The 54211-nt window shown below is 63.6% G+C and carries 64 protein-coding genes, 1 tRNA gene and 2 pseudogenes (2 of these 67 cut by a window edge); 38 read left to right on the forward strand and 29 right to left on the reverse strand.

The window, feature by feature from the left end:
- From IVA98_RS28290 to IVA98_RS28320, 7 genes and pseudogenes are all read left to right on the forward strand, one after another.
- Window positions 1-77 carry the final stretch of a helix-turn-helix transcriptional regulator gene (locus IVA98_RS28290; RefSeq protein WP_247336060.1) on the forward strand. Its footprint begins 880 nt before the window's first position, so 77 of the gene's 957 nt are visible here — the last part of the coding sequence; the start codon falls outside the window, past its left edge; its stop codon occupies window positions 75-77.
- A 101-nt stretch (window positions 78-178) separates the two neighbouring features.
- Window positions 179-424 carry a hypothetical protein gene (locus IVA98_RS28295; protein WP_247355964.1) on the forward strand — a complete coding sequence of 82 codons (246 nt, stop codon included), beginning with the start codon at window positions 179-181 and terminating at the stop codon, window positions 422-424.
- Between the two features lie 257 nt (window positions 425-681).
- Window positions 682-1512 carry an alpha/beta fold hydrolase gene (locus IVA98_RS28300; RefSeq protein WP_247336113.1) on the forward strand — a complete coding sequence of 277 codons (831 nt, stop codon included), beginning with the start codon at window positions 682-684 and terminating at the stop codon, window positions 1510-1512.
- 55 nt (window positions 1513-1567) lie between these two features.
- Window positions 1568-2773, forward strand: a complete 1206-nt coding sequence (locus tag IVA98_RS28305; protein ID WP_247336062.1) for an NAD(P)/FAD-dependent oxidoreductase — start codon at window positions 1568-1570, stop codon at window positions 2771-2773.
- A 95-nt stretch (window positions 2774-2868) separates the two neighbouring features.
- On the forward strand, window positions 2869-3801 hold the full coding sequence (locus tag IVA98_RS28310) for an MBL fold metallo-hydrolase (protein ID WP_247336065.1): 933 nt from the start codon (window positions 2869-2871) through the stop codon (window positions 3799-3801).
- Window positions 3802-3946: 145 nt separating this feature from the next.
- Window positions 3947-4693 carry an SDR family NAD(P)-dependent oxidoreductase gene (locus IVA98_RS28315; protein WP_524536426.1) on the forward strand — a complete coding sequence of 249 codons (747 nt, stop codon included), beginning with the start codon at window positions 3947-3949 and terminating at the stop codon, window positions 4691-4693.
- 792 nt (window positions 4694-5485) lie between these two features.
- Window positions 5486-5672, forward strand: a pseudogene (locus IVA98_RS28320) (hypothetical protein); the annotation flags it as partial.
- Window positions 5673-5689: 17 nt separating this feature from the next.
- Here IVA98_RS28320 and IVA98_RS28325 read toward each other — a convergent pair.
- Both IVA98_RS28325 and IVA98_RS28330 read right to left on the reverse strand, forming a co-directional pair.
- The gene (locus tag IVA98_RS28325) at window positions 5690-5857 is read right to left on the reverse strand and encodes a hypothetical protein (RefSeq protein ID WP_247336072.1); all 168 of its coding nucleotides are present in this window, start codon (window positions 5855-5857) and stop codon (window positions 5690-5692) included.
- Window positions 5858-5956: 99 nt separating this feature from the next.
- A complete protein-coding gene (locus IVA98_RS28330; protein WP_247336075.1) occupies window positions 5957-6139 on the reverse strand; it encodes a Lar family restriction alleviation protein in 183 nt (60 codons plus the stop codon).
- A 119-nt stretch (window positions 6140-6258) separates the two neighbouring features.
- Between IVA98_RS28330 and IVA98_RS28335 the strand changes: the two genes are divergently transcribed.
- On the forward strand, window positions 6259-6453 hold the full coding sequence (locus tag IVA98_RS28335; RefSeq protein WP_247336078.1) for a hypothetical protein: 195 nt from the start codon (window positions 6259-6261) through the stop codon (window positions 6451-6453).
- 21 nt (window positions 6454-6474) lie between these two features.
- Here the strand turns inward: IVA98_RS28335 and IVA98_RS37795 are convergent, their stop codons facing one another.
- Window positions 6475-6942, reverse strand: a complete 468-nt coding sequence (locus IVA98_RS37795; protein WP_524536427.1) for a hypothetical protein — start codon at window positions 6940-6942, stop codon at window positions 6475-6477.
- Between IVA98_RS37795 and IVA98_RS28345 the strand changes: the two are divergent.
- From IVA98_RS28345 to IVA98_RS28360, 5 genes and pseudogenes are all read left to right on the forward strand, one after another.
- A pseudogene (locus IVA98_RS28345) lies at window positions 6920-7873 on the forward strand (ADP-ribosylglycohydrolase family protein); the annotation flags it as partial. The gene IVA98_RS37795 and the pseudogene IVA98_RS28345 sit on opposite strands and share 23 nt — an antisense overlap.
- A complete protein-coding gene (locus IVA98_RS37800) occupies window positions 7830-8108 on the forward strand; it encodes a multiubiquitin domain-containing protein (RefSeq protein ID WP_524536433.1) in 279 nt (92 codons plus the stop codon). The pseudogene IVA98_RS28345 and the gene IVA98_RS37800, both read left to right, overlap by 44 nt.
- Complete coding sequence (locus IVA98_RS28350) at window positions 8086-8358, forward strand: DUF6791 domain-containing protein (protein ID WP_247355965.1); 273 nt, start codon at window positions 8086-8088, stop codon at window positions 8356-8358. The genes IVA98_RS37800 and IVA98_RS28350 overlap by 23 nt, the downstream gene beginning before the upstream one ends.
- A complete protein-coding gene (locus IVA98_RS28355; RefSeq protein ID WP_247355968.1) occupies window positions 8289-9251 on the forward strand; it encodes a ThiF family adenylyltransferase in 963 nt (320 codons plus the stop codon). The genes IVA98_RS28350 and IVA98_RS28355 overlap by 70 nt, the downstream gene beginning before the upstream one ends.
- Window positions 9252-9256: 5 nt before the next feature.
- On the forward strand, window positions 9257-9667 hold the full coding sequence (locus IVA98_RS28360) for a ubiquitination-like system serine protease family protein (protein ID WP_247336083.1): 411 nt from the start codon (window positions 9257-9259) through the stop codon (window positions 9665-9667).
- Window positions 9668-10110: 443 nt separating this feature from the next.
- Here IVA98_RS28360 and IVA98_RS28365 read toward each other — a convergent pair.
- From IVA98_RS28365 to mnmA, 4 genes are all read right to left on the reverse strand, one after another.
- A tRNA-Met gene (locus tag IVA98_RS28365) sits at window positions 10111-10187 on the reverse strand.
- A gap of 256 nt (window positions 10188-10443) precedes the next feature.
- The gene (locus IVA98_RS28370) at window positions 10444-10800 is read right to left on the reverse strand and encodes a hypothetical protein (RefSeq protein WP_247280363.1); all 357 of its coding nucleotides are present in this window, start codon (window positions 10798-10800) and stop codon (window positions 10444-10446) included.
- A 46-nt stretch (window positions 10801-10846) separates the two neighbouring features.
- Entirely contained in the window at window positions 10847-11485 is a 639-nt protein-coding gene (locus IVA98_RS28375) for a class I SAM-dependent methyltransferase (RefSeq protein ID WP_247306944.1), read from the reverse strand.
- A gap of 263 nt (window positions 11486-11748) precedes the next feature.
- On the reverse strand, window positions 11749-12930 hold the full coding sequence (gene mnmA, locus IVA98_RS28380; RefSeq protein ID WP_247306940.1) for a tRNA 2-thiouridine(34) synthase MnmA: 1182 nt from the start codon (window positions 12928-12930) through the stop codon (window positions 11749-11751).
- 345 nt (window positions 12931-13275) lie between these two features.
- On the opposite strand from mnmA, the gene IVA98_RS28385 reads away from it, so the two are divergent.
- The 9 genes from IVA98_RS28385 (at window position 13276) to IVA98_RS28425 (ending at window position 23061) form a co-directional block, all read left to right on the forward strand.
- Window positions 13276-14907 (forward strand): flagellar hook-length control protein FliK, encoded by a 1632-nt coding sequence (locus IVA98_RS28385; protein ID WP_247355969.1) that lies wholly within the window; start codon window positions 13276-13278, stop codon window positions 14905-14907.
- A gap of 12 nt (window positions 14908-14919) precedes the next feature.
- On the forward strand, window positions 14920-15627 hold the full coding sequence (locus IVA98_RS28390) for a flagellar hook assembly protein FlgD (RefSeq protein ID WP_247280367.1): 708 nt from the start codon (window positions 14920-14922) through the stop codon (window positions 15625-15627).
- 375 nt (window positions 15628-16002) lie between these two features.
- Complete coding sequence (gene sciP / locus IVA98_RS28395) at window positions 16003-16278, forward strand: CtrA inhibitor SciP (protein ID WP_002714638.1); 276 nt, start codon at window positions 16003-16005, stop codon at window positions 16276-16278.
- Window positions 16279-16462: 184 nt separating this feature from the next.
- Window positions 16463-18073, forward strand: a complete 1611-nt coding sequence (fliF, locus tag IVA98_RS28400) for a flagellar basal-body MS-ring/collar protein FliF (protein WP_247306933.1) — start codon at window positions 16463-16465, stop codon at window positions 18071-18073.
- A 32-nt stretch (window positions 18074-18105) separates the two neighbouring features.
- Window positions 18106-19203 (forward strand): flagellar motor switch protein FliG, encoded by a 1098-nt coding sequence (gene fliG / locus IVA98_RS28405; RefSeq protein ID WP_247306930.1) that lies wholly within the window; start codon window positions 18106-18108, stop codon window positions 19201-19203.
- A complete protein-coding gene (locus IVA98_RS28410) occupies window positions 19203-19826 on the forward strand; it encodes a FliH/SctL family protein (protein WP_247306915.1) in 624 nt (207 codons plus the stop codon). The genes fliG and IVA98_RS28410 overlap by 1 nt, the downstream gene beginning before the upstream one ends.
- A 3-nt stretch (window positions 19827-19829) precedes the next feature.
- Window positions 19830-20180, forward strand: coding sequence for a flagellar motor switch protein FliN (gene fliN, locus IVA98_RS28415; protein WP_247280371.1), 351 nt, complete (start codon window positions 19830-19832; stop codon window positions 20178-20180).
- 54 nt (window positions 20181-20234) lie between these two features.
- Window positions 20235-21620 carry a sigma-54-dependent transcriptional regulator FlbD gene (gene flbD / locus IVA98_RS28420; RefSeq protein WP_247306910.1) on the forward strand — a complete coding sequence of 462 codons (1386 nt, stop codon included), beginning with the start codon at window positions 20235-20237 and terminating at the stop codon, window positions 21618-21620.
- A 292-nt stretch (window positions 21621-21912) separates the two neighbouring features.
- Window positions 21913-23061: a M20 family metallopeptidase gene (locus IVA98_RS28425; RefSeq protein WP_247355970.1), complete on the forward strand. Its 1149-nt coding sequence runs from the start codon at window positions 21913-21915 to the stop codon at window positions 23059-23061.
- A gap of 115 nt (window positions 23062-23176) precedes the next feature.
- On the opposite strand, the gene IVA98_RS28430 is transcribed toward IVA98_RS28425, so the two are convergent.
- The 8 genes from IVA98_RS28430 to IVA98_RS28465 form a co-directional block, all read right to left on the reverse strand.
- Complete coding sequence (locus IVA98_RS28430) at window positions 23177-23332, reverse strand: hypothetical protein (protein ID WP_247306907.1); 156 nt, start codon at window positions 23330-23332, stop codon at window positions 23177-23179.
- 97 nt (window positions 23333-23429) lie between these two features.
- Window positions 23430-24011, reverse strand: coding sequence for a flavin reductase family protein (locus IVA98_RS28435; RefSeq protein ID WP_247306905.1), 582 nt, complete (start codon window positions 24009-24011; stop codon window positions 23430-23432).
- Window positions 24012-24043: 32 nt separating this feature from the next.
- Window positions 24044-24880 (reverse strand): ATP-binding cassette domain-containing protein, encoded by an 837-nt coding sequence (locus IVA98_RS28440; RefSeq protein ID WP_247306903.1) that lies wholly within the window; start codon window positions 24878-24880, stop codon window positions 24044-24046.
- A 7-nt stretch (window positions 24881-24887) separates the two neighbouring features.
- Window positions 24888-25694 (reverse strand): aliphatic sulfonate ABC transporter permease SsuC, encoded by an 807-nt coding sequence (gene ssuC / locus IVA98_RS28445; RefSeq protein ID WP_247306901.1) that lies wholly within the window; start codon window positions 25692-25694, stop codon window positions 24888-24890.
- Window positions 25691-26857 (reverse strand): FMNH2-dependent alkanesulfonate monooxygenase, encoded by a 1167-nt coding sequence (gene ssuD, locus IVA98_RS28450; RefSeq protein WP_247306899.1) that lies wholly within the window; start codon window positions 26855-26857, stop codon window positions 25691-25693. Before ssuD ends, ssuC begins: the two co-directional genes overlap by 4 nt.
- Before the next feature lie 8 nt (window positions 26858-26865).
- Window positions 26866-27819 carry a sulfonate ABC transporter substrate-binding protein gene (locus IVA98_RS28455; protein WP_247355972.1) on the reverse strand — a complete coding sequence of 318 codons (954 nt, stop codon included), beginning with the start codon at window positions 27817-27819 and terminating at the stop codon, window positions 26866-26868.
- A gap of 38 nt (window positions 27820-27857) precedes the next feature.
- Window positions 27858-28808 (reverse strand): sulfonate ABC transporter substrate-binding protein, encoded by a 951-nt coding sequence (locus IVA98_RS28460; RefSeq protein ID WP_247306895.1) that lies wholly within the window; start codon window positions 28806-28808, stop codon window positions 27858-27860.
- Window positions 28809-29180: 372 nt separating this feature from the next.
- A complete protein-coding gene (locus IVA98_RS28465) occupies window positions 29181-30347 on the reverse strand; it encodes a cytochrome P450 (RefSeq protein ID WP_247355974.1) in 1167 nt (388 codons plus the stop codon).
- Between the two features lie 345 nt (window positions 30348-30692).
- On the opposite strand from IVA98_RS28465, the gene IVA98_RS28470 reads away from it, so the two are divergent.
- The gene (locus IVA98_RS28470) at window positions 30693-30884 is read left to right on the forward strand and encodes a hypothetical protein (RefSeq protein ID WP_247307616.1); all 192 of its coding nucleotides are present in this window, start codon (window positions 30693-30695) and stop codon (window positions 30882-30884) included.
- Between the two features lie 828 nt (window positions 30885-31712).
- Here the strand turns inward: IVA98_RS28470 and IVA98_RS28475 are convergent.
- From IVA98_RS28475 to IVA98_RS28505, 7 genes are all read right to left on the reverse strand, one after another.
- Window positions 31713-32027 (reverse strand): hypothetical protein, encoded by a 315-nt coding sequence (locus tag IVA98_RS28475; RefSeq protein WP_247355975.1) that lies wholly within the window; start codon window positions 32025-32027, stop codon window positions 31713-31715.
- A 120-nt stretch (window positions 32028-32147) separates the two neighbouring features.
- A complete protein-coding gene (locus IVA98_RS28480; RefSeq protein WP_247355977.1) occupies window positions 32148-32507 on the reverse strand; it encodes a hypothetical protein in 360 nt (119 codons plus the stop codon).
- Window positions 32508-32666: 159 nt separating this feature from the next.
- Complete coding sequence (locus IVA98_RS28485) at window positions 32667-33440, reverse strand: hypothetical protein (protein WP_247355979.1); 774 nt, start codon at window positions 33438-33440, stop codon at window positions 32667-32669.
- 243 nt (window positions 33441-33683) lie between these two features.
- Entirely contained in the window at window positions 33684-34457 is a 774-nt protein-coding gene (locus IVA98_RS28490) for a hypothetical protein (RefSeq protein ID WP_247298860.1), read from the reverse strand.
- Window positions 34458-34910: 453 nt separating this feature from the next.
- A complete protein-coding gene (locus IVA98_RS28495; RefSeq protein ID WP_247298862.1) occupies window positions 34911-35279 on the reverse strand; it encodes a hypothetical protein in 369 nt (122 codons plus the stop codon).
- A 174-nt stretch (window positions 35280-35453) separates the two neighbouring features.
- Entirely contained in the window at window positions 35454-36230 is a 777-nt protein-coding gene (locus tag IVA98_RS28500; protein ID WP_247298900.1) for a helix-turn-helix transcriptional regulator, read from the reverse strand.
- Window positions 36231-36416: 186 nt separating this feature from the next.
- Complete coding sequence (locus tag IVA98_RS28505; protein WP_247298864.1) at window positions 36417-36770, reverse strand: DUF2200 domain-containing protein; 354 nt, start codon at window positions 36768-36770, stop codon at window positions 36417-36419.
- A gap of 392 nt (window positions 36771-37162) precedes the next feature.
- Between IVA98_RS28505 and IVA98_RS28510 the strand changes: the two genes are divergently transcribed.
- From IVA98_RS28510 to IVA98_RS28525, 4 genes are all read left to right on the forward strand, one after another.
- Window positions 37163-38434: an SDR family oxidoreductase gene (locus IVA98_RS28510; RefSeq protein WP_247298866.1), complete on the forward strand. Its 1272-nt coding sequence runs from the start codon at window positions 37163-37165 to the stop codon at window positions 38432-38434.
- On the forward strand, window positions 38434-38913 hold the full coding sequence (locus tag IVA98_RS28515; protein WP_247298868.1) for a DUF2269 family protein: 480 nt from the start codon (window positions 38434-38436) through the stop codon (window positions 38911-38913). Before IVA98_RS28510 ends, IVA98_RS28515 begins: the two co-directional genes overlap by 1 nt.
- Window positions 38914-39059: 146 nt before the next feature.
- Window positions 39060-39515, forward strand: coding sequence for a YidB family protein (locus tag IVA98_RS28520; protein WP_247298870.1), 456 nt, complete (start codon window positions 39060-39062; stop codon window positions 39513-39515).
- A 44-nt stretch (window positions 39516-39559) separates the two neighbouring features.
- Window positions 39560-39823 carry a GlsB/YeaQ/YmgE family stress response membrane protein gene (locus IVA98_RS28525; RefSeq protein ID WP_247298872.1) on the forward strand — a complete coding sequence of 88 codons (264 nt, stop codon included), beginning with the start codon at window positions 39560-39562 and terminating at the stop codon, window positions 39821-39823.
- Between the two features lie 131 nt (window positions 39824-39954).
- On the opposite strand, the gene IVA98_RS28530 is transcribed toward IVA98_RS28525, so the two are convergent.
- From IVA98_RS28530 to IVA98_RS28540, 3 genes are all read right to left on the reverse strand, one after another.
- Window positions 39955-40203: a hypothetical protein gene (locus tag IVA98_RS28530; RefSeq protein WP_247298873.1), complete on the reverse strand. Its 249-nt coding sequence runs from the start codon at window positions 40201-40203 to the stop codon at window positions 39955-39957.
- Between the two features lie 21 nt (window positions 40204-40224).
- The gene (locus IVA98_RS28535) at window positions 40225-40719 is read right to left on the reverse strand and encodes a septal ring lytic transglycosylase RlpA family protein (protein ID WP_346657746.1); all 495 of its coding nucleotides are present in this window, start codon (window positions 40717-40719) and stop codon (window positions 40225-40227) included.
- A gap of 215 nt (window positions 40720-40934) precedes the next feature.
- Window positions 40935-42140 carry an LLM class flavin-dependent oxidoreductase gene (locus IVA98_RS28540; protein WP_247298878.1) on the reverse strand — a complete coding sequence of 402 codons (1206 nt, stop codon included), beginning with the start codon at window positions 42138-42140 and terminating at the stop codon, window positions 40935-40937.
- Window positions 42141-42311: 171 nt separating this feature from the next.
- Here IVA98_RS28540 and IVA98_RS28545 point away from each other — a divergent pair, with 171 nt between their 5' ends.
- The 5 genes from IVA98_RS28545 (at window position 42312) to IVA98_RS28565 (ending at window position 45607) form a co-directional block, all read left to right on the forward strand.
- Entirely contained in the window at window positions 42312-43427 is a 1116-nt protein-coding gene (locus IVA98_RS28545) for an ATP-dependent DNA helicase (RefSeq protein ID WP_247280126.1), read from the forward strand.
- 249 nt (window positions 43428-43676) lie between these two features.
- Entirely contained in the window at window positions 43677-44387 is a 711-nt protein-coding gene (msrA, locus tag IVA98_RS28550) for a peptide-methionine (S)-S-oxide reductase MsrA (protein ID WP_247298880.1), read from the forward strand.
- A 30-nt stretch (window positions 44388-44417) separates the two neighbouring features.
- Window positions 44418-44837 carry a peptide-methionine (R)-S-oxide reductase MsrB gene (msrB, locus tag IVA98_RS28555; protein ID WP_247298881.1) on the forward strand — a complete coding sequence of 140 codons (420 nt, stop codon included), beginning with the start codon at window positions 44418-44420 and terminating at the stop codon, window positions 44835-44837.
- A gap of 106 nt (window positions 44838-44943) precedes the next feature.
- A complete protein-coding gene (locus IVA98_RS28560) occupies window positions 44944-45108 on the forward strand; it encodes a DUF3309 family protein (RefSeq protein ID WP_247298884.1) in 165 nt (54 codons plus the stop codon).
- A 214-nt stretch (window positions 45109-45322) separates the two neighbouring features.
- Window positions 45323-45607, forward strand: a complete 285-nt coding sequence (locus IVA98_RS28565) for a hypothetical protein (RefSeq protein WP_247280129.1) — start codon at window positions 45323-45325, stop codon at window positions 45605-45607.
- A 114-nt stretch (window positions 45608-45721) separates the two neighbouring features.
- On the opposite strand, the gene IVA98_RS28570 is transcribed toward IVA98_RS28565, so the two are convergent.
- Window positions 45722-46264 (reverse strand): DUF4112 domain-containing protein, encoded by a 543-nt coding sequence (locus IVA98_RS28570; RefSeq protein ID WP_247298886.1) that lies wholly within the window; start codon window positions 46262-46264, stop codon window positions 45722-45724.
- A gap of 61 nt (window positions 46265-46325) precedes the next feature.
- Window positions 46326-46751 (reverse strand): DUF5413 family protein, encoded by a 426-nt coding sequence (locus IVA98_RS28575; RefSeq protein WP_247298888.1) that lies wholly within the window; start codon window positions 46749-46751, stop codon window positions 46326-46328.
- A gap of 145 nt (window positions 46752-46896) precedes the next feature.
- Between IVA98_RS28575 and IVA98_RS28580 the strand changes: the two genes are divergently transcribed.
- The 3 genes from IVA98_RS28580 (at window position 46897) to IVA98_RS28590 (ending at window position 47919) form a co-directional block, all read left to right on the forward strand.
- Window positions 46897-47139: a hypothetical protein gene (locus tag IVA98_RS28580; RefSeq protein WP_247280132.1), complete on the forward strand. Its 243-nt coding sequence runs from the start codon at window positions 46897-46899 to the stop codon at window positions 47137-47139.
- 31 nt (window positions 47140-47170) lie between these two features.
- The gene (locus IVA98_RS28585) at window positions 47171-47398 is read left to right on the forward strand and encodes a hypothetical protein (protein WP_247298890.1); all 228 of its coding nucleotides are present in this window, start codon (window positions 47171-47173) and stop codon (window positions 47396-47398) included.
- A 254-nt stretch (window positions 47399-47652) separates the two neighbouring features.
- Window positions 47653-47919, forward strand: coding sequence for a hypothetical protein (locus IVA98_RS28590; protein WP_247333716.1), 267 nt, complete (start codon window positions 47653-47655; stop codon window positions 47917-47919).
- 181 nt (window positions 47920-48100) lie between these two features.
- On the opposite strand, the gene IVA98_RS28595 is transcribed toward IVA98_RS28590, so the two are convergent.
- On the reverse strand, window positions 48101-49717 hold the full coding sequence (locus tag IVA98_RS28595) for a hypothetical protein (RefSeq protein WP_247298894.1): 1617 nt from the start codon (window positions 49715-49717) through the stop codon (window positions 48101-48103).
- A 37-nt stretch (window positions 49718-49754) separates the two neighbouring features.
- Window positions 49755-51047 carry an adenylosuccinate synthase gene (locus IVA98_RS28600; RefSeq protein WP_247298896.1) on the reverse strand — a complete coding sequence of 431 codons (1293 nt, stop codon included), beginning with the start codon at window positions 51045-51047 and terminating at the stop codon, window positions 49755-49757.
- 423 nt (window positions 51048-51470) lie between these two features.
- Between IVA98_RS28600 and IVA98_RS28605 the strand changes: the two genes are divergently transcribed.
- The 3 genes from IVA98_RS28605 to IVA98_RS28615 form a co-directional block, all read left to right on the forward strand.
- The gene (locus tag IVA98_RS28605) at window positions 51471-52403 is read left to right on the forward strand and encodes a DMT family transporter (RefSeq protein ID WP_247355981.1); all 933 of its coding nucleotides are present in this window, start codon (window positions 51471-51473) and stop codon (window positions 52401-52403) included.
- A 178-nt stretch (window positions 52404-52581) separates the two neighbouring features.
- Complete coding sequence (locus tag IVA98_RS28610) at window positions 52582-53517, forward strand: DMT family transporter (protein ID WP_247301633.1); 936 nt, start codon at window positions 52582-52584, stop codon at window positions 53515-53517.
- 97 nt (window positions 53518-53614) lie between these two features.
- On the forward strand, window positions 53615-54211 hold the 5' portion of the coding sequence (locus tag IVA98_RS28615; RefSeq protein ID WP_247301623.1) for a Bug family tripartite tricarboxylate transporter substrate binding protein. The gene runs 381 nt beyond the window's last position; only the first 597 of its 978 coding nucleotides appear in the window; it begins with the start codon at window positions 53615-53617; its stop codon lies beyond the right edge, outside the window.

The following is a 54211-nucleotide window of genomic DNA, read 5'->3' on the forward strand; positions in this document are numbered from 1 at the left end:
CCCAAACCGCGTTCGCCGCGGCATTCCGGAAGTTGACCGGCGAAACCCCGAGCGACTGGCGGCGACGCAGGCGTTAGCAGCAATCGCGCGACAGATACGGCAATCACTCTGGGGCAGTCGGGGGTTTGGTCCGCTAGATCAGGATCATCACGGTGCCAATGCCAACAGGAGACAAACAATGACCTGGAATAACCTGGTCGCCCCACATGCCATCACCTCACGCCGCAGGGTTGTCGCAAGTGCCCTGATGTATGGGCTTTCATTGACGGTTCGCTTCACATCACCCGTGCGTGAGACCGCGGAAGTTCCACCACAAGCGATCGTGAACGACGCCGCCCAAATCATCCGCATGGCCTCGCCCTCCAGACCCGCTCCCGCGTATCTCGGCTGGCCGGTGGCTTCGGGCTGCCGGACGGCACGATAGCAGCAATCCCTCTGCAATCCCCTCAATCGCTCTGGCGCAACGAGAGACATGGGTCCCTCGAAATCGCAGGGCCCGCGCCAACTGAACGAAGGCGAATAATGACCCGGAACAATTCCCCTAGCCGGCTTGCGAGCATGTCGCGGCGGAAGGTGCTCGCGACCACGCTGATGTACGCGATGTCGCTAACCGTTCGCTCCACCTCGGCGACCGGCGAAGAAGCAAAAGTTTCGACAACCCCCGTTCAACGGATCGATCCCATGACCTCAATCACCACCAAAGACGGCGTACAGATTTTCTACAAGGACTGGGGACCGGAATCCGCCCAGCCCATCGTGTTTCACCACGGCTGGCCGCTGAGCTCCGACGACTGGGAGACCCAGATGCTCTTCTTCGTCGGCAAGGGCTATCGTGTCATCGCCCATGACCGTCGTGGTCACGGTCGCTCGAGCCAGGTGAGCGACGGCCACGACATGGACCACTACGCAGCCGACGTCTCGGCCGTCGTCGAGCATCTCGACCTTCGCGATGCCATTCACGTCGGCCATTCCACTGGCGGCGGCGAAGCCGCGCGCTACGTGGCGCGTCATGGCAGAGACCGAGCGGCCAAGCTGGTACTGATTGGCGCCGTGCCGCCGCTGATGCTGAAGACGGAAGCCAATCCCAATGGCTTGCCCATTGAAGTGTTCGATGGTCTGCGCCAGCAGCTCGCCGCAAACAGGGCACAGTTCTATCTCGATTTCGCGAGCGGTCCATTCTACGGCTACAACCGCCCGGGGGCCAAGGCATCGCAGGCGGTCATCTGGAATTGGTGGCGCCAGGGCATGATGGGCAGCGCCAAGGCGCACTACGACTGCATCAAAGCGTTCTCGGAGACTGACTTTAGCGAGGACCTGAAGAGGATCACCGTGCCTACGCTCATCGTGCATGGTGATGACGATCAGATCGTACCCGTTGCCGACTCTGCAGTCCTGTCGGCGAAGCTGCTGAAGCGCAGCACTCTCAAAATCCACGAGAAGCTGCCGCACGGCATGTGCACGACTCATGCCGATCTCGTCAACGTCGAACTGCTTACCTTCATCGCGACCTAGCGTCTTCGCTTTTCGTTTTTGCATCAGAGTAGCTCAAACCACAGGAGTAGATTACATGCGACTGGTCATCATAGGCGCCGGCTTTGCCGGCATGTACGCTGCACTTTCCGCTGCTCGCCTGCGCGACATCCAGGGTGTTTCGCCCGAAGATCTCGAGATCGCGCTGGTTGCGCCACAGCCGACGCTGGTGGTTCGCCCGCGGCTCTACGAGCCGAAGCCCGAAACATTGACGGCGCCTCTGCTCGACGTGCTCAAGGCGATCGACGTTACCTACGTGCAAGGCAGCGTCGAAACCGTCGACACCAAATCCCGCACGGTGGGCATTGTCGCCGCCAAAGGTTCGAAGAAGACCCTGTCCTATGACAGGCTGGTCGTGGCGACCGGCAGCCGGCTGTTCCGCCCGAATATTCCTGGCCTTGCCGAACACGGCTTCAGCGTTGACTCACTCGATGATGCGATCGCCCTCGACAAGCATCTGCACAGCCTGGCGAAGCGGCCGGCGAAGAACGGGCGCGACACGGTCGTCGTGGCCGGTGGCGGTTTCACCGGCATCGAAGCAGCGACCGAGATGCCCACACGGCTTCGTGCGATCCTCGGGAAGGACGCCAAGACACGCGTCATCATCGTCGATCGCAACAAGGCGATCGCTCCCGACATGGGCGAAGGCCCGCGCCCTGTCATCGAAGAAGCTTTGCGCAAGGTCGGCGTGGAAACGCGGCTCGGCGCCGGCGTCGCGTCGCTCGATGAATCCGGCGTCACGCTTTCCAGTGGCGAGCACATCGAAGCCGAGACCGTGATCTGGGCGGCCGGCATTCGCGCCGCGCCGTTGACGCAGCAGATCCCGGCCGAGCGCGACAGTTTCGGCCGCCTGCTGGTCGATCGCGATCTACGCGTGCCGTCGGTGCCCGGCGTCTTTGCCACCGGCGATGCCGCACGCGCGGCATGCGACGATATCGGCAACTACGCGCTGATGTCGTGCCAGCACGCCACGCGTTTGGGCGCCTTTGCCGGCTACAATGCCGTGGCCGAACTGCTGGGCATTCGTACCAAGCCCTACCACCAGAAAGCCTACGTCACCTGTCTCGATCTCGGCGAGGCCGGCGCACTGTTCACGCGCGGCTGGGAGCGCAAGGTCGAGATGGTCGGCGACGTCGCCAAGAAGACCAAGCAGCAAATCAACACCGTCTGGATCTACCCGCCGCGCGCCGAGCGCGCCGCGGCGCTCGCGTCGGCTGATCCGGAGCGCGTGACCAACCTCTAGACGCCCCAAGCGATGGCGGCCGCGCTCCCCTGGCTGCGCGGCCTACTCAACCAAGACCAGCCAGGACCTTTCACCATGAAGCAGGAGACAAAACCATGAAGCATGAAACAAACATGAGCCTCGACAACACCTCACACTCCCCTACACGTGGCCCCGACGAATTAGTTCCGTCGCGCTACGCGGTGCGGGTCGGGGACATTGAAGTGTTGGTGGTCAGCGATGGCGTGCTGTTGCTGCCGGGCGCGATGTTAGCCCACAACGCCGAACCGGCGGTGCGGGCGGCCTGGCTGAAAGAAAATTTTCTGCCGCCGGACGCGTTCGATTGGGCGCTGAACGTGGTCGTGGTGCGCAGCGGCGGCAAGACCATTCTCATCGACGCCGGGATGGGGATGGAGTTTCCTGATCTGGAGCGGTCCGGACATGTGATCCATCGCCTGAAGGCCGCCGGAGTCGATCTCGCATCAGTTACCGACGTGGTGCTTACCCATATGCATATGGATCATGTCGGCGGGCTGCTCATCGACGGGGTGAAGCAGCAACTGCGTCCGGATCTGCGGATCCACGTGGCGGCCGCCGAGGTCAAGTTCTGGGAAGCGCCCGACTTCTCCCGCGTCTCCATGCCGCCGGGATTCCCGGACGCGCTTCGACAGACGGCCAAGAAGTTCGTGAAGGAGTATGGCAAGCAGTTGCGAACGTTCGAGGAAGAAGTTGAGGTGGCGCCGGGGGTGGTCGTCACTCGCACCGGCGGCCACACCCCCGGGCATAGCGTTGTGCGCGTGACGTCCGGCGGCGACCGGCTGACGTTCGCCGGGGACCTCGTGTTCCAGGTCGGGTTCGAACATCCCGAATGGTACAACGGCTTCGAACACGACCCCGAGGAGGCGGCCCGCGTTCGTATCAATCTTTTGCGGGAGCTGGCGGCGACCGGCGGGCTGCTGGTGGCCACTCACATGCCGTTCCCGTCCATCGGCCATGTGGCCGTCGCCGGCGACGCCTTTCGTTGGGTTCCGGCCATCTGGGACTACTAACCGCTTGTTGGGTTAAGGCCGAACCAGAGCGCGTATGAATTCGCGCCCTGGTTCAAATACCTTGCAACCACTGAGCCGCCGAACCGAAGCGGTCGCTTAATGCCCGCTTTGCCTAACTCCAACTTTACAGTTGAGTCGAACGAACATGCAGAACGAAAAGGTCATGATCATAACGGGCGGAAGCTCCGGCATCGGTCGGGCGGCCGCGCTTCGTTTCGCCAACCAAGGCGACAAGGTGCTCATCACCGGCCGCCGCGCCGGCCCCGTCGAGCAAACGGTGGCGGAGCACAAGAATATCGCGGGCATCGTTGCGAATACCGCCTCTGCTGAAGACGCCAAGCGGACCATCGCCACGGCGGTCGACAACTGGGGCCGAGTGGATGCGCTCGTCAACAACGCCGGCGCGGGCGCCATCCTTCCGATATCCGATGCGACAGCCGATCGGATCACAGACATCTTTTCCGTCAATGTGCTCGGTCCGAGCCTGCTGGCCCGCGCCGCCCTTCCTCACCTGAAGGCGACGCAGGGCACCATCATCAACATCTCCTCGACCTTCGGTCACCGGCCGGCAGCGGGACTATCCCATTATGCCGCCAGCAAGGCGGCGCTGGAACACCTGACCCGCTGCTGGGCGCTCGAACTCGCGCCGCTCGGAATAAGGGTTAATGCCGTCGCAGCCGGACCCACGGAATCCGGCGCCTTGACCGGGATGATGGGGCTGTCTGCGAAACAGGCAGCAGCCGTCAAGGAAGACGAGCGCGCACGGATTCCGCTCGGGCGGCGCGGCGTTCCCGAAGATATCGCGGAATGGATTGTCCAGCTTGCGGGCCCCGCCTCGCAATGGCTGACGGGCCAAGTTCTCGCCGTCGACGGCGGCTTGGGACTGGCTTAGTTTCCGAGCCGCCCAACCGCATCCGCCGAGCTTCTCCTGACCCGCATGCGAGCGAAGATCGATGATCTTTGCCGCGAGCGAGACGTCCTGTGGAACAGCACCGCGGTTTTGGCCACACGCGAAGTTGAGATGGCTCAAGCGAACGCGCCCGACGGGGATAGAGTTGATCTCGTACCGAGTGGCATGAGCGCGCTCAGGTGCTGTTACGGTTGCGAAGCCCGGACTCCTAGGCACTCCGGGCTTTGCTTCATCGTCGGGTACAACGACTGCGACCAAGGAGCAGGCTCCGGAGAGCGGCTCCGGCGGCTTCTTTGGAAGGAACGTCGGCAGCGCGGGTCGACCGCGGACCATCGGCCTCGGCGACAAACAGAAGCCGGGGCTGATTACCGTTTGGGCTGTTTCGCCGGCACCGCCCGGGCCATCCGCCCACTTGCTGACGGCCGGATCGTACAGAAGATCGGCGTCGCAGTGCGCGCAAGACGTAGCTCCGGCAGCCTTCGACGACATCGTCTGACGCAACGCTCATGGCTTGCCCCAGGGCGGAAGGCTTCCTACCTGAAATCATCGAATTCCGCGCACGCCAGCTTGGTATCGCCCGTCGCGCCGGCGCAAGTGCATCGCGAAGAGTTGCGGGCGCAAGCTATTCCCGCGCCCGGGGGAGAGCCGCCTCCAGCTTCGTCTTCTGCTTTTCCCAGCGGGTCTCGTCGGCTTGCGGGCGTCCGTCCAGAGCGACACGCTAGTCCTCGATCGCGCCCGTCCGCGGCCCGCCGGACATCGGGACAAAAATGCACTGGCGAGGCGACGGAATGCTTGAGCCCCAACGCCGCTGTGATGCGGGCGGAGGCGCTTTCGCGCAAGCCGGGGGAATGTAGGCGCCATCGCATTCAGCCGCAGCGGAGATCCGGCGATCGGAGAGTTCGGCGACGCTAAGCTGATCCGGAAGTTCGGCGAGGTGCCGGACGATCTCAGCGCGCTCTGACGGGCGGCGACTTCGCTTCAGTCGTCGCTCGGACCGGCGGCATCTCTCGGCTCTAGCAAGTTCAGCGCAGTCTCGATCTGGGCGAGCAATACCTGGATTTCCTCCCGCTCGTTGGGCCCAGGATCGCTTTCCAGTCGCTCCAGGAGCGCCTGCTTCCGCGCGAGCAGCTTTGCGACCGTCGACATCGCGCCTCCCTATGCTTTGCATCTACAAAGAAGTTGGTGCGCCCGCGACGAACTTGCCAGTCTCGGCTCTGCGAGGCCCGGGCCGATTTCTTCGGGGCACTATTTCGCCGGCGGCCGCAGGGGGCCGTCGACCCACTTGCGGGTGGCGGGATTGTGCAGCGGATCGTCGTCGCAATCGGGGCAGACGTAGCGCTCCCCGCCTTTGGCGGCCTCGTCGCGGACGAGCTTCATCGGCCGCCCGCAGTGAGGGCACGGCTTCCGGATAAGGTGCAGCATCGACATCTGGCTTCCCCCGCCGCGTTCAGCCTAGTGCCGTTTGCCGGGCGGGCACAAGCGACGTCTTGACGCGAATCGCGCCCCGCACTCAAATCCAGCTTTCAGTGATGTTGCGGGGTAGCGTCATGGAAGAGTTCTACAGGGGCTTCGCGCAGCGTGCGCGCGACCTGGCGGAGAAGGCCGATCCGTTCACCCGCCGGCGGCTGCTCGATCTGGCCAAGAGATACGACGCCAAGAGCAAACCTCTCGCGAGCGCCCGGCCGTCGCCACCACCTCGCAGTCCTCCCGCCACATACCTCGCCAGATCCGGCGAAGCATGACGAAGGGCGGCTCGGCAGAGGTCAAGTGCGACGCCTGCAACGGCTCGGGGCGGCAGCCGGCGCGCGAGACCGCGCCCGGCCGCAGGATCTTCCCGGGCCGCTGCGCGAAGTGCGGCGGCAAGGGGCGCGTACCGAAGGCCAAGTGAAATTTCTCCCGGCCACTCTCCGCTGCTTCTGCCGTGCACGGCGCAGCGCCGCCTCCAGTTTCGTCTTCAGCTTCTCCCAGCGGCCCTCCTCGGCTTGCGCGCGTTCGTCCAGAGCGGCGCGCTCGGCCTCGATAGCCTCCGCCTTTTCCTCGTGCTCACACCGGGCCTTGTCCAGCGCGTCTTGCGCCTTGGCGACCGCTTGCTCGCGCCGTTCGCGCTGCTTCGCCCGGGCCGCCTCCTCCTTGCGACGCTCGGCCTCACGCCGCTTCTGCTCCCGCTCGAACTTCAGCGCCGCCTTGCGGGCCTGCTTGTCGCTGATCTTGGAAGGGGCGGATGCACACATTGAGTTCGGCACTTCGGCGACAGATCGGCCCAAGCCAAAACTGGGCCCTCTGGTCGAAGATCGGGCCTACGGCGCGATGTTGGGTCTCTCCGTTGGAGACGCCCTCGGCGTGCCGCTGGAATTCTCCGAGCGGGATTCCCTGCCGCACGTGTCCGAGATGATCGGCGGCGGCCCATTCGGGCTCAAGCCGGGAGAATGGACCGACGACACCAGCATGGCTCTGTGTCTCGCCGATTCGCTGATCGCCCAAAATGCGCTCGACGAGATCGACTTGCTGAATCGTTTCGCGCGGTGGTGGAAGCAAGGCGAGAACAGCGTCAACGGTCATTGCTTCGACATCGGGATCACCACGCGGCAAGCTCTGGATCGCTTTGTCCGGCTCGGGACCCCGGCCGGGAGCGGACCCCACGACAAGAATCACGCGGGGAACGGCTCGCTGATGCGATTGGCACCGGTTGCGATCTTTGCTGCATCGGATGTGACTGAAGCCGTGCGTCTGGCGCATCGCCAGAGCATGACAACCCATGCCAACGCTCTGGCGGCAAAGGCCTGCGAATTCTTTGCGACCCTACTGGTCGAGGCCATGCGGGGCTTGGACAAGAACACGGTGCTGCGATCGAGGTTCTGGTTCAGCCACGACGAACTCAACGGAATGGCCTCCGGCAATTGGGTCGGCAAGACACGCGATGAGATATCTTCCACCGGATACGTGATCGCGACACTGGAGGCTGCGCTCTGGTGCGTGCACCGCACGTCCTCCTTTGAGGAGGCCGTGATCCTCGCGGTCAATTTGGGTCACGACTCCGATACCGTGGCCGCCGTCACCGGCCAGCTCGCCGGCGCCCTCTACGGCCGCGCCGGCATCCCGCAGCGCTGGCTCGAAAAGCTTGCCTGTCGAAAGCAGATCGAGGATCGCGTGGCGTCCCTGCTGCGCGCCAGGAAGCAAGCTCGCAAGACGAAAGCCCAACCAGGTCGAGAAGAAGCACATCACCTACGCGCAGGTCGTCGAGCTCTATCTCGGCAGCGGCGGCAGTCCGTCGAACGAGTACCTGGTGAAGTATTCCCACGGCCCAGCAGAAAACCCGAGCGGCACTTTGGATCCTGGACAGAAGGTGGCGGTGAAAGATGGCATGCGCTTTAGGGTTGCCGGAACTGGCGAGTCGTAACCCCTTCGTCAGGGACCTGGAGGAGCTCGGTTACCACCTCGACTTCGTCGGCGGCTACTTCGTCATCTACCGTCTGCCCTACCTCGACGAGGAGGGCAGGCTGAAGTACGGCGACTTGGCCAGCACCCTCGACCTTAATGGAGCGGTGATCGATCCGCCGACCAACAACCACCAGGTCTGGTGGCGGGCACCCGCCCGTTCGACCAGCAGAAGCGGCAGATCAGGCTCGGCGGTGGCGTCCATCAAGTGATGGTAGCACCGGATCTGATCACCGACCAGTCGTTCTCGTTCAAGCTGCAGGAGAGCGGTACGAACCGAGACTACCGCTCGTTCGAGGAGAAGGTGCAGACCTATCTCCACGCGATCACAGCTCCGGCGATGGCGGCGTATCCGGAGGCGACGCCGTTTGGCGGCATAGCGGTGAAGGCCGCGGCCCAGGGTAGCCCGCTGCGCATTCCCGACATGATGTCCTCGAGGTATCACATGAACGACGTCTCCTCCCTGCTGCGCGGCAAGCGCGTCGCCATCGTCGGGCTGGGTGGGACCGGCTCCTACATCCTCGATTTCGTCGCGCGAACGCATCTGGATCGCATCGCGCTCTTCGACGACGACAAGGTGCACGTCCATACGATCTTCCGGATTCCGGGATTCATCGTTGATGCGATCGGCAGCCTCAAGGTGGACGCGCTGGCGCGGCAGTACGGCAACTGGCATTCGGGCCTCGAGCCGGTGCCCGAGCGCATAACCTTGGCGAACATCGACCGCCTGGCCGGGTTCGATTTCGTGTTCGTGTCGGTCGACGACGGTCCAGCACGCAAGCTGATCGTCGATTGGCTGAGCGCGCGGGGAATTCCCTACGTCGACTGCGGCATGGGGCTGGACTGGTCTCTGGCGGGTCTGAGCGGGTTCGTCCGCATCACCGGCACCGATCGCAAGGCCTACGACGACAACGTCGGAAGCGCGCGGCTGCCCATCGAGAACGCCAAGGAGAACGAGTATCGCAAGCAGGCGCAGATCACGGAGTTGAACGCGATGAACGCCATCATGGCCGTGATCAGGTTCAAGCAGCATTTCAAGCTGCTCGATCGTCTCGACGAGGCGACGTCGTACATCTTCGATACAGCGACGATGGAGATGGAATAGAACGTATGATCAGCTTCTCATACCGGGCCGTCGAACGCCTGCCCAAGCAACTCGAACAGGGCGTCCTCTATCACTCTCCCGAATTCGAGGTCGCGGCGCTTTCCTGCGCCTGCGGTTGCGGACATCGCGTCATGCTCCTGGTGCCCGACAGTCATCAGGTGTCGCAGCAGAACGGTTTCGCGACCGTACAGCCGTCGATCTCGGTCTGCGACGCGCCCTGCAAGTCCCACTACATCATCACGTCCGGCGAGGTGCAGTGGCTCGCCTCCTTCTCAGACGCCATGGCCTCCGCGACGATGCGCGGGCAGATCGCCCGGCATGTCGGCCGCGAAGCCAGGCTGCAGACTTGGACGAGTTGGATCCGCATGATCGCAGCGAGGGCGTTCGGACGGCTCAGGCAGGTGTTGCGAATGTGATACGTGAGGCACGCGATCCCGGGTCGCGTACTCCGCAGGCCCCGCTCACGAAGACTGTAGTTCTCCGTCAGCGATGCAGATTATTGCTGACGGCGCAGATCGCCCGTGGCAGTGTTTTTTTGGGGATCACGGTGCTCCACCGTGGTGCTCCCCCGCTAAAATCCGGCGGTTCAGGAAGAGCCTGATTTTGAAGGACTTTTCCCCTGCTAAAATTCAGTGGCGGAGAGAGTGGGACTCGATCCCGTCCAGAGTGAGTGACGGGGCAAAGAAACGTCCACGCCGACTGCCTTGTGATCAAGCAGCGTACTGCCGGCAGTGATCGGGCATTTGGCAAGCACGTAGCCGACTTCACGCTCGATCGGTCGCATTTCAAAACAGTGGTACGCAGCGTGGTACAAGTACTGCGCAGAGTAGAAGGTTAAGTCCTAACCTATTGAAATTGCTGGTAGCGGGGGAGGGACTCGAACCCCCGACCCCAGGATTATGATTCCCGTGCTCTAACCAGCTGAGCTACCCCGCCACAGGGATCGCGGCGGCGCATAAGGCCGATCTCGCGAACGCGCGGCATATAAGGAAGGGGGCAGCGGGAAGTCAATCCGCGTTTGCTAAAAGCTTCGGCGCGCCAAGGCGCTCGAGGTGGAAAAGCGGTCGATTTCGCCGCCGGAATTGCCCTGCTTAACGCGCCAGACCGGCGGAGAGTCCCCTCACCCGGAATCCGCGCTTTTTGTGCGGATTCCAGCCTCTCCCCGCAGGCGGGGGAGAGGCGAAGAATCGGCCTATTTCGGCCTCACGTTCGGGTCGCCGCCAGGGCTGCCGGGGGGTGGGATCACCGGGGTGTTGCCGCCGGTGTCGGGCGCTGGGGCATGCATCTCGGGGTCAATGCCGGAGGGCGGGCAGAGCACGCCCTCGGATTTGGCCAGCTTGTCGCCGAGCGGTTCCCGGGACTGGCCCGTGGTCGTGCCGTCAGCCGGACGGTTCGGGCGGTCCTGCGGTGTACAATTGGCCGCATGTTGCGGGGATGGCGGCGCGGTCTGTTGTGGCGGCGTCGCCGGGGCGGGCGGGGCCTGCGCGATCGCGCTGCCAGAGGCGGCGATGAGGAGGCCCGCTAGGATGATGTTTGATGTCGTGCGCATGGGAAGGAAACGCGCGTCTCGCGCGCCCCGTTCCCTGCCCGCACGATCACGATTTGCGGTAGCGGATCAGCGAAAAATGTCCCATCGGCGGCATGGGGCGGCGCTCGGCAAGCGTGACGCCGCCGTGCCTTGCGGCCCAGTTGACGAGGCGGGCCCACGGGAATTCCGGGCGCCAGCCGAGGCGGCGGGCGACGGGGGCGAAGGCGAGTTCGAACAGCTTTCGCGGGCCGCTCTCGGCGCCGATGTGGTTGACGAGGATCAGTTCGCCCCCGGGCTTCAAGACACGCACGAATTCGTCGAGCGTGCCTTCGGGATCAGGCACGGCGGTGATGACATATTGCGCAACCACCGCGTCGAAGAAATTTTCGGGGAAGGCGAGATTCTTCGCGTCCATCACCGAGAGCACTTCGACATTGGAAAGCCTGAGCGCACGCACGCGCGCCTGCGCCTTGCGCAGCATCGGCTCGGAGATGTCGACGCCGCAGATTTTCGTGGTGCGCGCATAATCCGAGAGCGACAGGCCGGTGCCGACGCCGACGTCGAGGATGCGGCCGCCGATGCGGTCGGCCTCCGCGATAGTCGACTGCCGTCCGGCGTCGAACACCTTGCCGAACACGAGATCATAGACCGGCGCCCAGCGGCCATAGGCCTTCTCGACCCCGGCCCGCGAGATGTCTGCTGCCATGCCCCTCTGCCCCGGATGCTTAAAACGAAAAGAGTCTTGGTTGAAGAGGTGAAGGCCGCGGGCTCAGTCCACCACTCCCACAAGCAGAGATCGGATCGCATCGGAAGATGCGATCCGGGTGAGGGATTGCGGTCTCAATCACAGCCGCGGCCCCTCACCCGGATTGCACTGGACGATGCTTCGCATGGCCAGCAGCAATCCGACTTCTCCCCTCCGGGGAGAGGTGAACCCAGACCGACCGTTGTGCTTGATATCGTCATCCGTCAGCCGCGGACCGCCTCAGCAAGCGGCCTTGCCGTGCTGCTCGCAAGCTTCGCCGCGGCACTCTGAATAAAACCGCCGCCGAGCACGCGCGCCTGTCCGCTAGGGGCGTCGTAGAACACGCAGGCCTGGCCCGGCGAGACGCCCTCCTCGCCGGCGACGAGCTCGACCTCGTAATGGCCATTGCCGCCGCGCAGCCACGCCGGCTGGGGGCTGCGGGTCGAGCGCACGCGCACGAACATTTCGAGGCCGCCGCCGATGGCGCCGTCGATGTCGCCATCGCCGATCCAGTTGACGTCGCGCAGCACGATGCGGTGCATCTTCAGGGCATCGCGCGGACCGACCACGACGCGGCGGTTTGCGGCATCCAGCCGCACCACGAACAGCGGCGCGGTCGCCGCGATGCCGAGGCCGCGGCGCTGGCCGACGGTGAAATTGGCGATGCCGTTGTGCTGGCCGAGCACGCGTCCATCGAGATCGACAATGTCGCCGGGGTCCATCGCGTTCGGCCGCAGCCGGGTGATGATGTCGGTGTAGCGCCCGGTCGGCACGAAGCAGATGTCCTGGCTGTCGTGCTTGTCGGCGACCGCGAGCCCAAACCGGCGCGCGAGCTCGCGCGTCTGCGGCTTGGTCATGTCGCCGAGCGGAAAGCGCAGGAAGCCGAGCTGCTCGCGCGTGGTCGCGAATAGGAAATAGCTCTGGTCGCGGTCGCTGTCGGCTGCGCAGACCAGCGCGCGTGAGCCGTCATTGAGGCGGCGCGAGGCGACGTAGTGGCCGGTGGCGAGCGCGGTGGCGCCCAGTTCGCGCGCGGTCTTCAGGAGATCGCGGAACTTGACCGAGCGGTTGCACTCGATGCACGGCACCGGCGTCTCGCCGAGCGCGTAAGAGTCGGCAAAGTTGTCGATGACGGATTCGCGAAAACGGTCCTCGTAGTCGAGCACGTAATGGGGAATGCCGAGCTTGGCGGCGACGTCGCGGGCGTCGTGGATGTCCTGGCCGGCGCAGCAGGCGCCCTTGCGATGGGTCGCGGCACCATGATCATAGAGCTGGAGCGTGATGCCGACCACGTCGTAACCCTCAGCCTTGAGCAACGCAGCCGTCGTCGAGGAATCGACGCCGCCCGACATGGCAACGACGACCCTGGTATCCTCAGGACGGCCTTCGAGATCCAGACTGTTGAGCATCGGCCTTAGATTCTGACGGCAGCGCGCGGCGCATCCGCGATTTCTTGCTTCTCGCGGGACATCGGCGATCCCCGGGAACTTCAGTTCCCGAAAGGCACGAGGGCCCCGGTCGAAAGCGGCTGAGAGTGACCTCTTTAATATAGGCCGCATTCCGGTGAAGCAATCACGCGGGCGGCCAGCTGAGGGCAATTCTTGCCGGGCAGGCAGAAATGACGGAGTCGCGGCAGGCGCGCGGCGGCCGCACCGAGACATCAAATCATTGATTTTATTGCCGAAACACTCAGGAAGGGACCCTGGCCCGCTCCTTGCTACCCCCATGCCATAGAAGTTTCCAAGGGGTCGCCTGTGGTTGGTCGGACGTTAGATGTCGTGGCAAGCGTGCAAGTCCAAAGCGCGCAGCAGAAGCCTGCCCGGTCGCAAGCCGCGAAAGACACGTCCGCGGCCGATTCCTTCGGCTCACTGGTCGACAGCAACACCCAGGCGATCAGCAACAATACAGGCTCGCAGGCGCAGGACACCGTGCCGCGCCGGAGCGACTCTGCTTCGTCGCCCTCCTCGGACAGAAATGCGCGCGACACCTCGTCCGCAAACGAGCCCTCGCAGAGCAGGGCGAGTGACGGCGCTGACGCGTCGGCGCCCGCCAAGACCGATGACGAGAACGACAAGACGAGCGACACGATGACCGATCCGGCCAAGGACGCCGGCAAGACCAAGGACAAGGCGGAGGCCTCCGACGCCAAATCGGCGGACACGTCCGACGAGACCAGGGGGGACAAGACCGACGGCACCGACACTCTTACCGCCGCCGTCGATGCGGGTAGCGCCGCAACGACCGATGCGAGCCCGATCGCCGTGCCCGATCCGAACGCGATCGTCGTTGCCGCCCCGGTCGTGCCAGTCGATCCGGCTGCGAACCAGACCACCAACTCCGCCTCCCCCCTGACCATCGCCGCCGCCGGCCTCGCCGCCAGCGCCTCCACCGCAGCACAGATCCAGGGCGCCAAGACCGACATCGCCACCGCGGGCGACAAGAGCGCCAAGACCGCGAGCGCCAAGGTCGATGCGGACACCACGACCACGCTCGGCGAGACCGCAACCGCCACGAGCGAAGCCACCGCGACCGATGCGAAAGCCAATGGCGGCCTGATCGCCGTGGACCAGGGCACGCCGAAGACCTCGTTCAAGGCCGCGGCCACGGCGCAGGGCCAGACCGACATCTCCAATATCGGCCAGGGCACCGGCAAGGCAAACGCCGCCACGCCGCCAGCAGCGGGCGCAGCGACCCTCGACGCCGCCGCGCATCCGCAGGCCGCCAAGGCGCAGGCAGATGACGGAACGGCTGACGCCAGGGCAGTCGGCACCGAGCGCACCGCTGATGCGACATCCGGCGCGTCCGCCACGCACGCTCATGCGGGGCCGCAGGCGACTGTCGCCCCGACGGATACCAGCGCACAAGTCACCTCCGCGGTGCAGGCGCCGCTGACCAATACCACCTCGGCTGCGACCGCCTCGACCGCGACGCTCACCGCGACCTCGGCAAGCCACACGGCGGTGCCGATCAGCGGCGTCCCGATCGAGATCGCGGCTGCGATACGCGCCGGCAAGTCGCGGTTCGACATCAGCCTCGATCCGATCGATCTCGGCAGGATCGACGTCCGTATCAATGTCGACCGCAACGGCCAGGTCACCTCGCATCTCACCGTGGAAAAGCCGGAGACGCTGCAAATGCTGCGTCAGGATGCGCCGCAACTGCAGCGCGCGCTCGACGATGCCGGCTTCAAGACCGGCAGCAACGGGTTGTCCTTCAGCCTGCGCGACCAGAATTCATCTAACCAGAACTCCGGCCAGGACAACGACAATGGCGGCAATACCCGCCGGTTGATCATCAGTGAGGACGAAACCGTTGCAGCAGTGCCCGTCGGGCGCAGCTACGGCCGCACGCTCGGATCGAGCAGCGGCGTCGACATCAGAGTGTAAGGAGTATTCGACATGGCCACCACGAATGCCGCCACCGCCCCTTCCGTCGTCTCCGGGACGACCGACATCCCGAAATCCTCGTCAAGCTCGAGCCTGGGCTCGTCCACCGGCGCGACGCTCGCCGGCAATTTCCAGACGTTCCTGACGCTGCTGACGACGCAGCTGCAGAACCAGAACCCGCTCGATCCGCTCGACACCAACCAGTTCACCCAGCAGCTGGTGCAGTTCGCCGGCGTCGAGCAGCAGCTCAAGACCAACGATTCGCTGGCCCAGCTCGTCACCCTCCAGCAGACCACGCAGGCAACCCAGGCGCTGGGCTTCGTCGGCAAGACCGCCCTGGTCGACGGCTCGACCGCGACCATGAAGAATTCATCGGCGACCTGGCATCTCAACGTGCCCTCCGATTCGACCGTCGACATCACCGTCGCAAATGCCAGCGGTCAGACCGTGTTCACCGGCAAATATACCGCCGCCGCCGGCACCGACATCCCCTTCACCTGGAACGGCATGGGCAATGACGGCACGCAATGGCCCGACGGCAAGTACACGATCTCGGCCACCGGCAAGGATGTAGCGAACAACACTGTCGGCATCGCCGCGCAGGTGCAGGGCACGGTATCCTCGGTCGACCTGACCCAGTCGCCGCCGCTGCTCACCATCGACGGCGCCAGCTACACCCTGAGCCAGGTCAAGAGCATCATCGCCACCGCCAGCAATTAACAGAGGTGCCGCTACACACTGGGTGTCGTTCCGGCGAAAGCCAGGACCTTGCCGCGTGATCCATCGATGAGGCCCTGGTAGCAGCACTGCAAAAGACTTTCTCATCAGGAGTCCTCGCCAATCTGCTGGGGTCGCGGCCTTCGCCGGAGGACAATTTGGGGCCTCCCAACACCGCGCGCAGGCCTCGTTCGTTAGTAAAGTATTTACGAAATGCTCCCTGACCGGCCTGGACGCCCCCGTCCCGCCCGCGGAGACGAGCGCGTTCCAGCCAGTTTCAACGAGAATTGTATTGAAGCCTTAGGCTTAGCGGATTTTTAAGCCGCGACGCGTAGGGTCATGGCGTGAGTTCAGTGGTTGAGAGTTTGTGAGTACGCCATGACAGAACCCCATCGCCCGAGGGTAAAATACGTCATCGGGCCGGACGGCAGTCCGTTGACGATCGCGGATCTGCCTGCACCCGGCACCAAACGCTGGGTCATCCGCCGCAAGGCCGAGGTCGTCGCCGCCGTTCGTGGCGGACTTCTCTCCCTCGAGGAGGCCTGTAGCCGTTATACCCTGACGGTCGACGAATTCCTCTCCTGGCAGTTTTCCATCGACCAGCACGGTCTGGCGGGTCTTCGCACCACCCGCATCCAGCAATATCGCCAGTAAGCGATCCGGAAACCTGCGGCTTTTGACGAAAATCGGCCTCGCCCTGCGAGGCCGATTTTTTTCATGACGTTAACTTTTGTCCGACCTCTTAACCGTCGTTAACCATATCGAAACCATCACCTAGGCAATAATTGCCCACTCGGCCTTTCCAGTGAAAGCGGCCGAAGCTGGTTGGGGCGGTTGCTTGCAAGGTCTTGCGGACTTTTTGAAAAGTATCGGAGCCGCCCGATTCGGGGCGATGATCGCGGTCACCGCCGCGCTCATCGGCTTTTTCGCGTTCGTCATCATGCGCGTCACCACGCCGCAGATGACGACCCTGTTCACGGACCTCAGCGTCGAGGATTCCTCGGGCATCATCAAGGACCTGGAACGCCAGGGTATCCAGTTCGAGATCCGCAACGAGGGCTCCATCATCATGGTGCCCAAGGACAAGGTCACGCGCCTGCGGATGAAGCTCGCCGAGGGCGGCCTGCCGAAGGGGGGCGGCGTCGGCTACGAGGTGTTCGACAAGTCGGATGCGCTCGGCACCACCTCTTTCGTCCAGAACATCAATCACCTTCGCGCCCTCGAGGGCGAGCTCGCCCGCACCATCCGCGCCATTGACCGCATCCAGGCCGCCCGCGTTCACCTCGTGCTGCCCGAGCGCCCGCTGTTCGCGCGCGAGGCGCCAGAGCCGTCGGCCTCGATCGTGGTCCGCGTCCGCGGCTCACTGGAAGCCCAGCAGATCCGCGCCATCCGCCACCTCGTCGCCTCCGCCGTCAACGGGCTGAAGCCGCAGCGGGTCTCAATCGTCGACGAGGCCGGCCAGCTGCTCGCCGACGGCGCCGCGACCGATCCGGAGCAGGCGGTCGGCGACGAGCGCCGCATCGCCTTCGAGAAGCGGATGCGCAAGCAGGTCGAGGACATCGTCTCCTCCGTGGTCGGCTCGGGACGCGCCCGCGTGCAGCTCTCCGCCGATTTCGACTTCAACAAGGTCACCCAGACCTCGGACAAATTCGACCCCGAAGGCCGCGTGCTGCGCTCGAGCCAGACCCGTGAAGAGCAGAGCATGACCGCCGATAACAACGGCCAGGTCACCGTCAACAACGAGCTGCCCGGCAACCAGCAGAACAACGGCGTCGCGGCCAAGGACCAGAGCAAGAAGAGCGAAGAGACCAACAATTACGAGATCTCCCGCATCACCAAGACCGAAGTGACCGAGGCCGGCCGGGTGAACCGCATCTCGGTCGCGGTGCTGGTCGACGGCATCTATTCCAAAAACGACAAAGGCGAGCTCGCCTATCAAGACCGCACCAAGGAGCAGCTCGACCGCATCGCAGCGCTGGTGCGCTCGGCGATCGGCTTTGACCAGAAGCGCGGCGATCAGGTCGAGGTCGTCAATCTGCGCTTTGCCGACGCCCCCTCAACCGCGCCGATCGGCGAGCCTGGCGGCTTCCTTGGCATGCTCCAGTTCACCAAGGACGACGTCATGTACTTCGTCGAGCTCGGCGTGATGATGCTGCTCGGCCTGGTCGTGCTGTTCCTGGTGATCCGCCCGCTGGTCAAGCGCATCCTGGCCTCCGACGAGATGGCTGCCGCCATCTCCGGCGTGCTCAGCGGCCCGGCGAGCTCCGAAGAGGCCGTGCCCGCCGGCCAGCCGCTCCTGCCGAACGCCGCCGCAAGCGCGATCGACGTCGCCACCATCCAGGGCCAGGTCCACGCCCAGTCTGTTCATCGTGTCGGCGAGCTCGCCGAGCGCAATCCCAACGAAACCGTCGCCATCGTCCGCCAGTGGCTGGCCGAACCCGCGAAATAACCCAAGCTAACTGAATCAAGAAGTGATCTGACATGGCCGCCGCATTGCAAAACGCCAACAGCAACGACATCACCAGCGTGATCTCCACGCTCGGTCAGCGGGCCAACACCCGTGCCAAGGACGGCAAGCCGGCCGAGCAATTGTCCGGACCGAAGCGCGCCGCGATCCTGATGCTGGCGCTCGGCGAGCAATACGGCGGCAAGATCTGGTCGCTGCTCGACGACGACGAGGTGCGCCAGCTCTCGCTGGAGATGTCGACGCTCGGCACCGTCGAGGTCGACACCGTCGAGGACATGCTGCTCGAATTCGTCTCGCGCATGTCGGCCTCGGGCGCGCTGATGGGCAATTTCGACGCCACTGAGCGGCTGCTGCAGCAGTACCTGCCGCCGGAGCGCGTCAACGGCATCATGGACGAGATCCGCGGCCCCGCCGGCCGCAACATGTGGGAAAAGCTCTCCAACGTGCAGGAAGAGGTGCTCGCGAACTATCTCAAGAACGAATATCCGCAGACCATCGCGGTGGTGCTGTCGAAGCTGAAGCCGGAGCACGCCGCCCGTGTGCTCGGCATTTTCCCCGAGGAACTCGCGCTCGACGTCGTCAACCGCATGCTGAAGATGGAAGCGGTGCAGAAGGAGGTGATCGAGAGCGTGGAGAAGACGCTGCGCACCGAGTTCATGTCCAACCTGTCGCAGACCCGCCGCCGCGACGCCCACGAGGTGATGGCGGAAATCTTCAACAATTTCGACCGCCAGACCGAGACCCGCTTCATCACGTCACTGGAAGAGGACAATCGGGAATCGGCCGAGCGCATCAAGGCGCTGATGTTCACTTTCGACGACCTCGTCAAGCTGGATTCCGGCTCGGCCCAGACCCTGATGCGCAACGTCGACAAGGACAAGCTCGGCGTCGCGCTCAAGAGCGCCAACGAGGACGTCCGCAGCTTCTTCTTCGGCAACATGTCATCGCGCGCGGCCAAGATGCTCCAGGACGACATGGCGGCGATGGGCCCCGTGCGTCTGCGCGATGTCGACGAGGCGCAGGCGCTGCTCGTCAACCTCGCCAAGGACCTCGCCGCCAAGGGCGAGATCATGCTGACCAAGAACCGCGCCGACGACGAGCTGGTGTACTGATGGGCGCTCCGGCAAAATTCCTGTTCGATACCGACTTCGCCGCACCCGAACGCTCGACCCGCGAGAAGCCCGCGACGGCGTCCGAGATCGCCCAGAAGATCGCTGAAGCCGAGGCACGCGCCTATCAGGACGGCTTTGCCGCCGGCCAGCGCGAGGCCAAGGCCGAGAGCGACCGCCGCGTTGCGCTGGCCATGGAGGAGATCAACATCGCGATCCGGGGCATCGCCTCCGGGATCGGCAACATCGAATCCAAGATGGAGACCGAGGCTGTCGACGTCGCGGTCGCGGTGGCCCGCAAGCTGTGCGCCGATCTGGTCGCCGCCGAGCCGCTCGGCGAGATCGTTGCACTCGTCAAGGACTGCTTCTCGCATTTGGTGGCGACGCCGCATCTCGTCGTCCGCATCAACGACGCGCTCTACGACGCTGCGCGCGACAAGATCGAGCGGCTCGCCAAGCAGAGCGGCTTCGAGGGCCGGCTGGTGATCCTTGCCGAGCCGGAGATTGCCACCGGCGACTGCCGGATCGAATGGGCCGATGGCGGCGTCGTGCTGGAGCGCGGCGCCATCGCGGCCAAGATCGACGAAATGGTCGGACGCTACATCGCGTCCCGCAGGGGGAATTAAGCCATGAGCGACACCGACGGACAGGTCCCGCTGCCCGATCTCAACGGCCCGATGCCGCCGACCGGTACCGATGTCGGCTATACCGAGGACGAATATGCGTCGCGCGTCGCTGCCGACCTCGAAGCCGTGTTCGACGTGCCGGTGCAAGTCTCGGCCGTGCTCGGCCGCTCCAAGATGGATGTCGGCGAGCTCTTGAAGCTCGGGCCCGGCACCGTGCTCGAGCTCGATCGCCGCGTCGGCGAGGCCATCGACATCTACGTCAACAACCGCCTCGTCGCCCGCGGCGAGGTGGTGCTGGTCGAAGACAAGCTCGGCGTGACCATGACCGAAATCATCAAGACCGAACGCGGTTAGCACGAATAAAGACAATGACGCGCGACGGCGCGACCAGACGGACAGGAGACTGACATGCGGCTTCTCATCGTTGGCACCTTGAAGGGCCAGCTCACCACGGCCACCAAGATCGCGATGGAGAACGGCGCCACCGTGACCCATGCTGAGGATCACGAGCAGGCGATGCGCGTCCTGCGCAGCGGCAAGGGCGCCGACCTCCTGCTGGTCGACGTCGCGCTCGACATCCGCGACCTCGTGATGCGGCTGGAGGCGGAGCACATCCACGCTCCGATCGTCGCCTGCGGCATCACCAATGACGCCCGCGCCGCGGTCGCCGCGATCCATGCCGGCGCCAAGGAATACATCCCGCTGCCGCCGGATCCGGAGCTGATCGCCGCGGTGCTGGCTGCCGTTGCCAACGATTCCCGCGAGCTGGTCTATCGCGACGAGGCGATGGCCAAGGTGATCAAGCTTGCCCAGCAGATCGCAGGCTCCGACGCCTCGGTGATGATCACCGGCGAGTCCGGCACCGGCAAGGAAGTGCTGGCCCGTTACGTCCACACCCGCTCGGCCCGCGCCAAGCGTCCGTTCATCTCGATCAACTGCGCCGCTATCCCTGAGCATCTGCTGGAATCCGAGCTGTTCGGTCACGAGAAGGGCGCCTTCACCGGTGCGATCGCCCGCCGCATCGGCAAGTTCGAAGAGGCGACGGGGGGCACGCTGCTGCTCGACGAAATCTCGGAGATGGACGTCCGCTTGCAATCGAAGCTGTTGCGCGCCATCCAGGAGCGCGTGATCGATCGCGTCGGCGGCACCAAGCCTGTCGCCGTCGACATCCGCATCATCGCGACCTCGAACCGCAATTTGGCTGAGGCCGTGCGCGAAGGCACGTTCCGCGAGGATCTGCTGTTCCGTCTCAACGTCGTGAATTTGAAGATCCCGCCGCTGCGCGAGCGCCCCGCCGACATCCTCGAGCTCGCCCAGCACTTCGTGAAGAAATATGCTGAGGCCAACGGCGTGCCGCTGCGCCCGATTTCGACGGAGGCGCGCCGCGTGCTCTCCACCAACCGCTGGCAGGGCAACGTCCGCGAGCTCGAAAACACCATGCATCGCGCGGTGCTGATGGCGCAGGGCGACGAGATCGGCGCCGACGCAATCATCACGCCGGACGGTGACCGCCTCGACCTCGCCAGGACCGCGCCGGCCGTGGCGCATGCGACGATGGCCGCCGAGCAGGTGACACGTGCGCTCGTGGGCCGCACCGTCGCCGATGTCGAGCGCGACCTCATCCTGGAGACGCTGAAGCACTGCCTCGGCAACCGCACCCATGCCGCCAACATCTTAGGAATCTCAATCCGCACACTGCGCAACAAGCTCAACGAATACGCCGACGGCGGCATCCCGATCCCGCCCGCAGGCACCCCGGGCGAATATCCGCGCATGCCGATGGTAGGGGCGTAGGCGGCGCTCACGCTGATCGAGAATGTAGATTCCCGGGCCCGTCCCGGGCACCTTGTTTGATGCAGGCTGCCAACCTCGTCATTGCGAGCGCAGCGAAGCAAATCCAGAATCCCTCCGCGGCGACACTCCGGATTGCTTCGCGGAGCCTGTCATCGGGCCGCGCTTTGCGCGGACCCGTTGGCTCGCAATGACGAACCTCAAGAGCATCCTTCGCGTGACGGAACCGCGCCCCGTGGCTAGGCCATCCGCGCGCCAAGCTCTATAACTCCGCGAGAACCACACGAGGACAAACATGTCGGAAGCTCAAATCACGGACTGGCTGGCGTCGCAGCGGCAGGCGATGATCGATCTGTTGCGCGATGTCGTGAACATCGATTCCGGATCTTACGACAAGGAAGGTGTCGATGCGGTCGGTGCGCAGTTCGAGCGGCATTTTTCCGAGCACGGCATTCCGTTCCGCCGCGAAAGCCACGGCACGTTTGGCGACGCGATCCATGCCGAAATCGCAAAGCCCGGCAGCAACGAGAAGCCTGTCCTGTTGATGGGGCATCGCGACACCGTGTTCGGCAAGGGCGAGGCCGGACGGCGTCCGTTCACCATCAGGGATGGCCGCGCCTATGGACCCGGCGTGGCCGACATGAAGTCCGGGCTGGTCATGAACGTGTTCGTGGCGACCGCCTTCCACAAGTTCGGCGGCAATCCGCATCCAATCAAGCTGCTGATCACCTCGGACGAGGAGATCGGCTCGCCGTCCTCGCGGCCGGTGATCGAGCGCGAAGGGCGCGCCGCGCGCGCCGTGTTCAACGCCGAGCCGGGCCGCCCCATGGGGAATATCGTCACCGGGCGCAAGGGCGGCATCTTCATGCATTTCGCCATCACCGGCAAAGCCGCCCATTCCGGCGCCAATTTCGCCGCCGGCGTCAGCGCGATCGGCGAGCTCGCGCACAAGATCGTGCAGATCCATGCGCTGACCAATCTCGACAAGGGTATCACGCTCAATGTCGGCTTGGTCTCGGGCGGACAATCCGTCAACACCACGGCGCCTTACGCGGAAGGCCAGATCGATCTGCGATATGTCGATCCCGCAGACCGCGCGACGGTGATGACCGCGATCGAGCAGATCATCGCGACGTCCTATGTGCCGGGCACCAGCGCGACGCTGACCATCAAGGGCGAGTTCGTGCCGGTGGTGCAGAGCGCGGAATCGAAGGCGCTGTTTGAAGGCTATCGGGCCGCGGCAAGAGAGGTTGGCCTTGCCACGCTCCAGGGCGAGTTCTCGGGCGGCTGCGCCGATTCCGGCTTCACCGCCGCGGTGGGCACGCCGACCATCTGCGGCCTTGGGCCGGTCGGCGGGCTCGCGCACACGCCGGAGGAATATCTCGAACTCGACAGCATCGTGCCGCGCGCGCAGGCGCTGGCGCTGGCGATTCTAAGAGGGTGAGGGAGGCGCCGTAGGGTGGGCAAAGGCGCGCTTGCGCCGTGCCCGCCATTTGGCTTCACTGGGTAGAAGTGGTGGGCACGCTTCGCTTTGCCCACCTTGCGAGACCTGCCAAGCTCTACGAATAACTCGGCGCGTCGGGCCTGCGGAAGATGTGGATGGGGTCGCCCGGCACGATCGGTTCGCCGCTGAACATCGCGTAGGCGTAGAGCGCGAGATAGGCAATCGCGAGCGCGCCGATGGCGTAGAAGGCCCAGGTCGCGACGCGCTTCATCCATCCGCTCCATTGCCGCCTCCGATCCGGCGGGCTCAGGCGCTTCTAAAGCGGTGGCGGGGAAAACGCCAGCCTTGCGCCAGAGCGATCGCGGCGATCAAATGCCGCGCCGGGCGCGCGCAGGGACGCTGACGTCTGCAAGTTTGACCGCGTCTTCGTCCTGGTCGACGGCCACGTACTGGCCGTGCCAATAAGCCAGCGCCGCAGTCCGCCTCGAGCTTTTGATATCCCTGACACGGCCGATGACGACGCCGTGCGAATGCCGCTCGATGATCTCCTCGACCTCGCAATCGAACGCCGACAAGGCGCCGACCAGGAGCGGAACGCCCGACACCGCCCTCACCCATTGGGCGCCCGCGAAGCGGTCGGCGCCCTTCAACCCGCCCTTGCCGGCAAAACGTTCGGCGACATCGAGCTGATCGGCATTGAGGATGTTCACGCCGAAGGCACCATGGCGGCGGATCAGCGGAAAGGACGAGGCCTCGCGATTGATGCTGACCAGCAGCGTCGGCGGCTCGACCGACAGCGAGCTCACCGAGGTCACCGTCATGCCGCTGATGTCGCTGCCCCGCCCGGCGGTGATGACGCTGACGCCGCCGGTGAGATGGCGCATGGCGCCGCGGAAATCGGCGGACGAGACGGGGATTTCGGTCATGAGATCGCGAGGCACTACATTCATGGCGTTGCTCCCCGAAGCGGGGTTCCCTGTATTTAGGTACGATCGTCCGCCGATAACAGGTGGCTCAGGATCGAGCCTTCGAGGCCGGCAAGCTCTGTTGAGCCACGCTGACGCGGCCGGGCCGCGTTAACCGTGACGTCATGAGCGATCCGGCCCTCCTCGATCACCAACACCCGGTCTGCCAGCGCGACGGCTTCGGAGACGTCGTGGGTGACAAGGATCGCGGTAAAGCCCTGGTCGCGCCAGACGCGCTCCAAAAGGCGCTGCATCGAAATCCGGGTCAGCGCGTCCAGCGCACCGAGCGGCTCGTCGAAGGCGAGCACGCGCGGCCGGGAGACCAGCGCGCGACCGAGCGCGACGCGCTGCTTCTGGCCGCCCGACAGCACCGACGGCCATTGGTCGCGCTTCTCGGCCAGCCCGACCTCACTCAGGGCTTTCTCGGCGCGCGCATGCGCATCCTCCGACGCGCGATCGCGGCCGAGCCCGACCTCGACATTGGCGAGCACACGCGCCCAGGGCAACAGCCGCGGCTCCTGGAACATGACGCGGATGTCCTCGGGCTGGATATCATGGCCGAAGCTGATGCTGCCGGCGTCGATCTTCTCCAGGCCGGCGATGAGCCGCAGCAGCGTGCTCTTGCCGCAGCCGCTCTTGCCGACGATGGCGACGAACTGGCCGGCGGGAATGTGCAGATCGATGCCGCGCAGCACCTCGTTGTCGCCGAAGGATTTGCGCAAGCCCCGGATGCTGAGCGGCAAACCCGCGGCAGTCGCCGGGCGGTCCTCGCGCACCACACGGGCATGTGGCGCGAAATTGGCGCGGCTGGCGAGGTCGGTTTCCGGAAGGGAGCTACGAACCGCTGTCTGCATGTCACTCTCAACGTTTCTGGAAGGCGGGGTGCCAGGAGAGCGTCAGGCGCTCCAGCACGCGGGAGGCGCTGTCGGCGAGCTTGCCGAGCAGGGCATAGATCAGAATCGAGAGCACGACCACGTCGATCAGCATGAACTCGCGCGCCTGCATCGCCATGTAACCGAGGCCCGAGGAGGCTGCGATGGTCTCGGCGACGATCAGGGTCAGCCACATGATTCCGAGCGCGAAGCGGATGCCGACGAAGATCGAGGGCAGCGCGCCCGGGAAGATCACCCGGCGGAACAATTCGCCGTCGGTCATGCCGTAGATGCGGCCCATCTCGATCAGCTGCGGATCGACGGTGCGGATGCCGTGCAGCGTGTTGAGGTAAATCGGGAAGAAGACTCCGAGTGCCACCAGGAACAGCTTTGCGCTCTCGTCGATGCCGAACCACAGGATGACCAGCGGGATCAGCGCCAAATGCGGCACGTTGCGCACCATCTGCAGCGTGGTGTCGGTGAGCTTGGCCGCGAGCTGCGACAGGCCGTTGGCAAGCCCGAACGCGAAGCCGATGCTGCCGCCGATTAAAAAGCCCATCGAGGCGCGCCAGAACGAGACCCAGATGTTGCGAACGAGCTCGCCGGAGAGCAGCAGCTTCCAGCCTGCGAGCACGACGTCGCTCGGCGCCGGCAGCACCCGCGTCGGCACGAAGCCGGTGACGCTCGCGACCTGCCAGATCGCGATGATGGCGAGCGGCACGATCCACTGAATGAGGCCGTCTGCCCGCGGCAGGCGGACGCTGCGCGGAAGGGCAATGCCGTCGATCACGCTCATGATTGCGACACCCGATGCTGCGGACGGAAATCGCTGCCGACCGTTTCGCCGAAGGGGCCGCCGTTGAAGTGCAGCTTCGTCACGTTGCTGGGCTGCTCCAGCGCGAGCAGCGGGAAGACCAGCTCGGCAAAGCGATAGGCTTCCTCCAGATGCGGGTAGCCCGACATGATGAAGGTATCGATGCCGAGATCCTGATACTCCCTGATGCGCGTGGCGACGGTCTGGGCATCGCCGACCAGCGCCGTGCCGGCGCCGCCGCGCACCAGGCCGACGCCGGCCCACAGGTTCGGAGCGATCTCCAGCCTGTCGCGCCTGCCGCCGTGGAGCTGCGCCATGCGCTGCTGGCCGACGGAGTCCATACGGGCAAAATTCTTCTGCGCCAGCGCGATGGTCTCCTCGCTGACATGCTTGATCAGCTCGTTCGCGGCACCCCAGGCCGCTTCATTGGTCTCGCGGACGATCACGTGAAGCCGGATCCCGAAGGACAGCTTTCTGCCGCGCGCGGCGGCGACGTCCCTCACCTTCGCGATCTTCTCGGCAACAAGAGCCGGCGGCTCGCCCCAGGTGAGATATTTGTCCACGGTGTCGACCGCGACATCGATGCCGGCATCCGACGAACCGCCGAAATAGAGCGGCGGGCGCGGCGACTGCACCGGCGGAAACAAGAGCTTGCCGCCCTCGATATGGATATGCTTGCCCTCGGCATTCACGGTCTTGCCGGCGAGCAGATCGCCATAGACGTTGAGGAACTCGCGGGTGACCTCGTAGCGCTCGTCATGGCCGAGGAAAATGCCGTCGCCCTTGTTCTCGACGGGATCGCCGCCCGTGACGACGTTGACGAGAAGCCGACCGTTCGAGATGCGATCGAGCGTCGCCGTCATGCGTGCGGCCACGCTCGGCGATTGCAGGCCCGGACGAACGGCCACGAGATAGCGCAGCCGCTCGGTGAACGGCGCCACCGAGGAGGCAACGATCCAGGAATCCTCGCAAGACCGCCCCGTCGGCAGCAGCACGCCGAAATAGCCGAGCTGATCGGCGGCCTGGGCGATCTGGCGCAGATAGTTGAAATTGACCTCACGGCCGCCGATGCCGGTGCCGAGATAGCGCCCGTCGCCGTGGGTCGGCAGAAACCAGAGGATGTTGGCGTTCGCTTGCTTACTCATGGTGTTGCTCATGATCCTGATTTCCGAGCCACGTCGGAAATCTTGATGGATTTGGGGATCAGGCCCAGCGCGAAGAACGCGTCGGCAACCTGCTGCTGGTCGGCGATGACGGCATCGGTGATCGGCTTGACGCCGTAGGCCTGCCGCTTCAGCGCCACTTCGACCACGGGGACCGACAAACCGATCGACGGCGCGAGCTGCTCGGCCACCGCATGGATGTCGCCCCTGGCCCAGTCGTCGACTGCGCTCAGCTCCGTGAGCACGATGTCGACGATCTTCGGGTTGGCTTCGAGGAATTTCTTGGAGGAGAAATAGAACTGGTAGTTGGCGACGATCTCGGTGCCGTCGGCGAGCATGCGCGCACCGGTGGCGGCCTCCGCTGCGGCCTGGAATGGATCCCAGATCACCCAGGCATCGACCGCGCCGCGCTCGAATGCGGCGCGTGCATCGGCCGGCGCCAGGAACACCGGCTCAACTTCCGAATATTTGACGCCCGCCTTCTCCAGCGCCTTGACCAGAAGATAGTGGACGTTGGAGCCCTTGTTCAGCGCGACCTTCTTACCCCTGAGGTCGGCGACCGACTTCAGCGGGCTGTTCCTCGGCACCAAGATCGCTTCGCCCTTCGGCGCCGGCGGTTCATAGGCGACATACTGGATCGGGGCGCCGGCGGCCTGCGCGAAGATCGGCGGAGCTTCGCCGGTGTTGCCGAAATCGATTGCGCCGACATTGAGCGCTTCGAGCAGCGGCGGACCGGAGGGAAATTCGGTCCACACCACCCTGTAGCCATCGGCGGCGAGCTTCGGCTCCAGCGTGCCCTTGCTCTTGAGCAGCACCAGCTTGCCATATTTCTGATAGCCGATGCGGACCACCTTGTCCTGCCCGTAGGAGGTGCCGACCGCAGCGGCGACGATGCCGATCGACAGCACGATGGCCGCGATCAGACGCTGAATGATACGCCTCATGTTCAAACCTTTTGAAATCGGGAGAGTGGTGGGCACGATCAGGCTGCCGGGTTGCGCCAGACGATGTCGCGGATGACGATCGGCTTCGGGATCAGGCCGAGCCTATGAAAGCGGTCGGCGACGCCCTGCTGGGTCGCGACGATGTCGTCGGTGACTGGGCCGACCACGAAGTTCGCGCGGTTGGCGGCGACGGTCTGGATGTCCAGCGGGACGCCGGTGATCGCGGCAAGCGATTTGGCGACCTCGTCGCGGTGCTGCTCGGCCCAGTTACCGGCCGCGGTCGTCACATCGACGATCTGTTGCAGGACCACTCCGTGGTTCTTCGCGAACTCGCGGTTCGCGATGTAGAAGGAGTTGGTCTTGGTAACCTCGCGCGAATTGATCAGGATGCGGCCGTTCTGCTTGGTCTCACCGATCGCGAAATACGGATCCCAGATCGCCCAGGCCTCGATGCTGCCATTGGCAAAGGCGGGGCCGGCGTCCGGCGGCGTCAGATAGATCGGCGTGATGTCAGCATAGGCGAGCCCCGCCTTCTCGAGCGTCTGCACCACGACGTTGTGCGCGCTGGACCCCTTGGTGAAGCCGATGCGCTTGCCCTTCAAGTCGGCGATCGTGCGGATCGGGGAATCCTTCGGCACCAAGATGCCCTGGCCGTTGGTGATGGGTTGGCCGGCGGCATAGACGATCGCCGCGCCCGCCGCCTGGGCGAACACCGGCGGGGAATCGCCGACCGAACCAAAGTCCAGGCTGCCGACGTTCATCGCCTCCATCATCGGCGGGCCCGAGGAGAACTCGATCCATTTCACCTCGATGCCTTGCGGAGAAAAATGTTTCTCCAGGGCGGCCTGCTGGCGCGCGATGACGAGCACGCCGGTCTTCTGGTAGCCGATGCGAATTTCCTTCACCGCGCCTTGCGCCTTGGCGCGCGAGACGAAGGCGGCAGCGGCGGCAGTTCCGGCAGAGAGTTTCAAGAAGTCGCGACGATGCATTCCAAGCTCCCGGCCGCGTGCGGCCGTCATTCATTCAGGTCTCGTGAATGATGGGGCGCGCTCCGAAAGCTGTCGAGACGCTCGGGAAAATAGCGATGCGAGCACTGCGCGCGCGGCGAAGCGCGTGATTAATCTTTCAAGCGGCGGAGCGAATGAAGATGGAATTTTTCTGCACGCGGATGTGAAGGCCGCGCGGGTTCGGTCTCGAGACTCCCGGCCGGAACCAAAACCGCAAAAACAACCCCATGCACAGTAGCCAGGGCGTGCGAAAACAATGACTTACGCATTATCCGAAGTTCGTTTGACTCGTCGGGCAAAACAGGAGCAAGATGGCATCATGGCGGCGCTTCGGGATGGAGGGGCCCGGCCGACCTAATGAGGCCAATTGACCGGCAAATTCTGCAGGCCGCGGAACGCCCAGCCGACGATCCGCACCTCCTCGTCATCGGCGATCTCGAGCTGCCCCGCGCGCGCGAACACGGTCGGCAGCGCGACGTCGGCGATCATGGCGCGCGAGGCCCAGGCGCCGGCGCAGAAATGCGGACCGGCGCCGAAGGCGACGCTCTTGGACGTGTCTCGTCGCACGTCGAACTGGTCGGCGCGCTCAAAATGCTTCTCGTCGCGATTGGCCGAGCCGAACATCAGGAACACGCGCTCATCGAGCTCGAATGACACGTCGCGGATGCTCCACGGCTTTGCAATACGCCGCGGCGACATGCCGATCGGCGAGATCCAGCGGGCATATTCCTCGAACGCCTGGAGCCAGGACACTTCGCCCTTGCGCACGAGATTGAGCTGCTCGGGATGGGTCAGCAGCGCCCATACTGTGCCGGCGATGGCCTTGCGCGGCTCGTTCTGGCCGCCGGAGATCGCGAGTTTCACATTGGCGCGCACGCTCTCCATCGACATGCCGGAGGCGAGGAGCACGCCGAGAATGCTCTGGTCTGGATGCTTGCGCATCACCGGCAGGATGTCGTCGATCGCGGCGTCGATGCCCGACGTCGCGGCGTGGCAGCGCGCCTCGATCGCGGGATCGCCGGCATAATTGGCGATGCTCTCGATCATGCCCTGCGACCACGCATCCATCTCCTGAAAGCCGATATTGGTGAGGCCGGTGATCGACTTCAGGCACTCGCCGGAGAAGGGCAGCGCGAAATCGCGCATGAAGTCGATCCGCCCCGGTTCGATGCGATCGATGATGCGGTCGGCATGCGCCTGGAACTGCGCGGTCCAATGCGCCTTCACCGTCTTCGGCGACACCGTCGGAAACATGGCGCGGCGCTCGACCTGGTGCGCCTCGCCGTCCTTTCGCATCATGTTATGGCCCATCAGTCGGTTCATCAGACCTGCGGGCTGGTGCGAGGAGAACACGTCGATCTGCTTCTCGGAAATCGAGATGTCGTCGCGGCTCGTCAGCAGCGTCGAGCCGAGCTGCGGCACGAAGGCAATCGGCGCCTCCTTGCGCATTGTCGCGAGCATCGGATAGGGATCGGCCCAGAATGCGGCCGGGTCGATGTCGATGCGCGGCGCGGTGCTCAAGCTTCGCTCCCTTGTGTGCCAACCAACGAACAAGCCTAGCGCCTTCAGAAGCCGCCGTCTGTCCCCAGCGATTGGGACAGGCGGCCTCAGGACGTGTCTTCAAGAGTCGAGTACGCGCGTGCGACGGCGAAGCCCGCATTGTCCACAACATCGGACATTGACGCTGCATAAGCGAATGTTCGTTGAGGGCCAGAAGCGGACTAGTTTAATGCTCTGCATTTCGAGGTTGCAGCGCCAGCGGACCTTCAGGCCGATATGATCTAACCGCAAAGGAAGACAGACTCGACTTCGCCACGCGCTTTCCAATAGGCTCCTGCTTTCCAATCATAACTAGCGGGGAGCGAAATGGCTGAAAGAATCGATGTCGCGGTTACCGGCAAATCGCAGTTTGAAGTCGCCTACGACATGGCGAGATACATACTAATCAATATGGAAGGTCGTCAGGTGAAGAGCATAAAGCGGCAAGAGCTCTTGCATTTGGTAGCTGACTGCATCGAGACCTTGCGCGGCATCAAGGTCAGGGAGATTATCAGCTAAAGGCTTGCACTCCTGCAGCGACCGTCCACCCGCATTTCGCAAATTTCGTGGGCGGGCCTTGGAGAGCGCTTTCGGTCGAAACAGCTATGGGCCACAAGCTGACCGGCGACGGGCCCCCAAACGCTTATGCTCAATCAGGATTTCGAGTAGTCGTTCGCAAGCAACGAACGTGCTTCCCGTCGAGTTCGCAGCGACGATACCAATGAGCATGAAATTCTGGACTGGAGGAAGCCGCCCAAGCGCAGCGGCGAAGCAAGCAAATGCGATTCCTGACCCAGCCGCAGCGATCAAAGAAGCCCTTATCACAATCGGCACGATCCGCGCCAAGCCTGCATCGGCCATAAGAGACAGCCAAGAAACAAGAAAACTAAAGACATACGCCAAAAAGGCGCCCTCGGCAGGATCACTAGCCGCGGCCGACGCGCCATCGCTAACGATTGCCCAAAGTAGGGACCAAGCGCACCGAAAATTCGGCCGAAAATGAGATAGACCCAACCTCTCTTCATTTCCAAACCTGCTGCATCAACTAGCTCGAAGTCTAGCCTTTCATTGGTTGCATCAGAATTCTAATGCTATCGTGAGTTGGTATTCGTTTATCGAGCATAAGATTTGCCGCGCGGCTGCTGACCGTGAGTCCGCGAAGTCTGCAATGGGGTCATAAGCCGGCTTGCCGGTACTGTCCGCCCCCCGTTTCGCTTGCGACCGGAGAGCCGGCGTCCACGCGCTCAAGGCGAAAGACAGCTAAGGGCCAATAACTGTCCTCGCTCCTTCAGTTAGGCTCGTCAGCTTCGGGCAAAAAGCAAGAGATGGGCCGTCGATGGAAAAGCTCTAGCTTCCGTACGTTGGCCACGCATACATGAGCCAAATGCCTGGTAGCGGCAGAGTGACCATGAAGGATCGATAGAACAACTGCGTTGGAGTTGCCTGGTCATGGCCGAAAAGCGCACGGAAGAACACGAGAAACAGCAGGATCGCATAGACCGCTAGGTTCAGTAACAGATCCTGCTTTGGAGAGAGAGGGTAATTCATCAGATGCTGGGCACCGAGCGCGAGTGCAGCCAGTCCGATCAGCTGAAAGATTGCGGTGAAAACGCCGAGGACTAGGCCAGCAAGCAGGCCGCCCAGCGTGGAAACTACATGCACGGCCCCGTTTCCCTTCTTTTGCCTTCTCAGCTAGTCTAAAATCACTGAAGTTTCAGTGCATTGCTACTTCATTTCGCTCTCGAATGACCCTGTCCGCTGAGGGGACGCCGCTGAAACATGTTATCGAGGAAACAGTCGCACTATGACGAGGGCACACGCTGCGACCCAACGTCCGTTCAGGGCCAGAACCAGCCGTTTAATAGCGAGGACCGCCGTTGATAGCGTCTCGGCGCTCTGACGTGATCGAGAGTCATCGGCGAAGCTCAGGCGTTGGCCGCCGAATGACTTGCTTTGCGCGACGGCCAATCGATCTGGCATGTCGGAAGACCCATACGCGGTGAGCAGGATCACAACCATTGTGGTCGCGAAGTAACCAGCCTCAAAAAAGACGATACAAGCGATCCACGCGACGAAGAACACGACCTGCCAGAGCAAGGCGAACCCGAGATAAGTTTTGCCGGTTGGGATGCCTTTGCTCATACTGACCACTTATGCATCCTTGCAATCCGCGGCCCCCCCCAAGTTGATCCTTCCGGCTTGCGACGAGCCCATGGTAAAGATTGCGTTGCGCATCGAAACGCGGAACTTCCGCTTCGGGTCAAACTGCGAAGAACTCAGGTTGAGCAAATCATGCCCGCTCTAATGTAATGACCGGAATTTGGTCCGCCGATGCTCAATTTCGCAGATTGGGCCAAAAGCGGGCATTAGGCGCTGCCGCCCTCTACCGATGAGGCCATGTCTACTTCTGTCGCTAAATTGTCTAACGGCATTCATTTGAGCGCTTCTTTTCCAAATGTTGCCGGCAGCATCGCGATTTTGCGGTGGCCGTGCGTAGGTGTCCCAAACTGCCAATTCAGCCCGTCGGATGGCTTCGCTTTCCTGAAGGCAGACTGAACCAAGAGAGTCCTTGAAGGCGTCGACTGAGATGCCAGCAGCCCTCGCATCGCGTGCGGCCTTCGAAAGACATTCCGAATAATCTTCCTTGGCTGCCTTGAACGCGATGTCCTCTACTGTTGGACTAATCCTGCCTTTCAGCCGGTCTATCAATCTGTACCGGTAGGGGACTTTGCCGGAGAATTCGTTGAAGATTGGGATGAGCAGCAATCGTCCGGCGGCGACAGCGAGTTCGTCGCGCTTGGTACCTTCAATACCTGGCGTAGATACTCGTTCAAGGATAGCCTTTTGCAACCTCTCAAATTCGCCCTGGCACGATTTCGCAAGCAAGTTCTTGAATTCGGTTTCCGAAATTCCCTGCGCCTTGGCGCGGTCTACCAAAGCGGACAGGCAGACGACAAGATCGACCCGCTCAGACGATAGAGTCGCAGCCCACCTCTCGATCTCTTTGGCATCTTGTCCGAGGGCGGCACAACCGCCCCACAGTGAGAACAGCAAGCCACAAAGTGACGTGCGCATCGTCCGCCCTTCCACTGACCGATGGAATTTAGCACCCTTTTCGCGAAGCTAGCACGCCGACAACAGCCATAGGTTAATGATTGACTACATCGTTCAATGGGTCAAAGGCTGCCTTGGCCCGCTCGGATCGCCTTTCGGGTCACCTTTAGTAAGCGGACCTCGCGGCGCTCTCAGCTGAGGTCGGCACAGGGCCACCAGCGGAAGTATTCTAGCCGCTCCATTGCGCGCCCCGGCCTCTGTCGGTCATTGGGGCAGTCTCCGAAAATCGGCAAAACGAAGATGTTGGACGGGCAAGAGCTTTTGGAGCGTTCGAAGGTAGGTTTGCGAAAATAGAGTCGGCGAGACCCTACTGGACTTCAGCCAAGGCAATCGAACTTCGATCCCGTGGGTTATGGGATCATCGGTTATTTCCACAGTTGCGCGTTTGAGATAGACGCCGGGCCCGAAACTGGCGGCAAGATCGGCCGGATCCACGAGAGCTACGGTCGTCGGGTCCTCCCGATTTCCGAACCGGACCAAGGCCGGCACATCTTCGAGCTTCAAGGTGGCCTTTGGCTTACGCCGGCTGATCTCATCGAGATAGGCGACGTATTGTTCATCAGCTGACGCCGTCGAAGGATACTCTCCGCGAAAAGCCTCCTGCGGGAACGGCGTCAAGGCCGCGTTGTACGCGTCTCCACCCGAACGAGAGAGGATTAACCGTCTCTCGAACGTGGAAAACAGCAGGCCGCGCGGTCCAAGGTCGACGACGACAGCCTCACCTACTAATCGTTTCATCAGACCCCAACCCTGGGCCCTGGTCAGGCCGCCGGGGAAGCTGATTTTAATCTGGCTGACGCTCGATCCTGAGCGCTCCCCCTCAGGAGTTTCGACTGATATTGTAAGCCGAGAACGAAGGACGCGGGGCGGGGTCGTGCTGCCATCAAGGACAAACCAGCCGAGCGCCCCAATCACCGCTGCGAGGAGCAAGAAGAGCTTGAAGAACTTCGAAAGTGCTTCCTTCGCTCGCGGGGTCATCGATCAATTAGACCTAACGTGTCATTGGTCGCCCGGCCGCAACTAGGTTGTAATGGCGACTTCTGTCAACTAGCAGCAGATAAGGTACTCAATTTTGAATTAAGGGCGTGTCGGCTTCCGCAACGGGTCAAAAGCGCAGGTCACACGAATGGCTTGTCATTTCCGGTTTTCCCTGATGAGCGGACCCTTGAACGTTGCGTCCGGAATTCGCATCGGGCGAGCACCAGATCTCAGCCGATCACTTCGTCCAGCGTGGCCGAATGATCACACCAAGTGCTTTGGCCGTCTTGAGACTGATACCGAGAGCGAGTCAGTCCTCTATTCCACAGGTACGTCCGCGCACGTTGGCTTCGCAGGGAACCTCGCAAACTGTCAACCGTCGATTGATTCCACCCGGACCATAGGCAATCAGCGAGCGTTCTCTGCTCCCTGCGGGCCACCTCCGACATTGGCTCAGCGCGCCCAATTGCGCTGTGCGGTCCAGTAGCCTGAACAGCGCGCGTTTCCGGAATGGCCGCTCCACGTCCCGCGGCCAACATTGCTCGAGAGTCTACCTGAGCCGGAGGCGAATTTGTCCTGAACTGTCACCGAGGCCCGAACCGCGCCGGAACGCGCCACGTAGCCTCTGAACCTAACTAAATTCGGATGTGTAACTATTCCGTCGCTGATGTTGACGGTGAAATTATAGGTCGCATCGCAAGGTCCTCTTTGCGTCACGAAAATGAGGTCCCAGGATCCGTCGAATGCAGAGCGGGCTTGCGCGACGGAGTGGAAGGCGACCAGGCAGCCCACGATCGCCACACAGGTGAAAAGCTGCTTCATTGTTTGCTCCAAGCTGTCTCCCACACATGGCGAGCGGAGCTGGCAAGTTCAATGCGGCTCGCCGGGGGCCGGAGGAGTCTTGTCGGATGCAGGTCGCGAGGCGACGGTCCCGGAGGCGGGACCGCGTATTCGCTTTACCTCGCAAGCAGATATCGCGGACCCCAAGTCCGCGCCTTAGTTCAGGCTGCACGTTAGCAGGCGCAGCACGATCGCGAACAGCTCGCCTTGCGAGGAGATGCCGAGCCGCTCATAGGCGCGCTTGCGATAGGTCAGGGTCGAATGCAGGCTGATGCCGAGGTCTTTCGAGATCGCCTCGGAGCTGAAGCCGGCGAGGATGCGTCGGCAGACTTCCTGCTCGCGCAGCGTGAGGGCGGCGAGTGGCGCGCAGCTCGCGAACAACCCGGCGAGCGTCCGGTCTGGCGTTGCGGTCTGCTGAAAATGGCGGGCGACGCTCGCGGCGATCGCCGGCGCGATCGCCTCAAGGCGCTCTCGCTGCACGGCGCTGAAGCGGCCTTGCGCGGCGATGCGGTAGAAGTTGACGTAGAAGCAGGTGTCGCCAGTCCAGATCGCAGTCGCGCATTTGTCGACGATGCCGGAATCCTGGAAGAAGATTTTCCGGTAGCGCGCGCCATACATGCGCGGCGCGAACGCAGGCAGCATGATCGGCGCGCCGCCCTCGCCTTCGAACAGCGCATCGCGGTTGGGATCGGATTCGTGGAACTGTCCGGCATAGGCCGCGCCGAGATCGCCGCCGATCGGGATGTTGCCGGCATCGAGCAGGCAGCGCGCAGCGCCGGCACGGGTTAGCGCAAACACCATGCAATGGCCGACATCGGCCTGCCGCCGCAGCGTATCGATCAGGACATTTGGGAAATCTGGGCGTCCGATCGCGAGCACCGCCGACGTGGTATCGCCAGCCGCTGGATATGCGGGCACCGCCTGAGACCGCATCATGATCCTCCGCAAGCCGTTGTTTTGCGAGAGGATAGCAGCAATGGGATTTCACCGGAAGTTGGAGAGCGGAACACGGCCGGTAGTGCACCAGCAGTTGCTGCCTCATCCTCGCGATCAGATCGAGCGGTGTCCGCCCCGTTGGGTCGATGGGTTTCGCAAAGAGCGCAATCAGTCGCTCGACAATCACTCCTTTCGCAAAATCTTGTCCATCGTTTTTCCCCGGGCCAGCTCATCGACCAGCTTATCGAGATACCGGATCTCTCGCATCGTTGCTTCTTTGATGTCCTCCACCCGGACGCCGCAAACCACCCCTTTGATCAGGGATCGGGCAGGATTGATCTTAGGGGCCTTTGCAAAGAAGGTCTCGAAGTCCGTCTGTTTTTCCAGTTCAGTTTCCAGCTCTTGCTGACCATAGCCCGTCAGCCAGGAGATGATCTGATCGACCTCGGCTTTGCTGCGTCCTTTCTTCTCTGCTTTCGCAACGTAAAGTGGGTAAACGCTTGCGAAGCTCGCTGTGTAGATCCGATGTTTTGCCATGGCGATTCCAGGAGTTCGCTTGTTTGCAGGAGCTGAAGACTCGAGACGATCAGGTGCTCGGCGGCGCCCAGGTCCTGCGGAGGCTTGGGTCAAGAAACGCAATTCCGACGATGAATACCTTTTTGTTTCAGCTCGAGAACCGGCATCTTCCCGCTTCTCCGTACAGGTCCTGCGCCGCCGCGTTCGGTAGTCTAGCGTCGGCGCGGCGACCCTCCCATCGGTATCGATGGCGACGCAACATCTGCAGCAAGGGCGGTCGCGACAATTGTCTGCATCAAAATCACCTGTTCCGCCGCGAGGAACCATTACATCAGCCCTGCTTTATTCGTCTGCGCCTTCAGAATTGATCAGCGGTTTGCGTTCCCCGGGGCGACCAATTGAGGGACCAGTCGATGCGCATCCTTCTCGTTGGGGGGACGGGGCTTATTGGATCGGCAATCCACGCCAGGCTCTCCGCCGACGGGCATGAATGCGTATTGGTGTCGCGTCATCCGGCGGCACCCGATACGCACCACATCACCCTCGATGTTGTCCGGGCCACCGACGCTTCGAAGTGGAAGGGCATTCTTACAGGCGTCGATGCCGTCATCAATGCGGCGGGTGCCCTGCAGGGGCAGGACATGCAAGGCGTTCATGTCGCCGGCAGCGCGGCGCTTTATGCGGCGTGTGAAAGCGCCGGCGTCCGCCGTGTCATCCTGTTCTCGGCGATCGGCAGCAATCGCGATGCCCGGACCGATTTTTCGCGCAGCAAACGCGACGGCGAAGCCGCCTTGATGGCGCGGGACCTCGATTGGGTCGTGCTGCGGCCTTCAGTCGTTGTAGGCCGGCCCGCCTATGGTGGCAGCGCATTGTTGCGAGGGCTGGCCTCCCTGCCGGTCCTCCCGATCATGCCCGAGACGGCAGCTATTCAACCTGTGCATCTCGACGACGTCGTCGACACGGTCCTGTTCTTCCTGCAACCCGGCGCGCCTTCTCGCCTCGCACTCGATCTGGCCGGTCCGCGGCGGATTGCCTTCAGCGAGGCGGTCGCGCTGTTTCGCTCTTGGCTGCGCTGGAGGCCCGCTTACCGCCTGCACCTGCCTTCCTGGGCGGCTTCGGCAGCTTACCGCGCCGGGGACGTTGCCCAGATGCTGGGCTGGGCAACGCCCGTCAATTCGACGGCACAGGCCGAGATGCGCCGCGGCGCGACCGGCGATCCAGAGCCCTGGCGTCAGGCCACGGGCATCGTGCCGCGCGACCTTGCAGCCGCGCTCGCAAGCGAGCCCGCCTCGGTGCAGGAGCGTTGGTTCGCGCGGCTGTATGCGCTGAAGCCGCTGATATTCGGCGTCTTTGGCCTGTTCTGGATCGTCACCGGCATCATCTCCCTGGGACCGGGCTGGGAGATCGGAATGTCGTACGTCCGGGAAGGCGGATTGGGAGAAAGCTTCGCTGCGCTCACCGTCGTAGCGGGAGCCCTCGCCGACATCGTCATCGGTCTCGCCATTCTGTGGCGGCCGGCCAGCCTTTACGGGCTGCGGGCAGCACTGATCATCTCGCTGACCTATGTCGTGATCGGTACGGCGCTGGTGCCGCGGCTGTGGGCCGATCCGCTCGGACCGATGCTGAAGATCTGGCCGGTGCTGATGCTCAATCTGGTCGCCATGGCGATCCGAGAGGATCGCTGATGCTCTATTTTCTGGTCAAGATGGTGCACATTATCGGTGCTGCGGTCCTGCTCGGCACGGGCGCTGGCATCGCTTTCTTCATGCTGGTGGCGCATCTGCGCGGCGACCCGCGCGAGATCGCGGGGGTGGCGCGGACGGTCGTGCTGGCCGATTTCCTGTTCACGGCGAGCGCCGTGGTCCTGCAGCCGATCACCGGCACATGGCTCGCTTGGTCGAGCGGGTATTCTCTTCGCGAGGGGTGGATTGCGGCGTCCATCGCACTCTATGTGGTGACCGGCGCTTTCTGGCTGCCGGTGGTATGGATGCAGATGCGAATGCGCGATCTCGCCGTCCGTGCGGTCGAGACCGACGCCAAGCTGCCTGCCGAGTATGACCGTCTCTTCCGGTGGTGGTTCGCCTTTGGATTTCCGGCGTTCGCAGCCGTGCTGGCTATCTTTTGGCTGATGATCGCCCGCCCGGCTATCCCATATTGGGATTGAACTGACGCGGCGCCAGCTTGATTGGCCGCTCATCACGCCCGCTTCCGTTTCGCCTGCACCGGGTGCGGCGAGCTGAGAATGCACGCCTAGGAACAGAACCGGACTGGCCGAGTTCGAGCTGTCTAACCTTGTCGCGGAGTTACAAGATGAGCCGCGGAATGCCGTCCATGACCGCACTTCTCGGATTGCTGGCCATCGCCGGGTATCAGAACCGAGACAAGCTGGCGGAGTTGCTCAGAGGATCGGGATCTGGATCGCTCGAGCCCGCCAACGCCCGACAGCCGCTGGGTGGCCTGCTCGGCAATCTCACGGGCATGCTGAGCGGGGAGGGTGTCGGAGGATTATTGCAGGGAGGAATTGGCGAGCTGCTGGAGAAATTCAACCAAAACGGCCACGGGGACGCGGCTCGGTCTTGGGTCAGTTCAGGGCCCAACAAGGACATCTCGCCCTCGCAGCTGCGGGAAGCAATCGGCCCCGACGTGCTGGACAAGCTGGAGCGGGAAACCGGGCTGTCTCACGAGGAGATCCTCGCAAGGTTGTCGCGCGAGCTTCCCCAGGCAATCGACAAGTACACGCCTGAGGGGCGTTTACCCACCTCATAGCTTTTGCACTGCCGTCGTCGTTGTTTATTCAGGAGGAGTGGAGAATGAGCATTATTTGGACCATCATTATCGGCTTTATCGCGGGGGTGATCGCAAAGTTCATCATGCCAGGTGACAACGAACCCTCCGGGTTCATCCTTACGACCATCCTCGGGATCGTTGGCGCCTTCGTGGCCACCTACCTCGGGCAAGCCCTTGGCTGGTACCGTCCTGGAGAGGGTGCCGGACTCATCGGTGCTGTGGTCGGCGCCATCATCGTGCTCTTTGTGTATGGCCTCTTCGCCGGACGACAACGGCGCACGATTTGAAGAGCAGAAGGCCGGGCTTCTCTCCGCAGCGACCTGCGTGCGAAGTAGCCTACATGATCAACTTCGAGAAAAGGGCGCGCGCCGTTGACGGCCAGCGCGCCCGCCGCCTTTCTGGTCTCATCAAAGAGACTTCACCTCGTTACGGGCAGCTGCCGCGGCATCCATGCCGGCTTGCTTAACCCGGTCCGCAACTTCGGTGCTGGTGTCGCTGATTTCTGCGACACCATGACCGAGGCTTCACGCGCGGCTTGCGAGACCGCACCGGCGCGCCGATTCAGGTCGGCCTTCACATCGTCGCTGACGTCGCCGATATACTTGTTCTCGATCTCGGAGGCGCGAAACGCGCCTGCAACCGCCGCACCGATCGCCGGGACGTGCACTGCCTTTTCCGCGTAGGATTTTCAGCCCACCGGTCCGAGTGTCCAATTGTCCCCTGAAAGCGGACTAACCTTTACGTCCTTAATGACTCCGAGCTCCAGGCTTGGATCGAAATGGCGCATCGTCCGCTCGTTGAAGTCAATGATGCGGCCGGGCCTGAGTGGTCCGACGTCATTTATCTTGACGATGACCTTCTTGCCGACGGCCTCAACGAGGGCAAACTTTGGCCTCACGCCAAATGGGACCCCGCCAAATTTCCGACGCAAACTCGTCTTGATGGCAGCCGTCCAGGCAGAGGGATCATAACGCTCGCCGGAGGCTGTGCTCGGACCGCCCTCCTCCTTGCCGGGCTTGAAAGGATTGTACATGGAGGCAGCGCCGACGAGCGCATTCCCAGAGGTAGCATCGACGATAGCGCTTGAGTGAACTCCCCGTGTTTCACTTCGAGCAACGGTAACAGAAACGGCAAGCGCGACCAGGGCGCCGCAAAGTGCGGCGCTCGAGCGGAACAGCATCATAACTCCTATGATTTTTTCGATCGCCGGTTCCCGGCACCGCAAACAGAGCAAGCGAACGCGGCAGCGTTCATGAAGCTTGCGCCGATGTTTTGCGGATTCGTGCCAACCCCTTGGCTATGGAACCGTCGTGGGAACCAGAGCGGTTCCCACGCAGTGTTTTACGTTGTCACGGACTAAGCCAGAGATTGCGTCAGCAGCATGACTTCACGAACAGCCTAGCCCGCGGCGGCCTTCACCGGGGCGACGTTGATCGCGAGCTTGCCGTAGCGGTCGGTGAAGGCCTGCGTGTCGATCTCTTCCAGCTTGATCTCGCCGCTCATGACGCCCTGTTTCCAGACCGCCTGCGCCGGATCGTTCTGGAATTCCGGCATCACCTCGCGGCCGAACAGCTCGAGCGATTCGCAGATGTGCTCGTGGCTGTTCTTGCCGGCCTGATTGAGCAGGATGACCTGGTCGATATGCGAAGATTGGAATCGCTTCAGCTTCCTGCGGATCGTCTCGGGCGAGCCGATCAGGCCGCCACGCAACGCCGCCTCCTGGGCTTGCGGATTGTCGCGCTTCCACTTGTTGTACTCGTCCCACATGTTGACGGTGCCGGGCGCGGGCCGCTGGCGGTTCTGCGCGGCGCCGTAGAAGCGCAGCGCGAATTGGAAGAAGGTGGCGCCGTCGGCGCGGGCACGCGCCTCCTCGTCGGTCTTGGCGCACATGAAGAACGAGACCAGTGCCATGTTCGGGTTGATCTCGTAATCGGCAAGCTTGGTGAGCCGCTTGGTCATCGCATTGTAGTAGGCGTGCACCCAGGCGTGGGCGGCATCGGCGCTGACGAACTGGAAGCCGAGCGCGCCGAAGCCGTGGCGGCCGGCGCGCTCGATGGTTGGCAGTTGCGAGCATGCCATCCACAGCGGCGGATGCGGCTTCTGCACCGGCTTCGGGACGACGTTGCGCAAGGGGATGTCGAAGTACTTGCCGTGATGCTCGCTGCCGCCGTCTTTGAACATCGGGAAGATCGCGGCTACGGCCTCGTCGAACACCTCCTTCTTACTTTCCATGTCGCGCCCGAACGGCTCGAGCTCGGTGATCGACGCGCTCTCGCCCATGCCGAATTCGCAGCGGCCGTTGCTGAGCAGGTCGAGCACCGCGACGCGTTCGGCGACGCGTGCCGGGTGATTTGTCGTGAGCTGAAGGATGCCATGGCCGAGCCTGATCTTCTGCGTGCGTTGGCTTGCGGCAGCCAGGAAGGATTCCGGCGAGGGCGAGTGCGAATATTCCTCAAGGAAGTGATGCTCGACCACCCAGGCATGGTCGTAGCCGAGCCTGTCGGCGAGCTCCATCTGCGAGAGCGCGTTCTGGTAGAGCCTGAGCTCGTCGCCGGCCACCCAGGGCCGCGGCAATTGCAGCTCGTAGAAGATGCCGAACTTCATGGCGTCGCGCTCCCGCATTGTTCTTGTTGGGCTCATCTTAGTGCGTGAGGCAACGCTGTCTACGGAGCAGCAATTCCGCCGTGCGGGAGAATGACTTGATTGCAGCGAACGAACGGTTAGTTTGCGAGTGGCGACTCATTTAAGTGTGGCGCCCGCTCTTCCTGGAAAGCCATGCCGACATTCACCCCGCATCAAGACGCCGCGCTCAAAGCCGTTGGCGATTGGCTGAAAGCAAAACCCGGCCGCGGCGGCACGCCGCCGGTGTTCCGCCTGTTCGGCTTTGCCGGCACCGGCAAGACCACGCTGGCGCGGCACATCGCCGAGGGCGTCGATGGCGAGGTGAAGTTCGCCGCTTTCACCGGCAAGGCGGCGCTGGTGATGCGCAACAAGGGTTGCGACGATGCCTCCACCATCCACTCCCTGATCTATCGCGCCCGCGAATCCGGCGAGGAGCAGCCGAGCTTCGAGCTGTGGGACGACGCGCCGGCCTCAAAAGCCAAGCTGATCGTGATCGACGAATGCTCGATGGTCGACGCCGAATTGGGGCGCGACCTGATGTCGTTCGATTGCCCGCTGCTGGTGCTGGGCGATCCCGCGCAGCTTCCTCCGATCCAGGGCGGCGGCTTCTTCACCAATTCGGAGCCCGACGCGATGCTGACCGAGGTACATCGCCAGGCCCAGGACGATCCGATCGTGCGGATGTCGATGGACGTGCGCGAAGGCCGCGAGCTCGACATCGGCCGTTACGGCGAGAGCGAGGTGGTGTCGCGCAAGGAGCTCGATCCCGACCGGGTCATGGGCGCCGACCAGGTGCTGGTCGGCCGCAACAACACGCGACGCGCCTACAACATGCGGGTGCGCCAGCGCCAGAACATCGAGGACGCCTTTCCGGTCGCCGGCGATAAGCTGGTGTGCTTGCGCAACAACCGCAAGAAGGGCCTGTTCAACGGCGGCCTGTGGCGCGTGAAGTCGCGCAACACCTCGCGCTCGAAATCGCGCATCCTCAGCATGCGGCTGTCGCCGGACGAGGATTTCGGCCACAAGGTGACGAAGGTCTCGGTGCGCGCCGACTGCTTCGAGGGCGGCGTCGAGCAGATCGCCTGGGAGCAGCGCAAGCCCTATGATGAGTTCGACTACGGCTACGTGCTCACGGTGCACAAGTCGCAAGGCTCGCAATGGGACGACGTCGTGCTGTTCGACGAGAGCTTTGCGTTCCAGGATTCCAGGGCACGGTGGCTATATACCGGGATCACGCGCGCGGCGAAGCGGCTTTCTATTGTCGTTTAAGGTTCGGGGCCGAAGAGTCGTGACACTGGCATTCCGAGGCGATGCGCAGCTCGAACTATGGCGTCCACTTGCGGAGCTGAGAATCTCGAGCCGCCCCGGAATGACGAGTTGCTCCCTTCACGGACTCGTGTCTGACGTTAAGTAACAATGGCCCGGCCGGCCCGTATCTCGGGTAACAAACTGCCGCCAAGCGGGCTGTTCGCTTGACGCCGATCGCCCTACACTAACGCCTTCGAACGAGGATGCGCCATGAGCCGAATTCCTTTCTGTGCCCTGTCCCTGTTTGCTGCGACCGCCGCGTTGGCGTTTTCGTTCACCGCGCCGTCGTTGGCCGCGGAGGATGCGGTCGTGATCCCCGCCCCCGCCATGGATGCAGCGCCCGCGAGCGAAATCCAGACCGCCGTCGTCGCCGGCGGCTGCTTCTGGGGCGTTCAGGGCGTCTTCCAGCACACCGCTGGCGTCGTCAACGCCGTCTCCGGCTATGCCGGCGGCACCAAGGCGACTGCCGACTACCAGACCGTCTCGAGCGGCCGCACCGGTCACGCCGAGTCCGTCGAGATCAAGTACGACCCGAAGAAGATTACGTACGGAAAGATTCTCCAGATCTACTTCTCGGTGGTGCACGATCCGACCCAGCTCAACCGGCAGGGCCCTGACGTGGGCCCGCAATATCGCTCGGCGATCTTCACCACCTCCGACGAGCAGAAGAAGGTGGCCGAGGCCTATATCGCCCAGCTCAACGCGGCCCGGGTCTTCAACAAGCCGATCGTGACCAAGGTCGGCGCGCTGGAGGCGTTCTATCCGGCGGAGGCCTATCACCAGGACTATCTGACGCTGCACCCGAACCAGCCCTACATCGCCTATAACGACATCCCCAAGGTCGAGAACCTGAAAAAACTGTTCGCGGATAATTACATTGAAAAGCCGACGCTGGTGAATGCCGGCAAGGCCACCAACTGATCACGACATGACGAGAGAAACGGGAGACCCATGCCCGATCCCAGGACGAAAACAACGGACGACAAGCTCATCAAGAGCGAAGAGCAGTGGCGGCGCGAGCTGACGCCGATGCAGTACGCGGTGCTGCGCGAGAAGGCGACCGAGCGTCCCTTCTCCGGCGAATATGAGCACGATGAGCGCGCCGGCACCTATGTCTGCGCCGGCTGCGGCAACGTGCTGTTCTCCTCCGATGCCAAGTTCGATTCCGGCTGCGGCTGGCCGAGCTTCACCCAGCCCGCCGTCGAGAGCCATATAGACGAGGAGCGCGACACCAGCCACGGCATGATCCGCACCGAGGTGCTGTGCGCCAAGTGCAGCGGCCATCTCGGCCATGTCTTCCCCGACGGCCCTGGGCCGACCGGCCTGCGTTACTGCATCAACTCCGCCGCGCTGAAGCTCGAGCCGAAATAAACTCGGGGCATCACCGGGTTCCGTTGCGGAACCCGGCGGCGCAATGTGCTTTTCTCTCGTGGCGGTGCGGCCAGTCATCCATTTGGCGCCCGCCAGGGAGAATGCCATGTCACTCGGGACCATCCTGATCATCCTGGTGATCATCTACCTGCTGGGCGGGCTGTCCGGCCGGATCGGCGGTTATGGCTATGGCCTCGGCCATTCCGGCATGGGGATCGGCGGCGTCGTGCTCGTGGTGCTGGTCGTGCTGATGCTTCTTGGCAAACTGTAAATCATGCAACGCTTTGAAATTGCACGGTTTATCGCCCGCGCGGGGCTGCCATGCGCGGATTCATCATCTCGCATCGCGGGGGTCGCATTTTTGTCAAATCGGCCTATATTAGTGGACGAAAATGCCATGTGCGGCGGGCCCGCTCGATTGCGGCCTCTGCCCTCCCCAACCCCACGCGCTTAAAGCCCCAGAGAAGATCACGAGGTCTTTGACCATGCGTCCACTGCGTCCGTTCAACTTCAACACCTCCGCCGAACTCTTCCCCGCCGCGATCCGCAAGAAGAAGCGGGCGGGCTTCACCTATCGCCGGTTCGGCACCGCGGCCGAAGCCGTGCAGTTCGCGATGGAGCAGTTGCCGACGGATTCACTGAACGGCGCCTATCTCCAGGTCGAAGAAGCGCGCTTCGACCAGAACGGCATCCGCTCGCTCTATGAGAGTGAGGCCTTCCCGTTGCCTCGCCGCCGCAAGCCGGCGGAGACCGACGCCGACGCAGCGTAAGCTTTCGCAAAGCCCTGTGATGTGCGCTGAAAGCGCGATGGCCGAAGGGCCGTCGCGCTTTTTGCGTTTCTCCCCGCCGCGCGTGCGGGGACAGGCGAAGAGTGCACGCGACGCTTAAATCCGCGGCTGCTTCTCCAGCCAGCGGCGGAGCAGGCGCACGTTACGCATGTTGGCGCGGAACATGACGTCGAAGGCGTCGCCCGCGAACGGGACCAAGCCGACCACGCCGTCAACCGCGACATTGCCGAGCATGCGCGCCGTGATGTACCAGGGCGCGCCCAACGCCCTCGCCTCACGCACCAGCCACAACGAGATCGCGGTGGTGATGATGTCGCCGACGACCGGGATCAGCCCGATCAGCCCGTCGATGCCGTAGCGGATATTGGTGCCGGGCAGGATGAAGGCAACGTCGAGCAGCTTTGCGATCGCCTCGAGCCGCGCGATCCGCTGCTCGCGCGTCAGATTGCCGAACGGATTGCCTTGCCCGAATTCGAAGCGAAACTCGCGGAATCCCTGCTCCAGCGTCTCAGGGCGGATCTCGTGACCCTCCTGGTCGATGATCGGGCCGCGCGCTTTCTTACCCGCAAAGGGCGCATGCGAGCCGCTTCCCGAACGGGATCGGCGCGGAGCAAGGATGTCGTCGTCGGACATGGACATGGCCTCCAATGAACGCGCCGCGGCGGCGGAGGTTGCTGGGCCGCGCCCGAAGGTCGCGCACTCAGGTCGGCGCGGTCATTGCCTGCGGCTCCTCGACATATCTATGCACGAGCCAGGATGAAATCACTGCCGGCACGAACCCGACGAGGCCGTACAGGATGAACTGCACCGCGCCCGAATCCGGCCCGCGCGAGCTGTAGGTCATCGAGGCCAGCACGAAGGCGAACAGGCCGACCAGCAGCATCCGCAGGACCGGGCCGATCCGTCTGATGTGGATCAGGATGTCGTCGACCGCGCCGATCATCAGCGAGGGCAGGAAGCCGAACAGATAGCTGTATTGCAGGGTCTTGAAGAACACTGCGAATAGCTTGCCGACCTCGCTGAGGCTGGTCTGGGTCCAATAGCCGGACTGATAGGTCGCCGTCAGCAGCAGCAGGAACCCGCCGACAAACGGACCGACCAGCGCAAACACCAGATAGCGTTTCATCGAGCACCCTCTTAACTTCGACAGCCTTATATCAGCGCCGGCGGGAACCTTGAATAGGGAGGCGCAGCCTCCGCCTGGAGGGAACAAGTGGCAAAGCGACGAGTTCATGCAGGACCTGAATTGTCCCTGTCAGATTGGAGCCCCGATGCCCCGTAGACTTGTTCTGGCGACATTCGCGCTGGCAGCCCTGACCGGTCTGTCGAATGCACCTGCTCTCGCCCAAGGCCACATGGGCACGCCGCAGGAGCAGAAGGCCTGCTCGCGGGATGCATCGCGCCTGTGCCGCAAGGACCTCGGCAATGACGGTGCGGTTCAGAGTTGTCTGCAAGCCAACCGGGCCAAGCTGTCGAAGTCTTGCAGCAAGGTGTTTCAGAGTCACGGGATGTGAGGACCGGAACCCGCGAACGGAGTGTGAAGCCATGCTGCGCGATGAACAACTCTCGATCCTGCGGGACATCAGCCAGTCCGTTGCCTTCGCCGACGATCGCCACGGCAAGATCGGCGAACTGATCGCCGATGGTTATGTGATGAAGGACGGCGATCTGTTCGAACTCACGGCCAAGGGCGTCACCGCAGTCGAAGAACACGCCGCATCACTCGGCACGAGCGATGCGGCAAGCGAGCCATCGCCCGATCGGTTGATCTGACCGCGCGCGCCGGCTTTGCGTGACTCGCGCGCAACAATTGCAAATTCCTTCACGCAGACCATTGCAGCTCCGTGACAATGGCGCATACTTCGCTCGGGCGGCGCAGCACTTTCGATTCGAACATCAAGTAATCGAGCGACCACATGCGGGACCAAAGTTCCCGACGTGAAGGCTGTGACATGCGGCAGATCAAGCCGCGTGCGGCGCCCCAAAATCAAGTGGCTCAAGCCCACGAACTCGGGGACCGATTCCGCATGACACGCTATCAGACGATCGCAACTCTCTTCGCCGTCGCCGCCACCGCCATCGCATTCCAGACATCACCTGGTCTCGCCTTCTCATCCGAAGCGCAGCAGATGTGCTCGGGCGATGCGATGCGGCTGTGCTCCAGTGAAATTCCCGACATCCCCAGGATCAGGGCCTGCATGGTGCGGAACAAGGCACATGTCAGTCCCGGCTGCCGCGCCGTGATGGACCGCGAGCACGCCGCATCGCGCAAGCGGGAAGCCGCCGCGCAGTAAGGCCGTTCAATTCGGTTGCACCGCTGACCGCGAGAGAGCTTGCTTCACCTCTCCCGTAGGGAGAGGCCGGAGCGCATCGCAGATGCGATCCGGGTGAGTGGTTGCAGTCTCACAAGATGGCGCGGCCCCTCACCCGGATTGCTGCAATCCGAGATCTCCCCGCTGGGGAGAGGTGAAGAGCTCAATCGCCCCACTGCGCGAACGCGTCGTTGAAGACGCGCTCGCCGGGGGCGCCCTTCTCGATCGCGATGATGGCGCGGCGCTGATTGGCGTAGACCAGCGGCACGTCGAACCAGGAGCGCTCCTTCAGGAGCTGGACGTTGCGGGCACGGTCGGCGTCGACATTGGAGAGGCCGACCAGGAAGAAGCCATCAGTGACCTTGACGGCGAGGCCGGCGAGCGGCGTACCGCGCGCCTGCTCGTTCGACTTCATCAGGATGCCCGGCACGTTGGAGACGCTGCCGCCCGGAAAGTCCTGCGGAAGGATGAAGGTCAATTCCGCGGTATGGCTCGCCGGCAGCGAGGAATCGGTGTTGCGGCGGAACGACATCGTCATCTTGAACTTGCGGTCGGGGATCTCGATGTCGGCGCGCACGGCGATGTCGGCCTTCTGGTTGCCGGACGCCTTGATCGGCTCCATCCGCCACACCACCGAGCCGACATATTGCTTGCCCTTCGGATCGGACGGATCCTCGTCATAGAGCACGACCTTCTGCGCCACCGGCGCGACCGGCTGGTCGCTCGCCGAAGGCTGGCCGACCCGATCCGGGATCTTCGGCTTGCTCTGCGGTTGGGCCGGATTCGGCGCCTCCACCACCTGGGTCGCGGACGGCTTGAGAAAGCCGTTGACGATCTGGACCAGCTGCTTGCCCCAGAGGATGCCGGCGCCGACCAGGATCAGCACGATGCCGACGGCGATCGCGCTCTTGAACGGGAAGGCGGAGCCGGTGCGGACGCGCTTCTTGGCGTCGCGCTCGGCTGCAACGCGCGCACGCTGCGACGGCGGCTGCGGCGTGTAGCGCTCGGCCTCCTCGACCGACTCGTCGTAGGAATAGGGCGGCTCGGACTCGCCGGTGCGGTCTTCCAGGCTCGGCTCCAGCCGGTCGAACTCCGGTGAGGGCGAGGGCACGTTGGCGTAGGTGCGGCGCGCGGCGCGGCTCGCCTGCGCGGCGGCGCCGCCGAGATCGTTGGCATCGGCCGTGATGTCGCGGAAGCCGCGCACGCCCGGTGCGGGTGGTAGCGCGGGCGGCGGGCCCATGTCCGGCGGGCGGCGCGCACCTGCGCGATCGCGTCCGGCCGGTGGAGGCGTCTGCGGCTCCGGCGTCGGCGGCGGAGCGGACGGGCCGGGCTGGCGCGGGGCGTCAAAACGCGGCGCACGCGGCGGCCGCGGCGCGTCGCCCTGATCGTCAGCACCAAAGGATGGGCGGTCGGCGCGCGCCGGCGTCGGGGCCGGACGCGTGCGCGGCGGGGCCGGCTGAGATGCGGGAGCGTTGCCCTCGGCCGCGCGGGCGCTGGCCCGGCGGAAGGCATCGCCGCTGCCGCCCGGGCGAGTGCCTCCACCGGGGCGCGAGGCCTCGCGGGCGCGCTGGGCGGCCTCCGATTCGACCTTGCGGACGGCCTCTTCCAGCGACAGCCGTTCGCGGGTGATCTCGGATTCGGAGAGCGGCGGCTGCACGCTGCGGAGCTGCGCGATCAGCGCCGTGCGCGCCCGCTCATAGAGCGCGCGACGGCTCTCGCCGGGAGCGTTGGGGTCCAGGGCGGCAATAGCGCGGGCGATCAGCGGATAGTAATCAGCCATTTCAACTCAACTATACGCGCGTCCTGGTAAGATATCGTTAAGCTTCAAACGGATTTTGCACCAGGATAGTATCTTCGCGTTCGGGGCTGGTGGAAAGCAGCGCGACCGGGCACCCCACCAATTCCTCGATCCGGCGGACATATTTGATGGCCTGGGCCGGCAGGTCGGCCCAGGACCGTGCGCTGGCGGTCGGCTCCTTCCAGCCCTCGATCGTCTCGTAGATCGGCTCGACCCGGCTTTGCGCGCCCTCACCGGCGGGGAAATGGTCGATCTCCTTGCCGTCGAGCTTGTAGCCGGTGCAGACCTCGATCGTGTCGAAGCCGTCGAGGATGTCGAGCTTGGTCAGCGCCAGGCCGTTGATGCCGCAGGTCCGGACCGCCTGGCGGACCAGCACGGCGTCGAACCAACCGCAACGGCGGGGCCGACCGGTGTTGGTGCCGAACTCGCGGCCGCGCTCGCCGATCTTGCGGCCGGTCTCGTTGTCCTGCTCGGTCGGGAACGGGCCCTGGCCGACGCGGGTCGTATAGGCCTTGCACAGGCCAAGCACGTAACCGACCGCGCCCGGCCCGAGGCCGGCGCCGGTCGCCGCCTGCGCCGCCACCGTGTTGGACGAGGTGACGTAAGGGTACGTGCCGTGATCGACGTCGAGCAGCGCGCCTTGCGCGCCCTCGAACAGCATGCGCTTGCCTTCGCGCCGCTTGATGTCGAGCAGCCGCCAGACCGTCTCGGCATAGGGCAGCAGCTGCGGCGCCATCGCCATCAGTTCTTTCAGGATCACCGCGCTGTCGAATTCCGGCAGGTTGAGGCCGCGCCGCAGCGCGTTATGATGCGCCAGCAGGCGATCGATCTTGTGCGGCAGCGTCTGATGATCAGCAAGATCCATCAGGCGGATGGCGCGGCGGCCGACCTTGTCCTCATAGGCAGGTCCAATGCCGCGGCGCGTGGTGCCGATCGCGGTCGCTGCGCTGGCGGATTCGCGGTGCTCATCGAGCTCGCGGTGCAGCGGCAGGATCAGCGTGACGTTTTCCGCGACGCGTAGATTGTCAGGGCTGACATCGACCCCCTGCGCCCTGAGCTTGGCGACCTCGTCGAGGAAGGCGGCGGGATCGAACACCACGCCGTTACCGATCACGGACAGCTTGCCCTCGCGCAGTACGCCGGAGGGCAACAGCGCGAGCTTGTAGGTTTTGCCGTTGATCACGAGCGTGTGGCCGGCGTTATGGCCGCCCTGGAAGCGGACGACGATGTCCGCCTGCTCCGACAACCAGTCGACGATCTTGCCCTTCCCTTCGTCGCCCCACTGGGCGCCGACGACGACAACATTGGCCATTCGCGGGTAATCCCTGTTCAATCTGTCTCTAGGAGGCATGATCCTCGCGGAAAACCGGTGCCCACTCTTCCGGGATCATGCCTGCGCCCAGCCCAATCGGCGGCCGGAGCCGCCCGCACGCAAGGCAGCCAACCGGATAAAGGAAGCAGCCCCTCTAGGCAAGCAAGAACGGGGCTTTTTCGGGGCTCGGAAGGCCATCCAAGCCTTTGATATCCCCCGAAAATCCAGAGACCTTCCAGAGCCGAGCCAAAGCCTCGACCAAAGCGCTAGACGCGATCTCGGCCGCTGCATGGTCGCGATGCATCCGTCCCCCATTGATGCAACCCCGATTTCCGTGTCTTTGAACGGCGCCGGGCTATGAACCGGCCCGGATCTCGCCGGGCCGGAAGCCTCGGCGCATGACGCGGGGCCATAGCAATCACAATGTCTGCCACGGGCCAGAGCACAGGCGCCGAAACCGCCGGCCAAACCTGGATTGCCAACCAGCCTTATCTGTTGCTCAGCATCACCGCGCTGTGCTGGGCCGGCAACGCCATCGTCGGTCGACTCGCCGCCGGTCACATCCCGCCCGTGACGCTGTCATTCCTGCGCTGGTTCTTCGCCTTCCTGCTGGTGCTGCCGTTCGCCTGGAAACATCTTGCGCAGGACTGGCCCGCGATCCGCGGCCGGCTCGGCCTGATGATCACGCTCTCGATCACCGGCATCGGCGCCTTCAACACGCTGCAATATTGGGCGCTGGAGCATACCCAGGCGCTGAACACGCTGCTGCTCCAGTCTGCCGCCCCGCTGATCGTGGCGCTGTGGTCGCTGGCCATTCTGGGGATCAGGCTCACCGCGGCGCAGGCATTCGGCGTGCTGCTGTCGATGTGCGGCGTGCTCACGATCCTGCTGCATGGCGACTTCACCACGCTGTCGAACATCGAGTTCAACAAGGGCGACCTCATCTTCATCGTCGCGCTGGTCATTTTCGCGCTCTATTCGGTACTGACCCTGAAGCGTCCGCCGATGCACGGCCTGTCGTTCCTCGCCTTCACCTTCGGCTGCGGCGCCGCCTGCCTCATTCCGCTGGAGATCTGGGAATTGTTCGCGCGCCCCGTGATGAAGCTCGACGGGCCGAACCTGCTGACTCTATTCTACGTCGCAGTGTTCCCCTCGGCGCTCGCCTATCTCTGCTTCAATCGCGGCGTCCGCCTGATCGGCGCCAATCGCGCCGCGCCGTTCTTCCATGTCGTGCCGGTGTTCGGCTCGATCATGGCGATCGTGTTCCTGGGCGAGCACCCGCAGGTCTTCCATTTCCTCGGCTTCGCGCTGGTGCTGGCGGGCGTGTTCGTGGCGTCACGCAAGCAGGCGAGTTAGCACCGCATCCAAGCGGACTGCTGCCATCACCTCTCCTCTTGCGGGAGAGCGGAAGAGCACATTGCGTCCAACATATTAACCGCCAATGACGCCTCCTCGGGTCATGCCTGCATTGTAGCATTGCGGCCGCGTGACTTGTGTCATGGCGGCAATCCGGCGCAAGCTCGTATCGACGCCAATGACGATCGCTTCGCCCGCGCCACCGGCCTCCAATACGGCCAGTTGGCTCAACAACCAGCCTTATCTGCTGCTGAGCCTGAGCTCGTTGTTCTGGGCCGGCAACATCGTGCTCGCGCGTCATGTCGGCGCGCATGTGCCGCCGCTGACCGTGACCACGATCCGCTGGTTCGGCGTGTTCCTCATCCTGTTGCCGTTCGCTTGGCCGCATCTGAAGCGCGACTGGCCTGCCTTGCGCAACAGCCTGCCCCTGATGCTGTTCCTGTCGCTGGTGGGATTTGCCTTCAACAACGCGATCTCGTACTGGGCAATGCAATACACGGAGGCGCTGAACGCGTTGCTGATCCAGTCGGCAGGTCCGCTGTTCGTGGCGCTGTGGTCGCTGGTGCTGTTCGGGGTGCGGCTGACCGGTGCGCAGTTCGCCGGCATTGCGATCTCGCTTCTCGGCGTGCTGATCATCATCCTGCGCGGTGATCTCGCCGCACTCGCGAGCATCAGCTTCAACAGAGGCGACATCATGTTCGCCTCCTCGCTGGTGGCGTTCGGTCTCTATTCGGCCTTCATCCCGCGCCGGCCAAAAATTCACCAGCTCTCCTTCCTGTCCTTCACCACCTGCTGCGGCGCGACGATGCTGCTGCCGACCGCGATCTGGGAGGCCCTAAGCGGCCGCGTGCTGCAGTTCGACGGCACGACGCTGGCAACCCTCGGCTACATCCTGATCTTCCCCTCGACGCTGGCCTATCTCTTCTTCAACCGCGGCGTCGCGCTGATCGGCCCGAACCGCGCCGCGCCGTTCTTCCATCTGGTGCCGGTGTTCGGCTCGGCGATGGCGATCCTGCTGCTCGGCGAAAAGCTGCAGCCGTTCCACCTGATCGGCTACGCGCTGGTGCTCGCCGGGGTCGTGATCGCCTCGCGCCAGGGTTCGGCGGCGAAGTAATTCCGCGGCGCGGAGACACGGCGGCAAACTCACCGCTTCCGATTTCAATGAGGAGACGCTAGGTTCCCCGCCAACGACAAAGAGGGAACGTCCAGACATGATTTCAGCGTTGACTCGAAACCTGCGTGCCATCGGCGCGGCCGTATTGTGCCTCGCCGCCGCATCCACGGCCGAGGCCGACAATTATCCGAGCCGCAACATCACGCTGGTGTTGCCGTTCGCGGCCGGCAGCGGCACCGACACCACGACGCGGCTGATCTCGCAGCATCTGTCGCAGGCGCTCGGCGTCGGCATCGTGATCGAGAACAAGGCGGGCGCCAACGGTATGCTCGCCGCAACCTACGTCGCGAAGGCCGCTCCCGACGGTTACACGCTGCTGGTGACGACCAACACCACGCATTCGGCCAATCCCTATCTGCTCAAGAGCCTCACTTACGATCCGGTCAAGGATTTCACGCCGATCGCGCGCACCGGCGACCTGCCGTTCATGCTGGTCGTCAACCCGGAAGTGCCGGCCAAGACTGTTGGCGAGCTGGTCGCCTATGGCAAGGCAAACCCAGGCAAGCTGAGCTACGCTTCGGGCTCGTCCTCGGCGATCGTGTCCGGCGCGACCTTTGCCCACAATGCCGGGCTCGACCTGTTGCACGTCCCCTACAAGAGCTCGCCGCCGGCGCTCAACGACGTCATGGGTGGC

It is taken from the genome of Bradyrhizobium sp. 160, from assembly GCF_023073735.1.
Classification (GTDB): Bacteria; Pseudomonadota; Alphaproteobacteria; order Rhizobiales; family Xanthobacteraceae; genus Bradyrhizobium.

Coding starts and splice junctions, on each gene's coding strand:
- IVA98_RS28295 (WP_247355964.1), top strand. CDS start 179: ATGACCTGGAATAACCTGGTCGCCCCACATGCCATCACCTCACGCCGC.
- IVA98_RS28300 (WP_247336113.1), top strand. CDS start 682: ATGACCTCAATCACCACCAAAGACGGCGTACAGATTTTCTACAAGGAC.
- IVA98_RS28305 (WP_247336062.1), top strand. CDS start 1,568: ATGCGACTGGTCATCATAGGCGCCGGCTTTGCCGGCATGTACGCTGCA.
- IVA98_RS28310 (WP_247336065.1), top strand. CDS start 2,869: ATGAAGCATGAAACAAACATGAGCCTCGACAACACCTCACACTCCCCT.
- IVA98_RS28315 (WP_524536426.1), top strand. CDS start 3,947: ATGCAGAACGAAAAGGTCATGATCATAACGGGCGGAAGCTCCGGCATC.
- IVA98_RS28325 (WP_247336072.1), bottom strand. CDS start 5,857: ATGTCGACGGTCGCAAAGCTGCTCGCGCGGAAGCAGGCGCTCCTGGAG.
- IVA98_RS28330 (WP_247336075.1), bottom strand. CDS start 6,139: ATGTCGATGCTGCACCTTATCCGGAAGCCGTGCCCTCACTGCGGGCGG.
- IVA98_RS28335 (WP_247336078.1), top strand. CDS start 6,259: ATGGAAGAGTTCTACAGGGGCTTCGCGCAGCGTGCGCGCGACCTGGCG.
- IVA98_RS37795 (WP_524536427.1), bottom strand. CDS start 6,942: ATGTGTGCATCCGCCCCTTCCAAGATCAGCGACAAGCAGGCCCGCAAG.
- IVA98_RS28360 (WP_247336083.1), top strand. CDS start 9,257: ATGATCAGCTTCTCATACCGGGCCGTCGAACGCCTGCCCAAGCAACTC.
- IVA98_RS28370 (WP_247280363.1), bottom strand. CDS start 10,800: ATGCGCACGACATCAAACATCATCCTAGCGGGCCTCCTCATCGCCGCC.
- IVA98_RS28375 (WP_247306944.1), bottom strand. CDS start 11,485: ATGGCAGCAGACATCTCGCGGGCCGGGGTCGAGAAGGCCTATGGCCGC.
- mnmA (WP_247306940.1), bottom strand. CDS start 12,930: ATGCTCAACAGTCTGGATCTCGAAGGCCGTCCTGAGGATACCAGGGTC.
- IVA98_RS28390 (WP_247280367.1), top strand. CDS start 14,920: ATGGCCACCACGAATGCCGCCACCGCCCCTTCCGTCGTCTCCGGGACG.
- sciP (WP_002714638.1), top strand. CDS start 16,003: ATGACAGAACCCCATCGCCCGAGGGTAAAATACGTCATCGGGCCGGAC.
- fliG (WP_247306930.1), top strand. CDS start 18,106: ATGGCCGCCGCATTGCAAAACGCCAACAGCAACGACATCACCAGCGTG.
- IVA98_RS28410 (WP_247306915.1), top strand. CDS start 19,203: ATGGGCGCTCCGGCAAAATTCCTGTTCGATACCGACTTCGCCGCACCC.
- fliN (WP_247280371.1), top strand. CDS start 19,830: ATGAGCGACACCGACGGACAGGTCCCGCTGCCCGATCTCAACGGCCCG.
- flbD (WP_247306910.1), top strand. CDS start 20,235: ATGCGGCTTCTCATCGTTGGCACCTTGAAGGGCCAGCTCACCACGGCC.
- IVA98_RS28425 (WP_247355970.1), top strand. CDS start 21,913: ATGTCGGAAGCTCAAATCACGGACTGGCTGGCGTCGCAGCGGCAGGCG.
- IVA98_RS28430 (WP_247306907.1), bottom strand. CDS start 23,332: ATGAAGCGCGTCGCGACCTGGGCCTTCTACGCCATCGGCGCGCTCGCG.
- IVA98_RS28435 (WP_247306905.1), bottom strand. CDS start 24,011: ATGAATGTAGTGCCTCGCGATCTCATGACCGAAATCCCCGTCTCGTCC.
- IVA98_RS28440 (WP_247306903.1), bottom strand. CDS start 24,880: ATGCAGACAGCGGTTCGTAGCTCCCTTCCGGAAACCGACCTCGCCAGC.
- ssuC (WP_247306901.1), bottom strand. CDS start 25,694: ATGAGCGTGATCGACGGCATTGCCCTTCCGCGCAGCGTCCGCCTGCCG.
- ssuD (WP_247306899.1), bottom strand. CDS start 26,857: ATGAGTAAGCAAGCGAACGCCAACATCCTCTGGTTTCTGCCGACCCAC.
- IVA98_RS28455 (WP_247355972.1), bottom strand. CDS start 27,819: ATGAGGCGTATCATTCAGCGTCTGATCGCGGCCATCGTGCTGTCGATC.
- IVA98_RS28460 (WP_247306895.1), bottom strand. CDS start 28,808: ATGCATCGTCGCGACTTCTTGAAACTCTCTGCCGGAACTGCCGCCGCT.
- IVA98_RS28470 (WP_247307616.1), top strand. CDS start 30,693: ATGGCTGAAAGAATCGATGTCGCGGTTACCGGCAAATCGCAGTTTGAA.
- IVA98_RS28480 (WP_247355977.1), bottom strand. CDS start 32,507: ATGAGCAAAGGCATCCCAACCGGCAAAACTTATCTCGGGTTCGCCTTG.
- IVA98_RS28485 (WP_247355979.1), bottom strand. CDS start 33,440: ATGCGCACGTCACTTTGTGGCTTGCTGTTCTCACTGTGGGGCGGTTGT.
- IVA98_RS28490 (WP_247298860.1), bottom strand. CDS start 34,457: ATGACCCCGCGAGCGAAGGAAGCACTTTCGAAGTTCTTCAAGCTCTTC.
- IVA98_RS28495 (WP_247298862.1), bottom strand. CDS start 35,279: ATGAAGCAGCTTTTCACCTGTGTGGCGATCGTGGGCTGCCTGGTCGCC.
- IVA98_RS28500 (WP_247298900.1), bottom strand. CDS start 36,230: ATGCGGTCTCAGGCGGTGCCCGCATATCCAGCGGCTGGCGATACCACG.
- IVA98_RS28505 (WP_247298864.1), bottom strand. CDS start 36,770: ATGGCAAAACATCGGATCTACACAGCGAGCTTCGCAAGCGTTTACCCA.
- IVA98_RS28510 (WP_247298866.1), top strand. CDS start 37,163: ATGCGCATCCTTCTCGTTGGGGGGACGGGGCTTATTGGATCGGCAATC.
- IVA98_RS28515 (WP_247298868.1), top strand. CDS start 38,434: ATGCTCTATTTTCTGGTCAAGATGGTGCACATTATCGGTGCTGCGGTC.
- IVA98_RS28520 (WP_247298870.1), top strand. CDS start 39,060: ATGAGCCGCGGAATGCCGTCCATGACCGCACTTCTCGGATTGCTGGCC.
- IVA98_RS28525 (WP_247298872.1), top strand. CDS start 39,560: ATGAGCATTATTTGGACCATCATTATCGGCTTTATCGCGGGGGTGATC.
- IVA98_RS28535 (WP_346657746.1), bottom strand. CDS start 40,719: ATGATGCTGTTCCGCTCGAGCGCCGCACTTTGCGGCGCCCTGGTCGCG.
- IVA98_RS28540 (WP_247298878.1), bottom strand. CDS start 42,140: ATGAAGTTCGGCATCTTCTACGAGCTGCAATTGCCGCGGCCCTGGGTG.
- IVA98_RS28545 (WP_247280126.1), top strand. CDS start 42,312: ATGCCGACATTCACCCCGCATCAAGACGCCGCGCTCAAAGCCGTTGGC.
- msrA (WP_247298880.1), top strand. CDS start 43,677: ATGAGCCGAATTCCTTTCTGTGCCCTGTCCCTGTTTGCTGCGACCGCC.
- msrB (WP_247298881.1), top strand. CDS start 44,418: ATGCCCGATCCCAGGACGAAAACAACGGACGACAAGCTCATCAAGAGC.
- IVA98_RS28560 (WP_247298884.1), top strand. CDS start 44,944: ATGTCACTCGGGACCATCCTGATCATCCTGGTGATCATCTACCTGCTG.
- IVA98_RS28565 (WP_247280129.1), top strand. CDS start 45,323: ATGCGTCCACTGCGTCCGTTCAACTTCAACACCTCCGCCGAACTCTTC.
- IVA98_RS28570 (WP_247298886.1), bottom strand. CDS start 46,264: ATGTCCATGTCCGACGACGACATCCTTGCTCCGCGCCGATCCCGTTCG.
- IVA98_RS28575 (WP_247298888.1), bottom strand. CDS start 46,751: ATGAAACGCTATCTGGTGTTTGCGCTGGTCGGTCCGTTTGTCGGCGGG.
- IVA98_RS28580 (WP_247280132.1), top strand. CDS start 46,897: ATGCCCCGTAGACTTGTTCTGGCGACATTCGCGCTGGCAGCCCTGACC.
- IVA98_RS28585 (WP_247298890.1), top strand. CDS start 47,171: ATGCTGCGCGATGAACAACTCTCGATCCTGCGGGACATCAGCCAGTCC.
- IVA98_RS28590 (WP_247333716.1), top strand. CDS start 47,653: ATGACACGCTATCAGACGATCGCAACTCTCTTCGCCGTCGCCGCCACC.
- IVA98_RS28595 (WP_247298894.1), bottom strand. CDS start 49,717: ATGGCTGATTACTATCCGCTGATCGCCCGCGCTATTGCCGCCCTGGAC.
- IVA98_RS28600 (WP_247298896.1), bottom strand. CDS start 51,047: ATGGCCAATGTTGTCGTCGTCGGCGCCCAGTGGGGCGACGAAGGGAAG.
- IVA98_RS28605 (WP_247355981.1), top strand. CDS start 51,471: ATGTCTGCCACGGGCCAGAGCACAGGCGCCGAAACCGCCGGCCAAACC.
- IVA98_RS28610 (WP_247301633.1), top strand. CDS start 52,582: ATGACGATCGCTTCGCCCGCGCCACCGGCCTCCAATACGGCCAGTTGG.